Source organism: Neoaquamicrobium sediminum, from assembly GCF_040970315.1.
Taxonomy (GTDB): Bacteria; Pseudomonadota; Alphaproteobacteria; order Rhizobiales; family Rhizobiaceae; genus Aerobium; species Aerobium sediminum.
In genome coordinates, this window is sequence record NZ_JAZHFV010000002.1 from 114,373 (window position 1) to 171,016 (window position 56,644).

At 62.3% G+C, this 56,644-nt stretch carries 55 protein-coding genes and 1 tRNA gene (2 of these 56 running past the window's edge); 34 read left to right on the forward strand and 22 right to left on the reverse strand.

The features are described from left to right. Together ctaD and V1479_RS05825 are read right to left on the reverse strand one after the other, a co-directional pair. Nucleotides 1-756, reverse strand: the start of a protein-coding gene (gene ctaD / locus V1479_RS05820; RefSeq protein WP_368802087.1) for a cytochrome c oxidase subunit I. It extends 1,728 nt beyond the left edge of the window; 756 of the gene's 2,484 nt are visible here — the first part of the coding sequence; it begins with the start codon at nt 754-756; its stop codon lies beyond the left edge, outside the window. Next, nucleotides 753-1,307, reverse strand: a complete 555-nt coding sequence (locus tag V1479_RS05825) for a cytochrome c oxidase subunit II (RefSeq protein WP_368802088.1) — start codon at nt 1,305-1,307, stop codon at nt 753-755. The genes ctaD and V1479_RS05825 overlap by 4 nt, the downstream gene beginning before the upstream one ends. A 129-nt stretch (nt 1,308-1,436) precedes the next feature. Between V1479_RS05825 and V1479_RS05830 the strand changes: the two genes are divergently transcribed. Continuing rightward, entirely contained in the window at nt 1,437-1,952 is a 516-nt protein-coding gene (locus tag V1479_RS05830; protein WP_173187256.1) for a DUF2231 domain-containing protein, read from the forward strand. Here the strand turns inward: V1479_RS05830 and V1479_RS05835 are convergent. The 5 genes from V1479_RS05835 to V1479_RS05855 all read right to left on the reverse strand — a co-directional run bounded on the left by V1479_RS05835 (nt 1,922) and on the right by V1479_RS05855 (nt 6,797). After that, on the reverse strand, nt 1,922-2,434 hold the full coding sequence (locus V1479_RS05835) for a CopD family protein (protein ID WP_368802089.1): 513 nt from the start codon (nt 2,432-2,434) through the stop codon (nt 1,922-1,924). The genes V1479_RS05830 and V1479_RS05835 overlap by 31 nt on opposite strands. Nucleotides 2,435-2,566: 132 nt before the next feature. Beyond that, nucleotides 2,567-3,022, reverse strand: a complete 456-nt coding sequence (locus tag V1479_RS05840) for a hypothetical protein (protein WP_368802090.1) — start codon at nt 3,020-3,022, stop codon at nt 2,567-2,569. Nucleotides 3,023-3,031: 9 nt separating this feature from the next. Then, a complete protein-coding gene (locus V1479_RS05845) occupies nt 3,032-4,282 on the reverse strand; it encodes a c-type cytochrome (RefSeq protein WP_368802091.1) in 1,251 nt (416 codons plus the stop codon). After that, the gene (locus tag V1479_RS05850) at nt 4,279-6,039 is read right to left on the reverse strand and encodes a GMC family oxidoreductase (protein WP_368802092.1); all 1,761 of its coding nucleotides are present in this window, start codon (nt 6,037-6,039) and stop codon (nt 4,279-4,281) included. The genes V1479_RS05845 and V1479_RS05850 overlap by 4 nt, the downstream gene beginning before the upstream one ends. A gap of 23 nt (nt 6,040-6,062) precedes the next feature. Next, nucleotides 6,063-6,797 (reverse strand): gluconate 2-dehydrogenase subunit 3 family protein, encoded by a 735-nt coding sequence (locus V1479_RS05855; protein ID WP_368802093.1) that lies wholly within the window; start codon nt 6,795-6,797, stop codon nt 6,063-6,065. Nucleotides 6,798-7,085: 288 nt separating this feature from the next. On the opposite strand from V1479_RS05855, the gene V1479_RS05860 reads away from it, so the two are divergent. The 8 genes from V1479_RS05860 to V1479_RS05895 are packed head-to-tail and all read left to right on the forward strand — an operon-like array spanning nt 7,086 to nt 14,191. After that, nucleotides 7,086-8,099 (forward strand): ABC transporter substrate-binding protein, encoded by a 1,014-nt coding sequence (locus V1479_RS05860; protein WP_173187244.1) that lies wholly within the window; start codon nt 7,086-7,088, stop codon nt 8,097-8,099. Then, nucleotides 8,096-8,902: an ABC transporter ATP-binding protein gene (locus tag V1479_RS05865; protein WP_368802094.1), complete on the forward strand. Its 807-nt coding sequence runs from the start codon at nt 8,096-8,098 to the stop codon at nt 8,900-8,902. The genes V1479_RS05860 and V1479_RS05865 overlap by 4 nt, the downstream gene beginning before the upstream one ends. Before the next feature lies 1 nt (nt 8,903). Continuing rightward, the gene (locus V1479_RS05870; RefSeq protein ID WP_368802095.1) at nt 8,904-9,719 is read left to right on the forward strand and encodes an ABC transporter permease; all 816 of its coding nucleotides are present in this window, start codon (nt 8,904-8,906) and stop codon (nt 9,717-9,719) included. 18 nt (nt 9,720-9,737) lie between these two features. Next, nucleotides 9,738-10,457 carry a GntR family transcriptional regulator gene (locus V1479_RS05875; protein WP_368802096.1) on the forward strand — a complete coding sequence of 240 codons (720 nt, stop codon included), beginning with the start codon at nt 9,738-9,740 and terminating at the stop codon, nt 10,455-10,457. Beyond that, complete coding sequence (locus V1479_RS05880; RefSeq protein WP_368802097.1) at nt 10,454-11,371, forward strand: Ldh family oxidoreductase; 918 nt, start codon at nt 10,454-10,456, stop codon at nt 11,369-11,371. The genes V1479_RS05875 and V1479_RS05880 overlap by 4 nt, the downstream gene beginning before the upstream one ends. Further along, nucleotides 11,368-12,687: an acyl-CoA thioesterase/BAAT N-terminal domain-containing protein gene (locus V1479_RS05885; protein WP_368802098.1), complete on the forward strand. Its 1,320-nt coding sequence runs from the start codon at nt 11,368-11,370 to the stop codon at nt 12,685-12,687. The genes V1479_RS05880 and V1479_RS05885 overlap by 4 nt, the downstream gene beginning before the upstream one ends. A 58-nt stretch (nt 12,688-12,745) precedes the next feature. Then, nucleotides 12,746-13,636: a DUF1684 domain-containing protein gene (locus tag V1479_RS05890; protein ID WP_368802099.1), complete on the forward strand. Its 891-nt coding sequence runs from the start codon at nt 12,746-12,748 to the stop codon at nt 13,634-13,636. A gap of 57 nt (nt 13,637-13,693) precedes the next feature. Then, nucleotides 13,694-14,191 carry a TOBE domain-containing protein gene (locus V1479_RS05895; RefSeq protein ID WP_368802100.1) on the forward strand — a complete coding sequence of 166 codons (498 nt, stop codon included), beginning with the start codon at nt 13,694-13,696 and terminating at the stop codon, nt 14,189-14,191. A 74-nt stretch (nt 14,192-14,265) separates the two neighbouring features. Here V1479_RS05895 and V1479_RS05900 read toward each other — a convergent pair whose 3' ends face one another. The 4 genes from V1479_RS05900 to V1479_RS05915 form a co-directional block, all read right to left on the reverse strand. Continuing rightward, nucleotides 14,266-15,105 carry an alpha/beta hydrolase gene (locus V1479_RS05900; protein WP_368802101.1) on the reverse strand — a complete coding sequence of 280 codons (840 nt, stop codon included), beginning with the start codon at nt 15,103-15,105 and terminating at the stop codon, nt 14,266-14,268. A 77-nt stretch (nt 15,106-15,182) separates the two neighbouring features. Further along, nucleotides 15,183-16,646, reverse strand: a complete 1,464-nt coding sequence (locus tag V1479_RS05905) for an NAD-dependent succinate-semialdehyde dehydrogenase (RefSeq protein ID WP_368802102.1) — start codon at nt 16,644-16,646, stop codon at nt 15,183-15,185. A 20-nt stretch (nt 16,647-16,666) separates the two neighbouring features. Beyond that, complete coding sequence (locus V1479_RS05910; RefSeq protein ID WP_368802103.1) at nt 16,667-17,866, reverse strand: iron-containing alcohol dehydrogenase; 1,200 nt, start codon at nt 17,864-17,866, stop codon at nt 16,667-16,669. A gap of 24 nt (nt 17,867-17,890) precedes the next feature. Beyond that, a complete protein-coding gene (locus tag V1479_RS05915) occupies nt 17,891-18,895 on the reverse strand; it encodes an Ldh family oxidoreductase (RefSeq protein ID WP_368802104.1) in 1,005 nt (334 codons plus the stop codon). Between the two features lie 101 nt (nt 18,896-18,996). Between V1479_RS05915 and V1479_RS05920 the strand changes: the two genes are divergently transcribed. The 9 genes from V1479_RS05920 (at nt 18,997) to V1479_RS05960 (ending at nt 27,464) form a co-directional block, all read left to right on the forward strand. Next, nucleotides 18,997-19,683 carry a GntR family transcriptional regulator gene (locus V1479_RS05920; protein WP_173187230.1) on the forward strand — a complete coding sequence of 229 codons (687 nt, stop codon included), beginning with the start codon at nt 18,997-18,999 and terminating at the stop codon, nt 19,681-19,683. Further along, entirely contained in the window at nt 19,680-21,272 is a 1,593-nt protein-coding gene (locus tag V1479_RS05925; protein ID WP_368802105.1) for a sugar ABC transporter ATP-binding protein, read from the forward strand. Before V1479_RS05920 ends, V1479_RS05925 begins: the two co-directional genes overlap by 4 nt. Then, nucleotides 21,238-22,233: an ABC transporter permease gene (locus V1479_RS05930; RefSeq protein WP_368802106.1), complete on the forward strand. Its 996-nt coding sequence runs from the start codon at nt 21,238-21,240 to the stop codon at nt 22,231-22,233. The genes V1479_RS05925 and V1479_RS05930 overlap by 35 nt, the downstream gene beginning before the upstream one ends. A 36-nt stretch (nt 22,234-22,269) precedes the next feature. Continuing rightward, entirely contained in the window at nt 22,270-23,238 is a 969-nt protein-coding gene (locus V1479_RS05935) for a substrate-binding domain-containing protein (RefSeq protein WP_173187226.1), read from the forward strand. A gap of 65 nt (nt 23,239-23,303) precedes the next feature. Continuing rightward, nucleotides 23,304-23,891, forward strand: coding sequence for a DJ-1/PfpI family protein (locus V1479_RS05940; protein WP_173187224.1), 588 nt, complete (start codon nt 23,304-23,306; stop codon nt 23,889-23,891). A gap of 196 nt (nt 23,892-24,087) precedes the next feature. Further along, nucleotides 24,088-25,110, forward strand: a complete 1,023-nt coding sequence (locus tag V1479_RS05945) for a TRAP transporter substrate-binding protein (protein WP_368802107.1) — start codon at nt 24,088-24,090, stop codon at nt 25,108-25,110. A 60-nt stretch (nt 25,111-25,170) separates the two neighbouring features. After that, complete coding sequence (locus tag V1479_RS05950; RefSeq protein ID WP_173187220.1) at nt 25,171-25,710, forward strand: TRAP transporter small permease; 540 nt, start codon at nt 25,171-25,173, stop codon at nt 25,708-25,710. Beyond that, nucleotides 25,703-26,998, forward strand: a complete 1,296-nt coding sequence (locus V1479_RS05955) for a TRAP transporter large permease (RefSeq protein WP_173187218.1) — start codon at nt 25,703-25,705, stop codon at nt 26,996-26,998. The genes V1479_RS05950 and V1479_RS05955 overlap by 8 nt, the downstream gene beginning before the upstream one ends. 4 nt (nt 26,999-27,002) lie before the next feature. Beyond that, nucleotides 27,003-27,464 carry a DUF3237 domain-containing protein gene (locus V1479_RS05960; RefSeq protein WP_368802108.1) on the forward strand — a complete coding sequence of 154 codons (462 nt, stop codon included), beginning with the start codon at nt 27,003-27,005 and terminating at the stop codon, nt 27,462-27,464. Nucleotides 27,465-27,569: 105 nt separating this feature from the next. Here V1479_RS05960 and V1479_RS05965 read toward each other — a convergent pair whose 3' ends face one another. From V1479_RS05965 to V1479_RS05975, 3 genes are all read right to left on the reverse strand, one after another. Then, a complete protein-coding gene (locus V1479_RS05965) occupies nt 27,570-28,298 on the reverse strand; it encodes a hypothetical protein (protein WP_368802109.1) in 729 nt (242 codons plus the stop codon). A 4-nt stretch (nt 28,299-28,302) separates the two neighbouring features. After that, nucleotides 28,303-31,182, reverse strand: coding sequence for a vWA domain-containing protein (locus tag V1479_RS05970; protein ID WP_368802110.1), 2,880 nt, complete (start codon nt 31,180-31,182; stop codon nt 28,303-28,305). 103 nt (nt 31,183-31,285) lie between these two features. Then, complete coding sequence (locus V1479_RS05975; RefSeq protein ID WP_368802111.1) at nt 31,286-32,245, reverse strand: helix-turn-helix transcriptional regulator; 960 nt, start codon at nt 32,243-32,245, stop codon at nt 31,286-31,288. Nucleotides 32,246-32,687: 442 nt separating this feature from the next. On the opposite strand from V1479_RS05975, the gene V1479_RS05980 reads away from it, so the two are divergent. The 6 genes from V1479_RS05980 to V1479_RS06005 all read left to right on the forward strand — a co-directional run bounded on the left by V1479_RS05980 (nt 32,688) and on the right by V1479_RS06005 (nt 35,648). Beyond that, nucleotides 32,688-33,311, forward strand: a complete 624-nt coding sequence (locus tag V1479_RS05980) for a DsbA family oxidoreductase (RefSeq protein ID WP_368802112.1) — start codon at nt 32,688-32,690, stop codon at nt 33,309-33,311. A 59-nt stretch (nt 33,312-33,370) separates the two neighbouring features. Next, nucleotides 33,371-33,691, forward strand: a complete 321-nt coding sequence (locus V1479_RS05985; protein ID WP_368802113.1) for a DMT family transporter — start codon at nt 33,371-33,373, stop codon at nt 33,689-33,691. A gap of 58 nt (nt 33,692-33,749) precedes the next feature. Then, on the forward strand, nt 33,750-34,121 hold the full coding sequence (locus V1479_RS05990; protein ID WP_368802114.1) for a DMT family transporter: 372 nt from the start codon (nt 33,750-33,752) through the stop codon (nt 34,119-34,121). Continuing rightward, complete coding sequence (locus V1479_RS05995; protein ID WP_368802115.1) at nt 34,121-34,606, forward strand: nucleoside deaminase; 486 nt, start codon at nt 34,121-34,123, stop codon at nt 34,604-34,606. Before V1479_RS05990 ends, V1479_RS05995 begins: the two co-directional genes overlap by 1 nt. A 78-nt stretch (nt 34,607-34,684) precedes the next feature. Beyond that, nucleotides 34,685-35,092 carry a MarR family winged helix-turn-helix transcriptional regulator gene (locus tag V1479_RS06000; RefSeq protein ID WP_368802116.1) on the forward strand — a complete coding sequence of 136 codons (408 nt, stop codon included), beginning with the start codon at nt 34,685-34,687 and terminating at the stop codon, nt 35,090-35,092. 109 nt (nt 35,093-35,201) lie between these two features. Next, nucleotides 35,202-35,648 carry a membrane lipoprotein lipid attachment site-containing protein gene (locus V1479_RS06005; protein WP_368802117.1) on the forward strand — a complete coding sequence of 149 codons (447 nt, stop codon included), beginning with the start codon at nt 35,202-35,204 and terminating at the stop codon, nt 35,646-35,648. A gap of 142 nt (nt 35,649-35,790) precedes the next feature. On the opposite strand, the gene V1479_RS06010 is transcribed toward V1479_RS06005, so the two are convergent. Together V1479_RS06010 and V1479_RS06015 are read right to left on the reverse strand one after the other, a co-directional pair. Then, nucleotides 35,791-36,948, reverse strand: a complete 1,158-nt coding sequence (locus V1479_RS06010) for an AI-2E family transporter (protein WP_368802118.1) — start codon at nt 36,946-36,948, stop codon at nt 35,791-35,793. A 230-nt stretch (nt 36,949-37,178) separates the two neighbouring features. After that, nucleotides 37,179-37,254, reverse strand: a tRNA-Thr gene (locus tag V1479_RS06015). Between the two features lie 267 nt (nt 37,255-37,521). On the opposite strand from V1479_RS06015, the gene V1479_RS06020 reads away from it, so the two are divergent. The 5 genes from V1479_RS06020 (at nt 37,522) to clpS (ending at nt 43,344) form a co-directional block, all read left to right on the forward strand. After that, the gene (locus V1479_RS06020; protein ID WP_368802119.1) at nt 37,522-38,022 is read left to right on the forward strand and encodes a (2Fe-2S)-binding protein; all 501 of its coding nucleotides are present in this window, start codon (nt 37,522-37,524) and stop codon (nt 38,020-38,022) included. A gap of 119 nt (nt 38,023-38,141) precedes the next feature. Next, nucleotides 38,142-40,496 (forward strand): xanthine dehydrogenase family protein molybdopterin-binding subunit, encoded by a 2,355-nt coding sequence (locus tag V1479_RS06025; RefSeq protein WP_368802120.1) that lies wholly within the window; start codon nt 38,142-38,144, stop codon nt 40,494-40,496. A gap of 12 nt (nt 40,497-40,508) precedes the next feature. After that, nucleotides 40,509-41,309, forward strand: coding sequence for an FAD binding domain-containing protein (locus V1479_RS06030; RefSeq protein ID WP_368802121.1), 801 nt, complete (start codon nt 40,509-40,511; stop codon nt 41,307-41,309). Between the two features lie 110 nt (nt 41,310-41,419). After that, nucleotides 41,420-42,976 carry a phospholipase D family protein gene (locus V1479_RS06035; protein ID WP_368802122.1) on the forward strand — a complete coding sequence of 519 codons (1,557 nt, stop codon included), beginning with the start codon at nt 41,420-41,422 and terminating at the stop codon, nt 42,974-42,976. Nucleotides 42,977-43,032: 56 nt separating this feature from the next. After that, the gene (gene clpS, locus V1479_RS06040; protein WP_173187188.1) at nt 43,033-43,344 is read left to right on the forward strand and encodes an ATP-dependent Clp protease adapter ClpS; all 312 of its coding nucleotides are present in this window, start codon (nt 43,033-43,035) and stop codon (nt 43,342-43,344) included. An 18-nt stretch (nt 43,345-43,362) separates the two neighbouring features. Here the strand turns inward: clpS and V1479_RS06045 are convergent, their stop codons facing one another. Beyond that, entirely contained in the window at nt 43,363-43,770 is a 408-nt protein-coding gene (locus V1479_RS06045; protein WP_368802123.1) for a DoxX family protein, read from the reverse strand. Nucleotides 43,771-43,947: 177 nt separating this feature from the next. Between V1479_RS06045 and V1479_RS06050 the strand changes: the two genes are divergently transcribed. Continuing rightward, nucleotides 43,948-44,916: a glycerophosphodiester phosphodiesterase family protein gene (locus tag V1479_RS06050; protein WP_368802124.1), complete on the forward strand. Its 969-nt coding sequence runs from the start codon at nt 43,948-43,950 to the stop codon at nt 44,914-44,916. A 6-nt stretch (nt 44,917-44,922) separates the two neighbouring features. Here the strand turns inward: V1479_RS06050 and dgcN are convergent, their stop codons facing one another. After that, the gene (dgcN, locus tag V1479_RS06055; protein ID WP_368802125.1) at nt 44,923-45,918 is read right to left on the reverse strand and encodes an N-acetyltransferase DgcN; all 996 of its coding nucleotides are present in this window, start codon (nt 45,916-45,918) and stop codon (nt 44,923-44,925) included. A 262-nt stretch (nt 45,919-46,180) separates the two neighbouring features. Between dgcN and V1479_RS06060 the strand changes: the two genes are divergently transcribed. Beyond that, nucleotides 46,181-47,878 (forward strand): bifunctional metallophosphatase/5'-nucleotidase, encoded by a 1,698-nt coding sequence (locus tag V1479_RS06060; protein WP_368802126.1) that lies wholly within the window; start codon nt 46,181-46,183, stop codon nt 47,876-47,878. Nucleotides 47,879-47,914: 36 nt separating this feature from the next. Here V1479_RS06060 and V1479_RS06065 read toward each other — a convergent pair whose 3' ends face one another. Together V1479_RS06065 and V1479_RS06070 are read right to left on the reverse strand one after the other, a co-directional pair. Then, entirely contained in the window at nt 47,915-48,844 is a 930-nt protein-coding gene (locus tag V1479_RS06065) for a DMT family transporter (RefSeq protein ID WP_368802127.1), read from the reverse strand. Beyond that, entirely contained in the window at nt 48,844-49,797 is a 954-nt protein-coding gene (locus tag V1479_RS06070; protein WP_368802128.1) for an NAD(P)H-dependent flavin oxidoreductase, read from the reverse strand. The genes V1479_RS06065 and V1479_RS06070 overlap by 1 nt, the downstream gene beginning before the upstream one ends. Before the next feature lie 172 nt (nt 49,798-49,969). On the opposite strand from V1479_RS06070, the gene V1479_RS06075 reads away from it, so the two are divergent. After that, entirely contained in the window at nt 49,970-51,034 is a 1,065-nt protein-coding gene (locus tag V1479_RS06075; RefSeq protein ID WP_368802129.1) for a hypothetical protein, read from the forward strand. 3 nt (nt 51,035-51,037) lie between these two features. On the opposite strand, the gene V1479_RS06080 is transcribed toward V1479_RS06075, so the two are convergent. Then, nucleotides 51,038-52,636 (reverse strand): cisplatin damage response ATP-dependent DNA ligase, encoded by a 1,599-nt coding sequence (locus tag V1479_RS06080; protein WP_368802130.1) that lies wholly within the window; start codon nt 52,634-52,636, stop codon nt 51,038-51,040. A 204-nt stretch (nt 52,637-52,840) separates the two neighbouring features. Then, on the reverse strand, nt 52,841-53,851 hold the full coding sequence (locus V1479_RS06085; RefSeq protein WP_368802131.1) for a ligase-associated DNA damage response exonuclease: 1,011 nt from the start codon (nt 53,849-53,851) through the stop codon (nt 52,841-52,843). A 106-nt stretch (nt 53,852-53,957) separates the two neighbouring features. Here V1479_RS06085 and V1479_RS06090 point away from each other — a divergent pair, with 106 nt between their 5' ends. Then, nucleotides 53,958-54,932 (forward strand): class I SAM-dependent DNA methyltransferase, encoded by a 975-nt coding sequence (locus tag V1479_RS06090; RefSeq protein WP_368802132.1) that lies wholly within the window; start codon nt 53,958-53,960, stop codon nt 54,930-54,932. A 67-nt stretch (nt 54,933-54,999) separates the two neighbouring features. Further along, nucleotides 55,000-56,644, forward strand: the 5' portion of a protein-coding gene (locus V1479_RS06095) for a ligase-associated DNA damage response DEXH box helicase (protein WP_368802133.1). Its footprint extends 866 nt past the window's final position; the window shows 1,645 of its 2,511 coding nt (coding positions 1-1,645); its start codon is at nt 55,000-55,002; its stop codon lies off the right edge, out of view.

The window sequence follows — 56,644 nt, forward strand, 5'->3', positions numbered from 1 at the left end:
CCAGAAAAGGTGCTGCCACAACAGGCTGTCACCGCCCAGTTCAACCTGGAAGAAGGGCATGCCGAAGGCGCGCTCCAACTCCAGCAGGATCGAGCCCAGGATCAGCGGTGGGAACCCAGTCAGGATCATCAGCGCCACCACCAGAATGTACCATGCGAAGATCGGCATCCGGTCAAGCGACATGCCGGGTGCGCGGTATCGCAGGATCGAAACCGTCAGCTCCACGGCGGCGCAGATTGCCGAAATTTCCACGAAGGTTATGCCGATGAGCCAGAAGTCGGTGTTGATGCCCGGTGAATAGATGCGTCCGGTCAATGGCGGGTACATGAACCAGCCGGAGTCCGGCGCGATGCCGAGAAGCAGCGATACCAAAAGCATGGCGCCGCCGAAGAAGTAGCACCAGTAGCCGTAAGCGGTCAGGCGTGGGTACGCCATATCGCGCGTGCCGAGCATTTTCGGCAGGAGATAGATCGCCAGACCCTCGATGGCGGGTATGGCGAACAGGAACATCATGATGACGCCATGCATCGTGAAAAGCTGGCTGTATATTTCCGGACCTGCGAATGCGGAGCCGGGGGTGGCAAGCTGTGCCCTTATGAGCATGGCCAGCACGCCGCCGATCAGGAAATAGAAGAAGGCCGTGACGAGAAACATCAGCCCCAGGTCATTGTGATTGACCGTGGAGAACCAGCCCTTCCAGCCAGGGTTGGAAGACCATATCGCGGTAAGCCGCCGGTGGCGGGCCAGCGCGTTCATTCGTCAACCTCCAGAAACGCCCGCCAGGAGTCGGGGGTGTGCGCGATGACCGTAAAGGAATGACGGTCGTAGCCCGGCCCGCTATATTCCGCGCTCAGGCCCGCATAGGTGCCCGGCACATCGGCTTCCAGCCGCAGCACGTTCACATGGCCGGGGATGGCGTCGAGCTTCCCGGCCAGACGCGGCACCCAGAAACTGTGGATCACATCGGCGGTCGTTATGGCGACATCGACAGGCCGATTGGCCGGTATGTGCAGTATGTCGGTGGTGGTCCGGCCCGGGGCATCGTCGTAGGAGAAGGTCCAGGACCAGCGCTCGGCCTGTGCATGGACTCGCGCGACATCTGCAGCGTCCCAGGGCAGCAGACGTTCGCCTGCCCATAGACCGTAGGTGAGAAGCGACAGGAGAACCGCGGCCGGGAAGGCGAGTCCCAGCCCCACGATCCAGACGCGTTCGCTCGCAGCCGGTTCACCCTGTAGCCGCTTGCTACGGAATGCGAGCGCCAGCAGCGCCATCACCAGGGCGAAGATGGCCGTTGCGCCTACCAGCATAACCCACCACAAGGTGGCAATGATGCGGGCGGCTGGCCCGCCTGGGTCAAGTGTCGAGAGCGGACCGGCGCAACCGGACACGACGATGGCCGTTGTGGAAAGCAGAAAGACCTTGAGGAGGGGTGTGGAATGGCGGACCAGAAATTCAAGGGCGAGAACGAACAGCTTATCGACCCGGTTGCGGAGCAGCCCGGCTTTGACGACACCGAGTCGCGCATCGCCATTCTCGGTCACCCTATCCACGCCATGAGCGTCGCGTTCCCCGTGGCGCTGACCTTCTGCACCTTCGCTGCCGACCTGCTGTACTGGTGGACGGGCGATCCCTTCTGGGCGCGCGCAGCAATGTGGGCGGTCGGGGCCGGTTTCCTGTTCGGGATGTTCGCGGGCTTTTCGGGTACTGCAGAGCTGCTGCTCGTGTCCGGCATTCGAGCCCGTGCCGCCGCATGGACCCATTTCATCATCGCGGTGACCCTGCTCTCGCTTCTCGGAGCCAACTGGGGCTACCGGCTGTATGGCTACGAAACCGCGGTGCTGCCGTACGGCATACTGCTCTCGGCCGTGTGTGTGGCGGTTGTGGCTTTCACGGGCTGGCATGGCGGCAAGCTCGTCTTCGACTATCGGTTGGGTACAGCGAAGGGAAGCTGACCGCCGCGCGGCTCCGTCAACCAGTCCGGAAACGCGATCCAGTCAAGCTCGGGCTTTGCGAGAACGAGCAGCAATATGGCGATGGCACACCCTGTTATGCCTGTCACGGGCAGGGAGGGGTTCGGCGGTTTGTGATCGCCTGGTTCTTCGGCGATGCGCACGATGCTGCTGCCAATCCATGCGTGAAGAACAAGCAGCAACGCGACGAAGACCAGCTTTGCAAACAGCCACGGAACGAAAGCCTCTCGCAGGAAGATCAGCCAAGTCCCGGCGACCACAGCAATGACTGCTGCCGGCGTAACCACGATCGTATAGGTCAGGTGGGTTGCATGTCGGATGAGGCGGTAGTCGTTCTGCGAGATGGCGGGATCGTGCCTTGTCAGCATTAATGGAAGCGTGATGAGCCCGCCGCACCAGACACAGAGTGCTGTCACATGCAGGGCTTTCCACAAGGGAATGGTAGACGCCAGCCATTCTAGCACTGCGCAAGGACCATGGCTTGTTCATCCTCTCAAGACTGATGCCACAAGACATGGTAGCTGTTCTTGATGGCTGTGGAAGTTACGGTCTGCACAATCACCGGTCAGTCGGCAGCAGATACCCGGGCGGGGCGGCTAATAGACAAGACCCGCTTCCCGACAAGACTGCAATGTAATGCTTGAGACATCCGGTTGCGTCTCGGCCTCCGAAGTTTCCCCCGGTGGGGCGGCTGCATTTGCGCCTTCTCCTGCGGGAGCCTGTTCGCTACTGACAGAGGCAAGCCCATCAATGTCTATCGACAGGGTTGCAGGGTCGTCGCGTGTTTTTGCTTCGGTGCCAGACCGCACAGATGGTGTGGCGGCACCTTGCTCCGTGTCAGTACGTTCCGTCGCATCCTGCGCGCGAGATTCAGAGCTTTCGATGTCGCTTTGTTCCTCCGACGCGAGTTGGGTGCAGTGGTCGATAAGAGCAGCCATTGCGCCGCGGTCCTCGGTCTCGAATTTCGCCTCGCCGAGATAAATCGGTTGTGCGAAGCCGACGCCGATGGACCCCAGCAGCAGGAAGAGGGAGCACGGGGGTATACGCATCATCTCAAGGCCTCAGTGTTCACCTGCAAGGTATTCGCGCATCTCGCTGACCTGCGAGGCCGAGACCGGGCCGGCATTTCTGTCGCCGGAATGGCGAAGGTAGGTCAAGAGATCCGCGATCTGGTCGTCGGACAGCTTCCAGTCGAACGGCGGCATTGCGAGGACGCTTGGGACTGCCTCCGTCGGTTGGGCGCGCGCTCCGCCAAGGATAATGCGGATGGCGGTTGACGGGTCCTCGGCCAGCACCTTGTTTGAAGTTCCAAGTGGAGCAAACAGGTAAGGAACACCCGACCGGTCTGACGCATGGCAGGCTGCGCAGTTGTCGAAGTAGATGGCTTCCCCAACCTCGACGCGTGCTGCATCCGGCTCGGACTGGCCTTCTCGCGGTTCGTCATCGAGGCTCTTGAGGTAGGTAGCCACGGCCTCAAGGTCTTCCTGGTGTAGATGTTGGGTTGAGATTGCAACAACTTCGCCCATCCGCTGCATGGGGGCCGTATGCCTCGAACGCCCGTCGCGGAGGAACTCGACGATATCGTCCTGGGTCCAGTCGGCGATTCCGCCATTCTCTCCGCCGCGAATGTTCGGGGCGTACCAGTTCTCCAGCACACCGCCACGAAGGTATTCGTCTGAATCGTCGGCACCCAACGCATTTTTGCCGGTGTGGCAACCTCCACAGTGCATAGGTCCGTCGACAAGATAGCGCCCACGGTTCCACGCATCTGACGCGTCCGGGTCGCTCACAAATTCCTGGTCATCGAAAAAGAGTAGTTTCCAACCCCACACGGAACGACGGACGCTCAGGGGGAATGGAAGTTCGTTTTCCGGCACCTCGGTCGTCACCGGGTCGAGCGTTCGCAGATAAGAAAAGATCGCGTCGGTATCGTCTCTCGTCATCAACGTGAAATAGGGGTAAGGCATCGCCGGATAGAGGTGGTTTCCGTCGCGATCCACGCCTTCGTTGAGGGCGCGATAGAAATCGTCCCGTGTCCAGCGGCCGATACCGGTTTCGTCGTCGGGCGTCAGATTGGACGAAAAAATGGTTCCGAAGGGGGTGCCCAGGCCACGCCCGCCGGCAAATGGTACACCGTCATTCTCCAGATCGGTGTGACACGCCTGGCAGTCGCCGGCCACGGTCAGGTAGCGGCCACGCTCAACTTGCGAATAAGACAACTCCTGAGCCTGGGACGATCCGGGCGTGAGTGTTGCGCTGCCGATGAGAGTCAGCGCCGCCATGCTTATGAGAGTGGGGGACAGCGGTCTCATGGCTGCACCAGCGGGCCAGGCTGTCGCAGGTACTGGTTGATGATCGCATCGACCGACCAGTAGGCCAGCGCTCCGACAGTACCTGTGGGATTGTAACCGGCGTTTTGAGGAAACAGTCCCGCGCCGGCGACGAAGAGGTTCGGCAGATCCCAGCTCTGACAGTATCTGTTGACCACGCTCGACTTCGGATCGGCACCCATGATCGTGCCACCGGTATTGTGGGTGGTCTGATAGGGCACCGAGTCGTAGGAGCCGCGGCGGATGTTGACCTTGACCTCGCGGCCACCCATGCCATTGGCTATCTGCTCTGCAACAGGGGTCAGGTGTTGGGTTAGCCGCCGGTCGTTGAGCGTGAAATCATAGGTCATGCGCAGTAGCGGACGACCGTGGGCGTCCGTATACGTCGGGTCGAGGTCGAGATAGTTGCTGCGGTGGGCCATCGACGCGCCGTGCACGCCGACGCTTGTTGTCTTCAGAAAGTTCTCGCGGACCGCCTTTTTCCAGCGGCTTCCCCAACTGGGCACGTTATCGGGGACGGGGTGGCTTTCAATGGGCCGCGCATTGGTCGTGTGGCAGGCGATATAGCCGCCCCCGATAAAGCCGAGGCCCGAGTGATCGAAATTGTCGCCGTTGTAGTCATCGATAACCATGCCGAGTGCACCGGCGCCGACGAAGCCATTTGTGAATTCTTCGTCGTAGAAAACCGTCGCCGAGGACATCACCTGATAACAGTAGTTCTTGCCGACAACCCCTTCGCCGCTTTGCGGGTCGTAGGGCTCACCGATCTGCGAAAGCAGAAGCAGGCGGGTGTTCTCCAGCGGGTATGCGCAAAGCACCACCACCTCCGCCGGTTGAAAGAAGCTGTCGCCATTGGCGTCGATATAGGTGACGCCCGAAGCCATAGAGCCGTCGGGGGCCTTCTCGATCGACAGCACCTCAGAATTGGTGCGCAGAGCGAAGTTGGGCCTCTGCATGAGCACATGAATAATTGTCGTTTGAGGCGACGATTTCGAGTAGTTGCCGCAGCCGTGTTTCTCGCAGAATCCGCAATAGGTGCAGGGAGCCAGTTGCAGCCCAAGCGGATTGACATACGCCCGCGACATGTTCGCCGAAGGGACCGGGAACGGACTAAGCCCCAGTTCCCGCGCCGCGGCTGCGAATCTGTCTTGCGAGAACGTCATCTGCATCGGGGGGTTGGGGTAGTTGTCGCTGCGCGGACCTTCGAACGGGTTGCCGCCTTCAACGGTCTCGCCATTCAAATTGCCTGCCTGCCCGCAAATACCGCAGATCTTCTCGAAGTAGTCGAAATGCGGTTCGAGCTCGTCATATGTGACGCCGTAATCCTGAACCGTCACGTGTTCGGGCAACGGCCCGTACCGTTCCTCGTTGTGGGTGCGGGCCAGGAAGTCCGACGGCAGGAAGCGATAAGTCTGCCCGTTCCAATGTACGCCAGAACCCCCAACGCCGTTGCCAGGTAAAAAAGAACCCCAGTGGCGCATCGGGAGGGCGGTTTGTGAACTGTTGTTGCGAAAGGTCAGGGTAGCCTGGGAGGCCTCCTGAAACATGCCGTGCCGCCAGTAGTAGCGTAGCTCGTCCTGAGCAAATGTGGTGGCGAAGTCATTTGGAGTATCGCGCCAAGGCCCGCGCTCCAGCGCCAGCACATTCAACCCTGCCGCGGTCAGTTTCTCGGCGTAGATTGCGCCCGTCCAGCCGAAACCGACTAGAACAATGTCGACGCCTGGCAATTGCTTGGTCATCGAAATCCTCAGGATGCTGTAGTCTAAGGTCGGCTCCAGCCGGGCCGGCCTATCAGGCTGACCGGCTCAAGCGGTATGGCTTTGCCGCGATGGTCCACGAAGTCGCGGTAGTCGTAACGGGTTCCGGGAAAACCGATGTAACGCCACGCGATCATGTCGCGGTTGCCGCCATAGATGGGATCGGCAAAAAACCCCTCGATCGCGTTCTTGAGGAGAAGGTCGAAGAAGACCTTTGCAGAAACCCCCTCGAATTCGATTTCTTCTTCGTCGAGACCGGTCAAGACAGTGTCTTGTTGCTCTTCAGAGAGGTCGACGAAGCGCGCCTCGTGTTGGGATGCGCAGTAGGTCTCGAGTTCCGCAAGCGCCAATCTGTACAGGATCGCTGGGGGGTGCTCGCTTTGGTAGCCTTGCGTAGCGGTCCCCTGACTGTAGGGGCCCTTCATGTACCAGTGCTGTCCGCGCCCGTAGAATCCAGCCATCTGGCGGTCGATGAAGGTAACGACGTCCGCTTCGGTCGCGCCCGGCCCATCGTCATCGCTCGGAATGAGCCTTGCACAGATTGCAGCCACGATTTCGCGTTCTTCTGGCGTGAAGAACCTGTCGTCCCGGGTCCCGTAGTACGGATTTTCGCCTTTGGAAGGTGCCCACGGCAATCCGTCGCCACGTCCAAGTTCTGCGGCAAAGCCATGCGGTGCTGCCAGCGCGGTGCCACCAAGAAGCATCAACCGCATCACATGGCGTCGCGTTAACAAGTCCAACTTTGACCTCCCTCAACACAGACACAATCGTCAAAGTCCGCGGAGGTTCCGAGATTCTTTGAATGGGTGCGCCTGGCGTATGAGACGAGCCATCAGTCATTCCACACCTGACCAGCCGACGCGGGAAATCAGCCGGCGGGCGGCCATCGGTGAAAGCTGCACCAAGTGATCAGGCTAATTGAAGTATCACATTGCATAATTGATACATCAGATGTACCGTCATGCGTGAGTACTGAAACGTCCGGGAGGCGGCCGTCGAGGTCGTTGGGCACAGGAGGATTGTCGGGAATGTCTTCGATCAGCCGTCGTAATTTCATTGTATCTACAGCCGCCGCGCTGGCGTTCTCGCTCTCTGCTCCGGCCTGGGGTCAGGAGAAGCCGCAGATCGAATTCCTCTATTCGCCATTTGCGGACTATGCGCCGTTTTTTGTCGCGAAAGAGCTGGGTTATTTCGACGAATTCGGCCTTGACGTGACGCTTTCACCCAAGAGCGGCACGGCGGAAACGATCCAGATGCTGGCCTCAGGCAACGTGGTATCCGGTGCGGCCACTTGGGGCGCAGGGCTGTTCAATTCCATCAACAGCGGCGCGACCGTAACCATTGTCGCCACTCTGGCCAAGATGCCCGATACCGTGCCGTCGCCTTCACCGTTGATGGTTTCCGAGCAGGCATGGCAGGACGGCATCCGCGACGTGAAGGATCTTAAGGGAAAACGCGTTGGCATTCCCGGGCCGGGCGGGTTCGGCCTGTATTCGGTCGCCAAGGCTTTGGAGAAAGGTGGCCTCACCGTCGATGACGTTGAGGCAATCTACCTGCCTCCACCGGCAACCGCGGCCGCCTTTGCCAATGGCGGGCTGGAGGCTGGCTGGAGTATCGAACCTTTCGCATTGCAACTGGAGAAGGAAGGTCTGGGGCGCCGCCTCGTGGAAGACCACACGTTCGGCACCGAGCTCGGTTTCATCGCGTTCAACAACGAGTTTGCGGTGGAGAATGAGGACGCCGTCGTCAACTTTCTCGCCGCGTTCCTGAAGGCTGCGCGTCAGCTGGACAATGGCGGCTGGCAGGACGAAAAGATTCTCGACATCGTTTCTGAGTACACCGGTACGGAAAAGGAAACGCTCAAGGGTATCGCCTATACGATCCGCTCGGAAGACGGCTCAATCGACCTTACGTCGGTTCGCGAGCAGGAAGAGTTCTTCCGCGAACGTGGCGCCCTCGAATATGAGGGGCCGATCGACATCGAATCCGTCTATCGAACCGATCTCCTGGAGAAGGCAAACGCGCTGCTCGCACAGCAATGAACGTGGCAGTCCCACAGGAAGGCCGGACCTCCGGTTCGGCCGAAGCCGCTTCGGTGATCGAGGTGCGGAACCTCGTCAAGGCGTTCTACGACGCCTCCGGCGATCGCATTACGCTCGCGGCCACCGATGTGAACTTCACCGTCCGGCGAGGGGAGTTCGTCTGCATTGTCGGACCGAGTGGTTGCGGCAAGACCACTGTGCTGCGGATCCTTGCGGGTCTGGAGCAACTGTTGAGCGGTGAGGTCCGCATCGACAGCATGACGCAGCCCGCTATGGTGTTCCAGGAAGCATCTGTGTTTCCCTGGCTCACGGTGTCGCAGAACGTTGCCTTTCCATTGAGCCTCAAGGGTGTGTCCGCGCAGAAACAGCGCGAGCGCGTTGCCGAGCTGCTGGCGCTGACGGGTTTGACCGAATTCGCCGATGCTCATCCGCATCAGCTTTCCGGCGGCATGAAACAGCGCGTGTCGGTGGCGCGTGCGCTGGTCGACGATCGCGACATTCTTCTCATGGACGAGCCTTTCGGAGCTCTTGATGAGCAGACGCGCCTCACCCTGCAGCAGGAGCTGCTTCGAATCTGGGAGCGTACCGGCAAGACCGTGGTGTTCATCACACACAGCGTCGACGAAGCGCTGACACTGGCGGACCGCGTGCTGGTCATGTCGCCGCGACCGGGCACAATGGTTGCCGACCTCTTGGTGCCCTTCGAACGACCGCGCGACGTTGTGGAAATGCGCCGCGACAAGCGGTTCTGGGATCTCACATATGAGGTCTGGCGGTTGCTGGCCGCAGCCCCGGAGCATTGATATGACGACCGCCCATCCTTCGCTCTCTCCCGATGAGATTGAACGCCTGAAGGCACCCGCGCGCCGCGAACGGATCTATCGCATCCTCTCCTACTTCAGTCCGCTGCTACTGCTTCTGCTTTGGGAGGTGGCAGCGCAGGTCGCGTTGATCGATCGCCGCTTCTTTCCTCCTCCGAGCGCCATTGCGGGCACGGCCTGGCAGATGATCGCCAGCCTGGAACTTTTCGACCATATAGGGGCGACCTTGCGCCGCGTATGGGTTGGCTATGCCATGGGCGCGATACCCGGAGTGCTGCTCGGCCTCATACTTGGCCTCTCCGCACCCGCGCGGCGCGTTCTGGGGCCAATCTTTGCCGCACTTTATCCTGTACCAAAGATCGCCATCCTGCCGCTTATCCTGCTGATCTTCGGCGTTGGCGATGCGTCGAAGTTCGTGGTCATCGCAATCGGCGTGTTCTTCCTGATGTTCTACAACACGCTTGGCGGCGTGATGCAGATACCGCAGATTTATCTTGATGTCGCCCGCAACGCCGGCGCGACGAAATTCCAGACTTTCCGTCGCGTAGCCCTGCCGTCGGCTCTGCCGAGCATCTTCACTGGGCTTAAACTTGCAGCTGGCTCTTCCTTCATCATCATCGCGGCTGCGGAGTTTCTGGGTGCGCGCAGCGGCGTGGGCTTTTTCATATGGGCATCGTGGCAGACGTTTGCCGTGTCGCGGATGTTCGTCGGAATAGTCGTGATTTCGGCCCTGGGCTATCTGACGATCCTGGCGCTCGAGGCGCTGGAGCGGCACTTCGTGCCTTGGGCAAAGCATTGAACGGCTGAGGGCAAGCGCATGAACGCCGATGTCTGCCACGATGTCACCTCCCATGGTTCCGTTTCGGAGCGCATCTACCTTGGTCTCCGTCAGGAGATCATGCACTGTGAGATCGCCCCTGGAGCGACGCTCGACGCAGCGTCCATCGCCCGCCGTTACGAGGTTTCGAAGACACCGGTACGCGATGCCATGCAGAAACTTGCCGCTGACGGGCTGGTTACGATCCTGCCGCGCAGCGGCTATCGAGTCGCCCCGATCACCTTCCAGGCCGTTCACGAAATCCTCGATCTGCGTGCGGCAATCGGGCCGCATGCGGCCAGACAGGCTGCGCGCTATGCAACGCCGGCCGAAGTAGCCTTGCTGCGCCAGATCGTCAGCGAATACGCGGCTCCGCTCGATATTGGCGCGATGCAGCAGGTTGCGCGCAGGTTTCACATCGCCATCGCCCACTGCAGCCGCAACAAGCGCGTCGTCGCGCTTTCGGAGAACCTGTTCGATGAGCTTGAACGCCTGCTGCGGTTCGCCATCGATTTCACGGTCAAGACGGGTGAACATTCCGACGAACACACAGCGCTCGTCGACGCAATCGAAGCCGGTGATGGGGAACGGGCTGCTGCGATAGAAGCGGACCATATCGGGCACAGCCGCGAATTCCTGATCGAGCGCTTGATGACGTTGGGCTATCTGTCGCAAAGCGAAATCCAGCTCGGCAATGCAGCGCGGAGCGGATCCGAATGATCGCCATCTGCGACGCGACAGAGCGGTTGGCAACCGCACTGGGAGGAGGTCCGGCAGCGACGCTTGCGGCTTCGGCCCTGATAGAGGCTGATGCCCTCGAGCTGCCACGCTTCGGTATCGCCATGCTTGACGAGTGGACGCCTGCTCTCGCCTCCGCACCGAGAGCGGAGGTTTCCCAGGCCATAACTTGGCTCGACCGCTCGTCCTGTTTCGCGCCGCTCGCAGTGGCAAGCGCGACGCTCGACCTGGCCGCGGCCGCTCGACAATTCGGCGTTGCCGCCGTCTTCCTGCGTGGGGTGAGGGGGTTTGGTCGGCTTGCCCCGTTCGTTCGCCATCTTGCCGATGCCGGCCTCCTTGGCATAGCTGGCGCCGAAGGACCGCCATTCGTCGCACCTCAAGGTGGCACCCGTCCTGTGATCGGCACAAATCCTTTCGCATTTGCGATGGGCCAGGGTGAGGATCGCGTGGTTATCGACGTTGCGAGCAGCACGGCGACAATGGCCGCTATCCGCAATGCTCGGGCGTCCGGCGCGTCACTGCCAGCAGGGATCGCCGTGGATGGCTCGGGGCAGCCAACCACCGCCGCCGCAGACGTTGCGGCATTGCTGCCGCGGGGCGGGCAGATTGGCTCCCTGCTTGGGCTTGTGGTCGAACTCATGGCTGGCGTCGCCGGCGGAGGCCGGGGCGACCCGGCGGGTCGGGGGGTGTTCATCGTTGCTCTCGATCCGGCCGCAGCGGAGGAGCACACCGATTGGCGGCAAAGGCTTGCGGGACTGAAGAACGATTGGCTGGAAGGCGGCGGTCACTGGCCCAAGGGGGGAACTGTGTCGCCGGACACGGTGATGAGTTGTGACTTTGGCGAGCGCCTGGACGCGCACCTTGCACGGCTGTCTGAAGAGATGACGACCCGATGACGAATCCTGTTTCCGCCCCGGTCATTTCAATCGATCCTGTCGACGGGCTGATCGACCAACCCCGTCGGATTGTCGTTTCGGGTCTCGTTCCCGACGAACTGGTCGCCATTTCTGCACACACGCAGCGCGCGCGTGGAGCGGTCTGGATGAGTCAGGCGACGTTCATGGCCGACGCGGATGGCGTGATCGATCTGGCTCGCGACGCGCCCGTCGGCGGTGACTACGCGGAAGTCTCGGCCATGGGACTGATCTGGAGCCAGCAGCCTGTTGAAAGCGCCAATCACGAAATCTTCGCCGATGAAGTCATGGAGCCGCTGCATACGACACTGACCGCCGAAACCGCTGGCGGTATCCAGGCCAAAGCCGAGCTTTTGCAGCGTTTTGCCGGACCCGGTGTCGATCGCCGGGAAATACGCGAAGAGGGGTTGGTAGGCACGCTGTTCACGCCGGCGGGCCCAGGCCCTCATCCAGTCGTGGTGGTGCTCAACGGCTCGGGCGGCGGCATCAACGAACCGCGCGGAGCTCTGCTTGCCTCACGCGGGTACCAGGCTTTTGCGCTCGGCTATTTCAAGGCGCCGGGGCTGTCGCCCTTCATCACCGAAACCCCCCTCGAATATCTCGAAACTGGCCTGCGCTGGGCACACCGGAAACTCGAGCCTAAATACGGCTTCGTTGCGGTCAGCGGTCAGTCGCGAGGCGGTGAACTGGCTTTGCTGCTCGGAGCGACGTTCCCGCATCTGGTTTCCGCCGTGATCGCATTCGTTCCGGGCGCCGTTGTGCATGGGGCCCAGGGTGCAGGCGATCCGGCACGAGGCGGCTGGCAGGGTACGACCTGGACGAGGGGAGGCGTTCCCCTGACGCATCTTTGGCAGGACAACCAAGCGGTGCATTGGCATCCGTGGGCCGGCGATACTCCGCCGAGCCGTCATCATTCCGTATTCTTCGAGGGGCTGAAAGATAAAGCTCTCGTTGAGCAGTCACGCATTCCGGTTGAGAAAATCACGGGTCCGGTGCTGCTGATCTCGGGACGCGACGACCGCGCCTGGCCTTCCAGCTTGTACTCGCGCATGGTTGTCTCGTCTCTGCACCGCGCCGGCCATCCTGGACTGGTTCGCCATCTCGACTTCGACGATGCGGGGCATGCCATCAACCTCCCGATTGTACCGTCGACACAGTTGAGCCGTGAACACCCGGTCTCGAAGGTGCCCTACACGAATGGCGGCACGCCGTCCGGCAATGCCAGAGCCAACGAGGGCTCGTGGAAAGGCATGCTCGCCTTCCTGGACGAAGTCACCGGATCTTCAAGCCAAAAGTAAGCCAGCCGGGTCTCTCTCACACGAGCCCGGTCCTTAATCCTTCGAAATGGAGACGAACATGCCTACGAAAGAACATCTGGAAGGCCAGTGGCGTGAATGGCGCTACGCTCATGTCGCAAAGATGTTTCGCCCGTATGGCTGGACCTCGCTCATTGCCCAGTACTGGCTTGAAGCCAATGACAAGAATGTCAGCTTCGACCTGCTTCCCGGGACCTGGTCGGTCGATGGCGGCCGGATCGTTTTTACCCCGCCGGCCTCTGGGCCGACGCTTTCAGTGAACGGCGAGTATCCGGCGGAGCCGGTCGAAATCGTTCCGGGGCGCAACCAGACCTATGGCCACGGCGACAGCGAGCCGGTCTACTTCGGCCTGAACGAGGTCGAGACGATCCTGCGCAGCACGCATGATGGCAAGCCGCTCTATGGCGTACGCGTGCGGGATCCGCGACAGGCAACACGACTGGAAGATGCCGGCGTCACGGCCTTCGACTACGATCACGCATGGCGTATCCGGGGCGTCTATACGCCGAGCCAGCTCACTGATTACGAGGCGGAAACCGTTGAAGCCGGCGTGCGTGAATCGACGCCGCGGATCGGAACGTTCACGTTCGAGCACAATGGCAGGAGCCACACCCTCACACTTATCGGCAAACAGTCGGCGACAGGTGTGCAGCCTGTGGCGCACATTCGCGACAAGACCAGCGGCACGATCACATACGGCGCCGGCCGCGTGATCGAATTGCAGTTTGCCGATGAGGCGCAAACCCGCATCGACTGGATCGACTTCAACTATGCGGTTGCGCTGCCATGCGCGTTCACGAACTTCGTCACCTGCCCGGTGGTTCCTCTGGAAAACCACCTCGACTTCGAGGTTCTCGCCGGTGAGAAGCGCCCTTCGCAGCAGGTGGTGAGGACGATGACATATCAGAGCGAAGCAAAACGCGCGTCCTGACGGCTGCAAGAGGCACGCTAAGTCTCGGCCGAGCGGGGGGTCGGCACGTCGACGCCGGTGAATGCGCTGGCCGACCGGATCGTTGTGCTCAACAACTGTCGTATCGAGCAGATCGGGACGCCGATGGAGGTCTACTCCAATCCCGCCACCCGTTTCGTCGCCGGATTCATCGGCAGTCCGGCGATGAATTTTCTGCAGGTGGAATTGTCGGGCAACGACGAGGCCAAGCTGGCGAAGCTCGGAGACGGATCGAAAATCGACATGAACATCCGCGTTCCTGCCGGCGGCAGCTACGAATTGGATGTCCGTCCCGAGGCTGTGCGTGTGACCGAAAGCGAGGGCACGACATCGGGCAAGGCCACTGTGGTCGAGCATCTGGGCGACAGGACGCTGGTCTATATGCAATTGGCCGACGGCACTCCGATCATCGCGCAGGACGGGGGACGCTCACAGGTCAGCCCCGGCGATGTCGTGAATGTCAGCTTCGACACGAGCGAACTCCATCTCTTCGACACCGACGGAAAATCCTACCACGGGGACCGGCAAGACGCGTAGTCACGCGTCTTGCCGTGCCTCAGCACGCGAGGCGATCAATCCGCGCGCGCCTTGCCGGCGTTATCTGATCGGCGTCAGCGGCATGCGGCGAGGTCGGCGAGCCTGGCGCCCAGCGTTGTATCGGAATCGGCAAGATCCAGGACGATGTTCATGTGATTGCGCGCGGGTATCGGCAACAGTTCCGACGGTTGGCTGTTGATGGAAAACTTGTCGTGCAGCGCGCGGGCCTGTTCGTGGAAGGGCGTTGTTTCGTCTTGGCCGTAGGCAACGATGCGAACCGGCACCGCGTGCTCCCGCGCATCGAGCGGTGACCAGTCAGCGGCTTCGGCCGGTGTCATTTCCGCCTCGTGGCGCAGAAAGCTGTCCGGTATGCCGGAGAGGTCGTAGATACCGCTGACCAGCAGCAGGCCTTTCACGATGGGAAGGGTAGAGGGCGAGGCGTCCTGCGATCCCGTCGCTGCCAGATAGGATGACAGATGAGCGCCCGCCGAATGCCCGCTGACGGTGATGCGTTCCGGATCGGCACCAAACTCGCGGGCATTGTCTTGGAGCCAAAGGACTGCGCGGCGCACCTGATCGACCAGGGTCGGCAGCCTGTGGCCGGGCATCAGATCGTATTCCACCAGCGCGGCGATGCCGCCGGCCGCCAGCACCGGCTGGGCCACGAAGCGATAGTCCTTCTTCTCGCCGGAGCGCCAGTACCCTCCGTGGACGAAGACATGCAGTGGCGCGTCCGCAGTTGCATTTGCGGGAAAAACGATATCGAGCGTTTCGCGCGTACCCGTGCCGTAGGCCACATCGGTCCGTATGCTGGCGCGTGCCTCGATGCCCCGGCTGCGCGCAGCAAACTCGGCCGCAATGGCGTCGAAATCCGGCACGAAATCGCGGATGCGGTAGAGATCGGTTCCAGTCATATGCCTCTCCGGAAACAGAGTGTCTTGGCTGCAATCGGCGGCACGGCGGAACATCGGTCAGCCGGCCGTGCAAGCGGCTACAACTCTATGGCGTAATACTTGGCCTCCATGAACTCCAGAATGCCGGTGACACCACCCTCGCGACCGAGCCCGCTTTGTTTGACACCTCCGAATGGGGCCGCCGGGTCTGACATCAACCCGCGATTGATGCCGAGCATGCCTGTCTCGATGCCTCTGCCGACACGCATCGCGCGCTTCATATCCCGTGTATAGACATAGGCGGCAAGGCCGTACTCGGTGTCGTTGGCAAGGCGGATGGCCTCCTCTTCGCTCTCAAACCTGTAAACGGGAGCAACGGGGCCGAAGATTTCTTCGTGTGCGATGGATGCGTCGACCGGCACGTCCACCAAGACGGTGGGCGGATAGAAATAGCCGCTGCCGGGCAACGGTGCACCACCTGTCGTCGCGCGAGCGCCGCGCCGGACAGCCTCCGAAACGAGCTGATCGATCTTCTGAACGGCCTTGGTCGTGATCATCGGACCGCATTGCGTGTCCGCGTCGTAGCCTTTCCCGATCTTGAGACCCGCCATGCGCTTGCTCAGTCCCTCGACGAAGGCGTCGTGAATGCCGGCCTGCACATAAAAGCGATTGGCCGCGGTGCATGCTTCGCCGGCATTACGCATCTTTGCAACCATGGCGCCATCGAGTGCGGCATCGAGATCGGCATCGTCGAAAACTACGAAGGGCGCGTTTCCGCCGAGCTCCATAGAGCAGCTGACGACCGATTTCGCCGCTTCCGCCAGCAGAATGCGGCCGACGCCGGTGGAGCCCGTGAAGGAGAGCTTGCGCACGCGAGGATCTGCCAGCACGGCATTCGTCACCGGGCCTGGGTTGGTCGTGGTCACAACGTTCACGACTCCCGCCGGGACCCCTGCCTCCTGGCCCAGCCGTGCCATTGCGTAGGCCGTCAGCGGTGTTTCCGATGCCGGCTTGAGAATGACGGTGCAGCCTGCGGCCAGTGCGGGGCCGATCTTGCGCGTTGCCATTGCTGCCGGGAAGTTCCACGGGGTGATGAGTACCGAGATGCCGATGGGCTCATGGTCGACGAGGATGTTGTGGGAGCCGGAGGGCGTATGCCGGTATTCGCCTGGAATGCGGGTGGCTTCCTCTGCATACCAGCGGAAGAATTCAGCGGCGTAAGCCACCTCTCCGCGCGCATCGGCCAATGCCTTGCCGTTTTCGAGCGAAATGAGTGTTGCCAGTTCCTCCGCGCGGTCGCTCATTAGTTCAAACCAGCGGCGCAGGATCTCGGAGCGCTGGCGTGGTGGGGTCTGACGCCACTGCGAAGCTGCCGCCTCGGCTGCGTCGACCGCGCGGAGCGCGTTCTCCACGGACGCGTCGGCAACCTCGGCGAGCACTTCGCCGGTGGAGGGATCTAGCACGGGAATGCCCGCACCTTTCTCCCATTGTCCGCCGATATAGAGGCCGTGCGCGTGAAGAGAAGGATCGGCGTAGCCGGCGATCTTGGTGTGCAGGGTCATGGATGGGTTTCCTTCAGATATCAGGCGAGCTGCGAGACATCGCCGCTGTAAGCGGCGGCGACCAGCCTGCGCATGTCGGGCAGCGGCAGGGGACGAGGGTTGTTCTGGACCAGCCGGGCAATTCCGCAGCTCTGTTCGGCGACCCAGTCGAGGCGGTTTTCGTCAAGCCCCAGCTCGCGCAGTGTGGGCGCGATGCCCAACCTTGAAAACAGCGCGGCAACGGCGGGGATCACCTCATCAGCACCATCCAGTCCCGTGGCACCGGCGATCTCCGCCAGCTCTCCCGAGATTTGCGGCGCGTTCCAGCGCATCACATAGGGCATCAGGCAGGCGACACCCGCGCCGTGCGCGGTATGGGTGAGCGCACCTACCGGGTACTGTATCGCATGTGCGGCGGCCGTGCCCGCGACACCGAAGGCAAGACCGGCGAACGTTGCCCCCATCATCACCTTTTCACGCGCGCGGGTGTTCGAGCCGTCTTTGTAGGCGGCCTCGAGCCCCTGCCAGAGAAGCGATATCGCACGTAGTGCGAAGTGATCGGAGAATGCGTTCTTGCCGATGAAAACACGCTCTTGCGCGATGCCGGCGACCGGGTCGCGCCGTATGGCTGTGAAGGCCTCGATGGCGTGGGTCAACGCATCCGCGCCGGCGACGGCGGTCAAGCTGGGAGGACAGGTGAGCGTCAAATCGGGATCGCAGATCGACGCGGTGGGAATGATGTGCGGGCTGGAAATACCGACCTTGAGGCTGCGCTCCGCGTCCGAGAGAACCGCCACCGGCGTAACCTCCGATCCGGTACCGGCTGTCGTCGGCAATGCGATGATCGGCATGACTGGCCCCGGAACATTGTACTCGCCGTAATAGTCCTGTGGCCTGCCGCCGTGGGTGAGCAGAACGGCAACGCATTTTGCCATGTCGAGGCACGAACCTCCGCCGAAGCCGACGACCACGTCAGGGGCGAAATCGCGCGCTGCGGCAGCACTTGCCACAGCGGAATCGACTGGAACGTCGGGCAAGGTCGTATCGTCGACCCGCACCGCAAGTCCGGCCTTCTCCAGCTGTTCTACCGTTGATGCAAACTCCGCGTCCGCTGCCAGCCGTGCATCCGTCACGACCAGTACGCGGCCTCCGAGCCTGCTGGCCACACGGCCCAGCGAGTGCCGCTGGCCCGACCCGAAGACCAGTTCCCGCGGGGCCCTGATAGTCCCAAAAAAGTTCATTCTGCCGTTTCCTCCTCTAGAGACTTATGCGGCCGCGAGAGCCGACAATTTGTGGAAAAGCGCATCCGGCACCTCGACGCCCGCGGACAGCGCTTCGGCGCGGCGCGTACGCGAGCCGTCACCGGGAATGGCAACGGGGCGGCCAGGTTCGGCGGGGCATGAGGAGCGCAGGCTTTCGAGATAGCAGGTAAGCGCTGCCGTGCTGCCCGCGCCGGCTGCCGGATCGATCAGGATCAACACGTCGCCTTTGGTTGCGGGGTCGGTGTCGTCCAAGGTGCCGCGAACATCCGGGGCCATTTCGGAGCCGGCCAGCGTGGCTACAAGAAGCTCGATGGCGAGGCCCAGCCCATAGCCTTTTGGGCCGCCGAAAGGCGCGATCGCGCCCAGCTTGGCAGCATCGGGATCGGTCGTCGGGCGACCCGTCGCGTCGACTGCCCAGCCCACCGGGATCGGCTCGTTGCGCAGCGCGTGACTGTGAATCCTGCCCATCGAAACGATGCTGGTGGCAAGATCGAGCACGAAGGGCTTGGCGTCGGTGGGAATGCCGATGGCAATCGGGTTGGTGCCCAGCATCGCCTTGGTGCCGCCATGGGGGTGCACCAGGGCTTCGCTCGTCGACATGACGATGCCGATGCGACCTGCCATCGCGGCGGCCTCTGCGTAGTAGGCGAGCATGCCGAGGTGGTTGGTGTTGCGGATCGCTGCAATCACGATCCCGCAGGAACTCACTGCAGAGGCCAGTTCGTTCATCGCGGCCATCATCACGACAGGCCCAAGCCCGCGCTCGCCATCGATGTTGACCAGCGCTGGCCGCTGCCACTGGCAAATGCCGCTGGCGCGGGGATCGGCCAGTCCCCGTTCAATGCGCTTCAGCAGTGTCGGCAGCCTTTGGAGGCCATGAGAAGACAGTCCCCGCAGCTCAGCTTCAACCAGCAGTTCGGCCTGAAGCTGGGCGTTGTGACGTGGCGCGCCGCGTTGTTCCAGCGATGCCACCGCTATCTGCCGAAGCTGATCTGCCGAAGCTCTCACCTAAAATCCTATATCAGATCGTATACGATATTGTATTTGACATCGGATAGCTTATCTGCAACACCTTCGCCCATGTCAACAGGACATTCGGGAGAGCCCACGTGGCATTCGCAGCCGAACGGGAAAACAAGCCTGCAAGTCTCAGGCCGAGCAGCGTGGTCGAGGGCGTCTACGACGGCATCTACCACCGGCTTATGTCGCTGGAGATCGCGCCGGGCGCGCGCATCCCCATAGATGTTCTGGCACGTGAGCTTGGCGTGTCGCAGACCCCGGTTCGTGAGGCTCTGAGCCGTCTCGAGCGCGAAGGCCTCGTTCGCAAGGAGCATCTCATCGGCTACAGCGCCGCACCCCAGTGGACGCGCAAGCAGTTCGAGGACCTCTACGTCTTCCGGCTGCTGCTGGAGCCAGAGGCGGCGCGGCTTGCTGTCCACAATATGTCTGCGGAAGCACTCGCCCTGCTGGAAAATTCGGCAGCTGACATGGGACATGGCGCGGCGCCGGTGGACCGCAATACCCGCTATTCGCGCTTTGCGCGCGCCGATGCCCATTTTCACGACGACATCATGAAGATCGCCGGCAATGAGGTGATCCGCAGCACGCTGTTTAACCAGCATGTGCACCTGCACATTTTCAGGCTGATGTTCCATACCCGCGTGACTCAGGAAGCGCTCGAGGAGCACGAGCGCCTGCTCGCGGCGTTCCGGGCCGGCGATCCCGACGCGGCGTTCAAGGCCATGCACGAACACATCGAGCGTTCGCGCGACAGGCTCCTTTCGGCATTCGAATGAGCGCGTTACCGCAACCCGATCGCGTGGCGGGCCAGCCGGCGCCGCCTGCGGTGACGTTGCGCGCCGAGGGGCTGGGCAAGGCCTACGGCGCCGTGAACGTGCTGTCCGACGTCACTCTCGAGATCCGCGCCGGCGAGGTCCATGCGATCATCGGCGAGAACGGCGCTGGCAAATCCACGCTGATGAAGCTCCTGTCCGGCCATGTCCAGCCGACCGCGGGACGTATCGCGATGGATGGGCAGTCGGCATCCTTCATCGACGCGGTCGATGCCGAGGATGCCGGCATAGTCCTCGTTCATCAGGAAATCCTGCTCGCTCCCGACCTGACGGTGGCGCAGAACCTTTTTCTCGGGCGCGAACTCAGTCGCGGCTGGATGGTCGACGACCGCGCGATGAACCGTGTTACTGCGCAGTTGCTTGAGCGGGTCGGCTCAGTCGCTCGGCCGGGCGACCGGGTTGGCGACCTTCCCTTGGCGCAGCGGCAACTCGTGCAGATCGCCCGCGCCCTGCTGGACGAGCGTAAGGTCATCATCTTCGACGAGCCGACGGCTGTCCTGGCGAACGACGAAGTGGAGGCTCTGCTCGATATCGTGCGCGGCCTTCGCGATCACGGTGTAGCGGTTCTCTACATCTCCCACCGTCTCGAAGAGGTCGAGATGTTGGCGGACCGGATCACGGTCCTGCGTGATGGCCGCATGATCGGCACCTGGCCGGCAGCCGACCTCAGCCAGCGCCAGATGGCCGAACTGATGGTCGGCCGCGAACTCAACATGCTTTATCCTGCCAAGCGCCAGACGAGTACGGCCGTGCCGTTGCTCTCGGTCACCGAACTGCAGGTGGACCACCACGCGCAGCAAGCTTCGTTCTTCGTGCGGCCTGGGGAGGTGCTTGGGCTGGGCGGCATGATCGGGTCGGGTCGCACGGAACTCGTTGAAGGGTTGATGGGGCTTCGCCAGTCGCAGGCGGTCAGCGTCGTGGTGAATGGCCGCGAGATGACGCATCGCTCCGTTGGGGCGATGATGGACGCAGGGCTTGTCTATCTGACCGAGGACCGCAAGGGCAAAGGCCTGCTTCTGGACGAGAAGCTCGCGCCGAACCTGACCTTGCAGGCCCTTGAGAGCGTCAACCCCGGCGCGGTTCTGGACCGCGGCAGGGAGATGGCGGCCCTGCGCAAGGCGGTGGCCGATTACGACATCCGCGTCGGGTCGCTCGCGTTGGACGCCGGCAAGCTGTCGGGGGGAAACCAGCAGAAGTTGCTCCTTGCCAAGGTGATGATGACCGACCCGTCTGTCGTCATCATCGACGAGCCGACGCGCGGCATCGACATCGGTAACAAGAGCCAGATCTACGACTTCATCGACAGGATGGTGAGGGCCGGCAAGGCCTGCATCGTCATCTCGTCGGAAATGCAGGAGCTGGTCGGTCTCGCCGATCGGGTTCTGGTGATGCGTGCAGGGAGGATCGTCGCCGAACTTTCAGGTGACGAGATCAATGAAGAGAACGTTGTCTATGCCGCGACGACCGGCGGTCATGGCAGCACCTGGGAGGGATCACATGACCACAGCGACCGCAACCGTCGCGACCGCTGACGAACGCCGCCGCATTCGCTGGGCCGATCTCGCGCCGTTCATCGCGCTCGCGGTGATCGTGATCCTCGGTGCGCTGATAAACTCCAACTTCACGTCTTCCGCCAATCTCATCAATGTCATCACGCGCAGCGCATTCATCGCGATCATCGCCGTGGGCGCCACTTTCGTCATCTCTTCGGGCGGCCTCGATCTCTCGGTGGGCTCGATGATGGCGTTCGTCACGGGCATCATGATCATGACGATGAACGGCCTGGCGCCGTCCTATGGCGGCTGGGCGATCGTCATGGGGGCGGGCGTAGCCCTCGTTGTCGGCGCTCTTTGCGGCCTTTTCAACGGGCTGATCGTCACTGTCGGGCGCATAGAACCGTTTATCGTCACGCTCGGTACGATGGGCATCTTTCGCGCCTTCATCACCTTCATGACCGATGGGGGCTCACTGCCGATCGACCGCAGCCTGCGCGAGGCTTATCGGCCCGTCTATTTCGGCAATTTCATGGGCATCCCCTATCCGGTGCTCATCACGCTGGCCGTCGTGCTGTTGGGCGCATTCCTGCTCTATCGCACCAAATATGGGCGCCGCCTGACGTCGGTGGGTTCGAATGCGGAGGTTGCGCGCTTTTCAGGCGTTAACGTCGGCGGCGTGCGCACCATAGCCTACGTCATCCAGGGACTGTGCGTGGCTGTCGCGGCAATCTGCTACGTGCCGCGCCTCGGCGCAGCGACGCCGACGACCGGTCAGCTCTGGGAATTGCAGGTCATTACCGCCGTCGTCATCGGCGGTACGCTCCTGCGGGGCGGTCGAGGACGCATCTGGGGCACCGTCGCCGGCGCGCTCATTCTCGAGGTGATCGCCAACGTGATGGTCCTGTCGGACATGGTTTCCGAATACCTCGTCGCCGCGGTGCAGGGCGCAATCATCATCATTGCCATGCTGGCGCATCGCTTCACCAGCAGCCGCTGAAGGCGGCGGCAAAAGACTTCAACGGAGGAGAAGAAAATGAAATCCATCATGATCAAGGCAGGAATGTTCGTATCCGGTATCGCCATGGCCTGCGCCATGTCGGTGGGATCGGCGGGCGCGCAGGAGCGGGACATCACGATAGCCGTGTCGATCCCGGCGGCGACCCACGGATGGACCGGAGGTGTCGTCTATCACGCCGAACAGGCTGAGAAGGAGATCGAGGCGGCATTCCCCAATATCGACGTGGTCCTTTCCACGGCATCTTCGGCAACGGCGCAGGTTTCCGCTCTCGAAGATCTCTCTGCGACCCGCGACCTCAACGCGCTCGTCATCCTGCCATTCACCTCGGAGGAGCTGACCGGGCCGGTTGAGCAGGTCAAATCGAAGGGAACCTTCATCGCGGTTGTGGACCGTGGGCTGACCGATCCGTCGATCCAGGACCTTTACGTGGCCGGTGACAACATAGCGGTGGGAGCGAACACGGCCCGCTGGCTTTCCGACAAGCTGGGCGGCGAGGGTGAGATCGTGGTTCTGCGCGGCATTCCGACCGTCATCGACGATGAGCGCATCAAGGGCTTTTCGGATGTTATCGCGGAAACCAACATCAAGATTCTCGACATCCAATATGCGAACTGGAACCAGGACGAGGCCTTCACGCTGATGCAGGACTACCTGGCCAAGTATCCGAAGATCGATGCCGTGTGGGCGAACGACGACGACATGCTGCTGGGCGTCATCGAGGCGGTCGATCAGGCTGGACGCGAGGACATCAAATATGCGCTCGGCGGCAACGGCATGAAGCAGGTCATCGAGATGGTGAAGGAAGGCAACGAGCGCACGCCGATCTCTACACCGTATCCGCCGTCGATGATCAAATCGGCGATCTACATGACCGCCGGGCAGTTCGCTGGCCAGGCTCCGATGCGCGGTTCCTTCCTGCTTGATGCACCGTTGATCACGCCGGAGAACGCGGATCAGTTCTACTTCCCCGATTCCCCGTTCTGACAATCGGGCGGCGCCCGGACCGTTTCGGGCGTCGCCGTTCAACGACCACGACAAGGAGAGCCACGATGAGCGGCAAGAAGATACTCATGCTCACCGGTGAATTCACCGAGGAGTATGAGATTTACGTGTTTCAACAGGGCATGGAGGCCGTCGGCCATACCGTCCATGTCGTCTGCCCCGACAAGAAGGCCGGCGACCGCATCAAGACCTCACTGCACGATTTCGAAGGTGACCAGACCTACACCGAGAAACTCGGTCACTATGCCGACATCAACAAGACGTTCGCGGAGGTGAAGGTCGAGGATTACGACGCTGTCTACGCGGCCGGCGGACGAGGTCCCGAATACATCCGCACCGACAAGCGGATTCAGGATATGGTTCGTCATTTCCACGAGACCGGCAAGCCGATCTTCACGATCTGCCACGGCGTCCAGATTCTCATGGCAGTGCCGGGCGTGTTGAAGGGCAGGAAGGTTGCCGGACTTGGCGCGTGTGAACCCGAAGTAACTGCCGTTGGCGGAATCTATGTCGACGTCGGGCCGACGGAAGCCCATGTCGATGGCAATATGGTCTCGGCAAAGGGCTGGACTGGCCTTGCCGCATTCATGCGCGAGTGCCTGAAAGTGCTGGGCACCAAGATTACCCATAGCTGATACTGTGAACAGGTGGCGCGGAGGCCTGGCTTTGCGCCGCCTGTAACTTTCAGCTCGGACCGAGCTGCCCGTCTATTTTCGCCGCGATCAGGCGCTGGAGTTTCCGCTTGATTGTATAGTTCTATTCAATAACAATCTCCTTCCGCTTCAGTGACGATCGCACACATAGTCGCGAAGCGACCAATGGGAGGAGATCATGAAGTTTACGATTGCAGCGGCTGTTGCCGCCACCTTGCTTGCATCGACGGCCATCCCGGCTGCCGCAGCAGAGGTAGAGCTGAGGCTCGCCCACTGGCTGCCACCCACACATCCGGTCCAGGCTCTTGGCATTGAGCCCTGGATCGAGTCGATCAAGCAGGCTTCCGAGGGCCGCATCGACGTTACGATATTCCCGGCGAGCCAGCTTGGAGCGGCACCTGATCACTACGATATGGCGCGCGACGGCATAGCAGACATTTCTTACGTCAACCCCGGTTATCAGGCTGGCCGCTTCCCGATCTACAGCCTGGCGGAGATTCCGTTCCACGCCACCAATGCCAAATCCGGCGCAAAGGCGCTGCATGAATGGTATGCGCCGATCGCTGAAACCGAGATGGCGGACGTCAAGTTCTGCCTGATCAATCCGCACGATCCCGGCACGCTTCATTCCAAGGAGCCGATCAAGGTGCCGGAGGACATCAGGGGCAAGAATATTCGCCCGGCCCACGCCACGATGGCGCGCTTCATCAGCCAGCTGGGTGGTGCCAGCGTGCAGGTTCCGGCGCCGGAAGCCCGCGAGGCGATCACCAAGGGCACGGCCGATGCCATGACGTTCCCCTGGAACTCCATCTATATCTTCGGCATCGACCAGGCGACGAAATATCATCTCGATATGCCATTCTATCTGTCGTCCCAGATGTTGCTTCTTAACAAGGCGACCTATGAGGGCATGAGCGAGGAGAACCGCAAGGTCATTGACGACCACTGCACTGCAGACTGGTCGGAGAAGTTTTCGATCGGGTGGGCCGACAACGAGTACTCCGGGCGTCAGAAGATGATCGATTCCAGCGAGCACACGCTCTACAAGCCGACCGACGAGGAAGTCCAGTTGTGGCGCGAAGCCTCGAAACCTCTGATAGAGGCATGGCGCGCGGACGTAACGGCAAAGGGGGCGGACCCGGACGCAATCTACGAGTCCTATGTGGAAGCGCTGAAGCGCAACGACGCGTTTTATGAGTGATCGGCACAAAGGCGGCACGAGAACCCCTCGTGCCGCCTTGCCCTTGGCATGGCTTCACTCATGAACTTCTTCCACTTCCTTGGTCGATTTACGCTCGGCATCGAGAAGATCGCCGGCGGACTTCTTGCCATCGTCACGGTGCTGATCGTCCTCTCTTCGATCGGACGCTATGTGTTTGCTTTGCCCGTGCCTGATGCGTTCGACATTTCGAGGTTCCTGATCGGGGCCGCGATCATGTGGGGCTTCGCCAGCGTCGGTTATCGCGGGTCTCACATCAAAGTTGACCTATTCGTGGAAATGATGCCGTCGCGCGTGAGGCGGATCTGCGACTTCGTTGCATGGACCATCCTCTGGGCGTTCGCGATCCTGCTTTTCTGGAAGATGTCGTCTCGTGTGGCTGGTGCCTATGCAAGCGGCGAGGCGACATTCGACCTGCGGCTCCCTGCGTGGCCATTTCTGGCGCTGATCGCGACGGGCGTAGCGGTAAGCATCATCACGATAGGAGCCCGCATACTCCTTATAGGCGCGGGACGTGGCGGGCTCGATCCGCACGAATCGGCGGACACCGCCACCATCCCCACGAGGCGCGAAGATGTCTGAAGGCGATTTCGTCGCGCTCGCCGGCTTTATCGCGCTCTTTGCGATGATGGCTCTGCGCGTGCCTATCGGCATCGCAATGGGCGTTGTCGGCATCGGCGGGTTTGCGGCGGTCGCAGGTTGGCAGCCGGCGCTCAATCTGCTGGCGCAGTCGCCGATCCGAACAATTACCGATTTCAACCTGACGCTCATCCCCTTCTTCATTCTGATGGGCGTGCTGGCGACGAATTCCGGCATCTCGCGCGAACTCTTCCGGGCCGGCCAGGCCTGGCTCGGCCAGTTCCGCGGCGGAATGGCGCTGTCGACCATTGCGGCGTGCGGTGGCTTCGCCGCCATCTGCGGGTCGTCGGTCGCGACTGCTGCGACGATGACCAAGATCGCGCTGCCGGAGATGCGTCGTATCGGTTACTCGGACCGCATCGCGACCGGGACCATCGCTGCCGGCGGCACCCTGGGCATCCTCATCCCGCCGTCTGTCGTGCTTGCCGTCTATGCTTACATAACAGAGCAGGATGTCAGCCGGCTGTTCATTGCCGGGGTTATCCCAGGGCTGCTCGCAATCCTGATGTACATGGTTACCGTTCGGGTCGCCTACGCGCGATCGCTGCCCGATGGTGCGCGCTTCGTCGCGTCGGAAGCGTTTGCATCCCTGCGGGGTATCTGGGCTGTCGTGCTGCTGTTCATTGCCATCATCGGCAGCATGTATCTTGGCCTCGTTACCGCAACGGAGGCGGCGGCAGCGGGGTCGGTGCTTACCGCGCTTGTCGGCATTCTGCGCGGGCGGCTTGATATGGCGCGCATTCTCGACAGCCTGATCGAAGCGCTGCGGACATCGGTTGCCATCTACACGGTGCTGATCGGCGCCATCCTGTTTGGCTACTTCCTGACGATCACACAGACGCCTCAGAAGATTACCGCCTTGCTCGTAGGGCTCGACCTTGGCGCCTATGGCACGCTGGCGCTCATTTTGTGCCTGTTTCTCGTCCTGGGCTGCATACTTGACGCGATGGCGATGATCATTCTTCTGGTGCCGATCGTCTATCCGGTCGTCACGCAACTCGGTTTCGACCCGATCTGGTTCGGGGTAGTCGTGGTCATGACGGTGGAACTCGGCCTCATCACACCGCCGGTCGGCATGAACGTCTTTGTCATCAATTCCATTGCCAGAGACGTGAGCCTCGTCACGATTTTTCGCGGTGTGATCCCCTTCGTGCTGAGCGACATCGTCAGGCTTATCCTGCTGGTCGCGTTTCCAGCTATCGTGCTCTACCTCCCGATGACGATGAAGTGACGCCATGCAAGAAGCTCCCGGGCTCCGCCACCTTGCCCATCTCGACGTGGAACTCGCCGCGCCTATCGAGCTGGGCGACGGTCCTCGCGGCCGCCGGCGCATCATTCCGATCATCGGCGGGACGGTGACGGGCGAGCGGCTGTCAGGTGAAATCCTGAACCTCGGCGCCGACTGGCAGACCGTCCTTTCAGATGGCACAGCCGAGCTCGACACGCGCTACGCCATGCGCTCGCATGACGGCGCCAGCATCGACATCCGCAATTTCGGCTATCGGCACGGACCGAAAGACGTGCTGGACGCGCTTGGGCGAGGCGAGGCCGTGGACCCTTCGCTATATTACATGCGCACGCAGCCGCGATTCGAGACCGGCGATGCGCGCTACGCCTGGTTGAACCGCATAGTGTGCATAGGAACCGGAGCAAGGCTCGCGAATGGGGTCAGGGTCTCATTCTTCGAGGTGTTGTGAAGCGGACGCGCAGCAGCGGGTATCGATCAGACGCAAGGTCGATGGGCCGAGCTGCGCTAGGTTTGGGAAAGTGCCCTCGCTGGCTGTGCCGACGATTCTGGCCCGCTATCTCACCTTTCGGGCAGTAAACGGTGTAACTGTGCGGCATCGCATGTTCTGAAGAATCGCCTGTGCTGCTGCATCCGCGAGCCCCGATTTGATGTCGTATTCAAAGACACTGGACCCGGTAATTTCGGTCGAGTTGACCAAGGTCAACTGCCAAACGACGCTTGCCCCAGTGGTTGAGGATGTGTTTGACAAGCGTTCATCCACGACAACGCCGCGCCAGGAATGTCCGCCAGTGAACGTCCAGTTTACATGGCCAACGGCATCGGACATGAGTTTGCTGGGGGAAAACCAGCCCCGCCACCTGATCTCGCGAGTTTCGCCGCTCATCTGGCCCGGTACGGCCTGACCCGCAAGCGCAAATAGAGGACAGGCAGAGGCGTCGGTGGCGCCGGTGGTTATGCGCCACATTCCATCTTCCGGAATTAGCGGCACTTCCAGTTGAATCGGACACTGGCCCGGCCCACCGAACGACGCGTCGATCTGTTCGGGTGTCTGCGAGCGCCAGCTGTACTCATTTTCATAGATCACGAGGGTCATGTCGGCGGCACCCGCCGGATTTGGCATGCCAAGGATCATCTCGACATCTGCCAGCGTCGTGCCTGGAACATGGCAGCTACAACCGCCCTCCATGCACATGGCGATCTGTACCGCCTGTGCATGTGCGGCAGGAGCTAAGCCGAAACACGAGGCCAAGCCGATGAGGACAGATGCCAGTTTGCTCTTCATGGCTTCAATTTCCCGTCTGATTGCCGAAAAGGGCGCGCAGGACGGATTCCGGATTGCGCCCGCCGAGATCGATGGGGATCCTGGTATCCGATTCCGCGGCGACGACGTCGCCCGATCGAGATGGTGAAATCTGGAGCGATGACGCTATTGCTTCGAAACCGATCTCCGCGCCCATACCCTGTCCAACGAACATGCAGAGCTGGTTTGCGCCGATGGCTCGACAAGGGCCGTTCGATTCCAGCCATTGACGCGGATTGAGTTCCACGCTTACGACCTTGCCCAGGTCTTTCGCGAAGAATGTGGCGGTCGGCAGATCGGCGCGCGCGCCGCCGGCCGTTTCGTAGAAATAGGGTTCGCCCATGGTCCAGCTGTTGGGCAGCATCAGAGAGATGCCGCTTGCTTCGTGCCGGACCTCGCAGCCCCCGGGCGCGTTCGTGCAGACAAAGGCGACGTCCTCGCCATGATCCGTTTCAACGCTGCTGCGATCGCCGTCTCTTGCTACAGGAATTTCAAAACTGTTTTCGCCCCCGGCGGTCACCGTGATTGTTTCGGCAAGGAAGATGCCTTCAGCCTCGTTGATCCCTTCCACAGCGTAGGTGCCCGGCGCGAGATCGATGATCAGCATGTGCTCGAACTCGTTGATAGCGAAAGCGACGTCGGCGGCAGGCGTGTCGGTGCGGATCGCCGACCACTGAACCCGCTTGCCGCCGATCTCGAAGGGTGTGAGCAGGCGCACCGAAACGGCGTCGCCATCCTGCGCGGGCCTGCCGGATGGCATAGGGGCCGTGGTGCTCATCTCGGCGGTATCGGACGGCGCCTGACCATGCACGGCTTTGCGCATTTCCTCCAGCGAAGGGGGCACATGGCCCCCCGGCCACATGACGACGCTCATGCCCTGCCCAGCCGAAGAAAGCGAGCCTGCATAACCGATACCGTAAGGTGTGAGATAGAGGGTCATGGGCGCCGGGATCGGCTCGCCCACGGTGAAGGTCATGCGCAGCACGTCGCCATCCAGCGTCGCAGTCGTGAAGTCGCCTTCCCGGCCGGTAGCCTGTGGTCCGGCGAGGCTCTCCTGGGCTGTCCAGCTTCCGCCAATCGGGCCATTGGGCTGCGCCTGCTCTAGGGCCAGCGTCAGCAACTGATCCGCCCCCGCCTGCATTTGATAAGGCGGCACACCGATCAGCTGCCACGGGCCGCCGAGTGTCGTCGCAGAAGCCTCGTCGTCGGTCTCGCCAACCGGGGGGATGATGAAGTCGCTGTTCTGGCCAGGGTAGATTTCCACTTCCGCGCTGAATTCGACCTCACCCGGTCCGGTGGTCGAGATGCGATAGCGGCCGGGCTCGAACTCGCCTTCGCCAACGATCATTTCGGAGATGGGCGACCAAGCCTCCGGGCTCATGTCCGGGTCGAGCGGAACCGCTGACCACCAGAGCGGGGTTCGCGGAAACTTGTCTGGAATACGGAAGGTCGCTCGCACCAGCGGCATCGCGTCCTGCCCCGCCGCGGCCTGAGTTGCCGCTGCGGCCTGGGCAGCCAGATCGGCGGTATTGGTGGTGTCCGTGTCCTCAAAGGGAACGCCTACGCCGAATTCACGGAAGAACAAGATCTCCTGCTGGTTGCCCGAGATGTAGCGGAGCTCATATACGCCGGGGTCGGCGGGGGCCCGAAGGCCCATACGCTGGGTTTGGCGATTACTGTAGGGCTGACCCCAGTCACCTTCATAGTCATTGGGTGCTGCACCTGGGCGGGCGATCACGATGCGCTGGCCGACCTGATTGGGACCGCGCCAACTGAACTGGAAGCGCTTGTCCGGCTCCACCGACCCGATGGCGTCGAAACCGTTGGAGGGCGCCACGACCTCAATAGGCTGACGAGCAATGATCGATCCATCATAGGCCACCATGATCAGATCGTATTCACCCGGCTCGCTCGGTGCCGTCTTTGAAAATGGATTGTTCCCTGCCGCCCCGGCGCCGCCCACAACGCCAAATGACGGGCTGACCGAAGGCATGTCTCCTCCGCGCGGTGTGAACCCGGCATAAGAGTCCGGCCGCGCGGTGCCGTGGTAGCTTATTTCATAGGTGTGGCCAGCTTCGGCATTGGGCCCCATGTCGAAGAATGCTTCCTGAGCCGGCTTGGCATCGGACGCCGGTTGGACCGCCGCGATCTGGTCGAGCGCGTCGGCCAGTTCCTGTCCCGTTTGCGGGGTGAGCAGAAGGCCGCCTGTGGCGTCGGCCAAGCAGCTCATCGCCTCCGCCTCCTGCGAAGTCAGCCCGAAACCGACGACATGCGCTCGAATGGCGATGCCCTCCTGCGCCAGCTGAGCGGCGAGCGCGCATGGATCGGCGTCACAGGTTTCCAACCCGTCGGTGACGAGGATGATATCGGCCGACTCCGCCGTGGGCGGGATCATGGAGGCCGCAAGCGTGAGGGACTCGGTGATCGGGGTCATGCCGCGCGGGTTGAGACGATTGAGCCGGGCAGACAGATCCGAAGGGTCGTTCACCCCCACACTGGCAATCGTTTCGATATCGGAGCAGTCCCCGCGCCGATTGTGACCATAAGCGATGACGCCTAGCGGGACGGCATTGTCGCGGCTGACGAAGAAATCGCCGATCACATCGCGGGCGACTTCGACCTTGGTGATACCACCGTCGATCTGGCCCCACATCGATCCCGAGGCGTCATAGATCAGAATCGAAGCGCTATCTGTCTGCTGGGCCGCAACGGGCACCGCGAAAGCGGCCAATGCGCTGAAAGCGGCCATATAACCGATGCGCCGCAAACACGACAGCGGGCCGATTTTTCTCTTCGAAGTCACGATGTCGATCCCTCCTGGCGAACTGCACGGCAAGGCCAGCTGCGTTTTACCGCTCGCCAGCACCTGAGGCGCGCGCGGGCCACAGTAGGTGGGTCTGCATCGACCGTCTTGGGGAGAGCGGAGGTGAAACTGTGGGAGAGCGGAACAGTTGTCCGGGGCGAACGGTTCAGCGCAAACGCGCAAGCGCGCGGACATCCTTGGGCGTCATCCCATAGGCTCGGCGAAAGCGGACGTTGAACCAGGATAGGTCGCCGAACCCAGTGGCCAAGGCAATGCTGGCGATACTGCTCGTGGCATTGCAAGGATCGGAGAGCATCCGGTAGGCGAGCGCCAAACGCCGTGCGGCGACGAAATCGCCGAACGAAGTGCCCTCGGTCTCGAACAGCGACCGCAGATAGCGCGGGCTGATGCCGTGACGGCTGGCTACTCCGTCCGCCGTCAAATTTGGTGCGGTCAGATTTCGCTCGATATGGGCTTTGATGGCTTTGAGCCGGGCTGCCCTTACGCCACGACCTGCTGCGATTTCAGCGGCTTCTCGTGTCGCGCCGAGCGCCATCAAAGCGAGGTCCTGCACATGCGTCGCGCATTGCTCCGCCTCCTCCAGCGCAAGGTTCGACATTTCTGCATGCAGGCTGCGGGCATAGTTGAAGAACACACGCCATTGCGGCGTCAGCGGCACGCTGCGGCGCAGCATGGCATTCAGCCCGCGTGCTGCGGCGGAGAAATGAGAGCGGGGAATGGAAACATAAAATCCCTCCGTAGGTTCGCCATGAAACCTGATGACGCCGGGAACCTCGCCAGGATCGGCGTAGACCAGCCCAGGCTTCAACTCGGTGTATTCGCCTCCACGCTGTTCTATCGAAGAACTTCCAGACAGGGGAACGTGGAACATCACATTGTCGTCGGTCTCGGCGGCATGAGAGACCGTGCGGATCGCCGTTGACGCAGAGTGCCGGCCATAGCCGACGATCATGTTCTGCAACACGCCGATCGACGTCTCCGAGGTAAAGGACTTACGATCGTCGGGGACAAAGTCCACTTTAGTAATCGTAGCGACCACGTTCTGAAATTCTTCCACGCGCCGGGAAATCTCGAAGTCCTGCGAACGAATGGATAAGATTGTCATGCGCCCCCTGGGATAGGTTTCTATGCCTGCCAAGGTTGCATTGACGCATTAAAGTAACTCTGTGTCGAGCGCGGCGTGCAATGGAAACGGCAAGAATTCAGATCGATTTCGGCCATTGACCGCACCGCCGACATTGGCGGATGTCTGTCAAGAATGACGCAGCACGTCCTGCCATGCCGGGTGCGCCATCGGGGTCAACCGGCGCGGCGTTAGGTCAGCAGATATTCGTTATTCATCCGGCGTTGCCGGCTTCGCGACGCAGCTCGTCCCGCCGGATAGCAATCGGATTGTCCGCTGATCCCTGTTCATAAGGCGACAGAGCGCACCTGCAGCTCCCTGCCACTCGCGCTCGCAGATAGTGTATGCTTGCACATACATGCATATTGACAGTCTGCTTTGTCGCGCGTTAGTGTATGTGCATGCATACAAATGGAGGGCGCAAATGAGCTCCGTGACCGTCTATGCCGACTATGTCTGTCCGTTCTGCCTGCTGGCGGAGCAGGTTCTTTCCGATGTGATCGGCGACCGTGAAATTCGCATATCCTGGCGGCCTTTCGAGCTGAGGCCCGAACCGGTGCCGACGCTGCGGCCGGAAGATCCGTATTTGCCGACGATCTGGAGCCGGTCCGTTTACCCGCTCGCCGAAAGGCTCGGAGTTTCGATCCGGCTTCCGTCGATCTCACCACAGCCGCGCACAGACAAGGCATTTCGACTGTTGTTGCTGGCGCAGGATCGGGGGCTCGATCATCCTTACTCGATGGGGGTGCTGCGGGCGTTCTTCCAGGAGGATCGCGACATCGGCAGTCCTGAAGTCCTGATCGAACTGGCCGCGAACGCGGGAATGGATCCCGGCGAAGCTCGGCAGGCACTGGAAAGCACTGCCTATGCGGAGCGCCATCGCGAGGCGCTGCGCCATGCCCGGGACGATATGGCGATCACGTCCGTTCCCACAATCGTAGTCGGCAAGCAGGTTTTTCGGGGAACGCCACCGGCGCACGAATTGCTGCAGGCAATCGACCGGCTCGAAAGCGCAACCGTCAATCAGGGTTTCTCCCATCCGGCCTAGCGGCCGCCACCATAGGCATATGCCTTAACAAGCTCACCACTCATAAAAGGATACATGCAATGAGCTGGCTTTATCTCGGAATCGCCGTGGTCTTTGAGATCGCGGTCGCTATCAGCGCAGGCAATGCGAAGGGGTTCACGCGCCTCTGGTGGACTGTCGCGACACTCGTCAGCGGAGCCATCGCGACCTTCTTCCTCAGCCTGGCGCTCCTCACCTTCGATGTCGGGGTCGGATACGCGATCTGGACGTCCGTCTCCGGTGTCGGAATCGTCATTCTCGGAGCTCTCTTCTTCGGCCAACAGCTGGACTGGAAGAAAGCACTTGGCATCGTCTGCGTGATCGGGGGCGTCGTCGGTCTGCGCCTCAGTGGCGCCGCCTGATGCGGATGCGCCGACCCTTCATTCCCAATTCCATCCTGACTGAAAGGGACTGAATATCATGGATACGATTCAAAAGACTCAGAGCAGCGCCGGTGCATGGGGCATGCTGCTTCTCGCCAGCGCCTTCGAAATTGGCTACGCGCTCAGCGTTGGAGGCAGCCAGGCGTTTACAGTCCTGAGCTGGTCTATCGCTGCCGTCATTTTCTTCCTCCTTACGCTTTACTTCCTGAGCGCCGCCTTGCGCACCATCGACGTGGGCATTGGCTATGCGGTATGGGCTGGCATCGGCTCCGTTGGAGCGGCTGCTTTCGGCAGCATCCTGCTCGACCAGCCATTGACACTGATCCAGGCATTCTGGCTGGGCGTCATCATTGCCGGCGTCGTCTGGCTGAAGCTGGCCGACAGCGCCAAGCTCCGGGGACAGGCCTGATGGTTGGCGAACCTTCCGAGCGGTTCGCGCGACTCATGGAGGAGGCGGTCGCCTTCTCCATGGACCATGTCCACGAGGGCGGCATTCCCTTCACTGCTCTGGTAGTCGATCAAGGGGGGGCTGTTCTCGGTCGCGGCGTCAACCGCGTCCGGGAACATCACGATCCGACAGCGCATGCGGAAGTCGAGGCGATCCGCGATGCCTGCCGCACGCATGGAGCGACCCATCTGCGGGGCGCAACGCTTCTGGCATCGGGAGAACCATGCGCAATGTGCTACATGAGCGCGCTTTATGCGGGCATTTCGCAGGTGTTCTTTGCGGCTGACCGCGATGAGGTGGCCGCGCACGGCTTCGACTATCGCGGCGCATATCACGTCTTTGCAGATGATCCGCTGACCTGGCGGTCACCTGCGGTGGCCAAGCTTCCCGTCTCCGGGGCGCTGCGCCCATTTACGGAGTTTCGAGCAAGATTGCGCCAGCCATAGGCATTTGCTTTCTATCTGCATGAGCATACATATGTGAAAACAGGCTTCGTGCAGGCGGGACAGGAATCGAGGTTTCTCATGTCGAACAAAAGCGATTCATGGCTGACGCTGATTCACGCGATAGCCAATGTCGAGGCCGAGATTGCCAGGACTCTGCAGGATCGGCACGGCCTCGGCCTGTCGGACTATCGGGCGCTGGAGGTGCTTGCGCGATCCCCGAAATCCGAACTGCGAATGCAGGAGCTGGCCACCCATTTGCAGCTCAATCAAAGCTCTGTCTCGCGAATGGTGGAGCGTTTGGAGCGAGGAGGCTATACGATTCGGGACCTCTGCCCGGACGACAAGCGCGGTGTTTACACCGTACTCACCGACAAGGGCCGCGCGCACGCAGAAGCCGCCCGGCCCGATTACGAGAAGGCGCTTGATGGGGCTTTGGAAAAGCACGAAGGTTTTGCCACCTTGACCGCCAATTTCCGCCGGGAGTGATATGCCACATCGATATTACTTCGCAGGGACTACGAAGGACCAGAATGGGTAAGGCTCGCCGTTGCCTACCACCAATGCGGTAGCGGCACGCGTTCAGACGGATGAACGAATGGTCTTACCGACAGGGTGCTTTGTCTGGTTTTCGGGCGACAATTGCCAACCCTGGCCCATCAACAATAATGTAGGATTCCCTGCGATGAAGAAGCCGATATTTGCCTTTTCCGCCGTCCTGGCTCTTGCCGCCTGCCAGACTGACACTGGTAACGGCAACATGGGCCAACTGCCTTCCGGCGGGAATATGGGTCAGCAGGCAGCAAGCGCAATTCCCGATGTCGGATTTGATTCAAGCGTCTCGAACGCTGCGATCCAATCGTGCCAGAGCGCGCTTTCGGGCATGACCCAAGCGGGCGTCGAAGTCGTGGGCACTGAGTCCTCACAAGCGGCCGTAACCGTCTACATGACGGTTGGAGCGCAGCGCGCGCCATGGCGCTGCAATGTCTCAAACAGCGGTCGCGATCCAGACTTGATGTTCCTCGGCTCGGAAGGAAACGCCTAGCAAGGCTCTCTTGCCGGCTGACTGGCAATGGAACTGGCGCCGAGGGCAGCAGCACGGACGACCGTGTCGTGATCAAGTCTCCTCGCGGTGCGAGTGGCGCGCAGGAAGAAAGGCCAGCGTGAAAGCCGGCTGAAGCCCGTTGTCAGATTGACGGCCTTGGCTCGGCTCCGGGGTCGTTCTCCCGATCCGCAGTCGCCGGCGCCGGGTCCTGCAAAGCATCGCCTTGTGGATCTGCTCGCAACCCGCTCCACCTCGATGCGACCTCGTAACCTACCGCCAGAATGACCGGTCCGATGAAGACCCCGATCACACCCCATTGTGTGAAGCCGCCGAGAGCACCAAGAAATGCCAGCGAGGCCGGAACGTCGCCTCCCTTGCTGGCAATCATGGGGCGCACGATATTGTCTGCGAGGCCAACCACCACAATCCCCCAGAAGAGCACGTAGGCGGCCTGCCATCCATGGCCGTCAGCCCAAAGCCATATCGCCAGCGGCACGAATATAAGGAGGGGACCGATCTGGATCAGAGCCAGCATGAACATCACGCCTGCCAGAAGCATCCAGTTGGGAACGCTCACCACAAGAAAGGCGATGGTTGCCACCAAAGTCTGGACAAGGGCAGCTCCAAGTACCCCTATAACGGTCTGCCGAGCGGTGCGCGCCGAGTCTCTGGCAATCTCCTGGGCGAAGCTGCCGCCCAGCCTGTTAAAGAACCTATCGAGGCCACTCGTCAGGTGATCGCCCGCGTAGAGGAACACCACGGCCAGAAGAATGCCGATTGCGAACTCGCCAACGAAGACCCCGAATATCTCGACCTCTCCAAGCAGCCAGAGGAAACCCGTCTTGATCTCGTCTCGGAAGAGAGAAAGGGCGTGCGATGCATCGGTCGTCAGATCATGCCAAAACGCCGTAACCTGAGGCCCGATCGCCGGGAGATCGGCAAGAATGGCCGGAGGCTCCGTTGGGCCAACCTCCGATAGACGACCCGTCCAAGAAAGCGCATTCGGTAAAAAGTTGAGCATTGCAGCCGCTAGCCCCAACGCCGGAATGACGACGGTTCCGGCGAGGAGAACGCCCACGATCCACGCTGACAGAAGACGGCGCCCGTCAAGCTTCCTGACAAGCCAGCGAAACCATGGATCGATCGCAATTGCGACGACAGCGCCCCAGATGATCGCGGGCAGAAATGGTGAGATCGTCAGATACACGACGACGACCAACGCGCCGACTACAGCAGCCGGCGCCAGGCGATCGATATACTCTGATCGACGATCGAGCTTTGATCCCGGCCGCGTTGCCATCGTCGCTCTCTCCCATGAAGCCGGCTCGATATTAGCCTGCGCCCCGCTCGTGTCCAATGTCACCTGTGCCGGCGCCGGACGCTGGCGCAGCTTCCAATGCTGTAGAGTGTCCAAAAGCAGCTTATGTCGGCGATGAGTTAGAACACGGCGTCGGGAAAATAGCGTCACAATACGGGAACGGCGCAGTAGTACCGAGACGACGCGGATAGAGGTCTGGTGTAGGGAGGAAGTGGTGCCGCTTGCGTGACTCGAACACGCGACCCCATCATTACGAATGATGTGCTCTACCAACTGAGCTAAAGCGGCGCCTCGGCAGCGCGATTGCGCATCTGCCGAAAGTGCGCGCGTGATAGCGTCATTGCAGACGAAAGACAAGCGCGAGATTGGGCATTTTGTGCGTGTGTAGTTCAGGTGCCGCACGTCGCCTTTGCCTGATGTCCAAAAATCTATTGCGCTTATGACCTTGGCCCCATGGACTCTTTGCCGAGGCGCGGTAATCTGCCCTCAGGTAAGGCGCGTCCGGACCCCATTCTCCAGAAGCGTTTTGCCCGGCCGGCAATCTGGAGGAGATTCATGTCGCAAGTCGAAATGGTGGTGAACGGGCGCAAGGTGTCCGGAACCGTGGAAGATCGCACCTTGCTCGTGCACTACCTGCGCGAGCATCTTGGTATGACGGGCACGCATGTCGGCTGTGATACCTCGCAGTGCGGCGCCTGTGTCGTTCACATGGACGGCAAGGCGGTAAAGTCCTGCTCGATCCTGGCCGCACAGGCATCCGGATCGGATATTGTCACCATCGAAGGGCTGGCGAACGGCGCGGACCTGCATCCTGTGCAGGCGGCTTTCAGAGAACATCACGGCCTTCAATGCGGCTTCTGCACGCCAGGCATGATCATGGCGGCCACCGACATGATCGCGCGCCATCCCGAAGGTCTGGACGAAAAGACCGTGCGCGCCGAGCTCGAGGGCAACATCTGCCGCTGCACGGGCTATCACAATATCGTCAAGGCCATCCTTGCCGCCTCCAAGGCGATGGGCAAGGCCGGCAAGGGCAAGACGAAGAAAGCTGCTTGAATAACGGGAGTAGGGCAGTAGGGCATTAAGGCAGTAGGAAATACCTGTCGAAGTGTCGGGCCTACCTACTGCCTTATTGCCTTACTCCCCTACTGCCCTTTCTTCCGGAGGAGGAAGCAATGGGAATTGAAGGCATCGGCGCACGCGTTGCGCGCAAGGAAGACAAGAGGTTCATCACCGGCTCGGGCCGCTATGTCGACGACTTGGTCGTGCCGGGCATGAAACATGCCGCATTCGTGCGTTCCCCGCACGCGCATGCCGACATCAAGAAGATCGACGTGAAGGCCGCGCAGGCGATGCCGGGCGTGATCGCGGTGCTGACCGGTAAGGAGATCAAGGCCGATGGGATCGGCAACCTGATCTGCGGCTGGATGATTCATTCCAAGGACGGCACGCCCATGAAGATGGGGGCATGGTCCCCGATGGCCGTAGACCGCGTGCGCTATGTTGGCGACGCCGTGGCGATCGTGGTCGCCGAGACGAAGGGCCAGGCGCGGGACGCCGCGGAGGCGGTCGAGGTTACCTACAAGGAGAAGAAATCCGTCGCGGATGCGGTCGAGGCGCTCAAGAAAGGCGCGCCGCAGCTTCATCCGGAAGCGGACGGAAACCTCATCTACGACTGGGAGATCGGCGATTCCGCCGCGACGGACGCGGCGATCGCCAAGGCGGCCCACGTCACGAAGATGCACATCGTCAACAACCGGCTGGTGCCAAACGCGATGGAACCGCGTGCCGCGCTTGGCCACTACGACAAGGGCGAGGATCACTACACCTGCTGGACGACGTCGCAGAACCCGCACGTCGCGCGACTGGTGATGAGCGCCTTCTACAATGTCGCGCCGGAGAACAAGCTACGCGTGATCGCGCCCGATGTCGGCGGCGGCTTCGGCTCCAAGATTTTCATCTATCCCGAGGAGATCGTCTGCCTGTGGGCCTCCAAGCGTGCCGGTGTGCCGGTCAAATGGGTGGCTGACCGCACCGAAAGCTTCCTGACCGATGCGCACGGTCGCGACCACGTGTCCGAAGTGCAGCTTGCCTTCGACGCCGACAACAGGATGACGGCGTTGAAGGTCGATACGGTTGCCAATTTCGGCGCCTACATGTCTTTGTTCTCGTCCTCGGTGCCGACATATCTTTACGCCACGTTGCTGTCGGGCCAGTACGCCATTCCGGCGATCCACGCCAATGTGCGCGCCGTCTATACCAATACGGCGCCGGTCGATGCCTATCGCGGGGCCGGACGACCCGAGGCGACCTATCTGCTGGAGCGGGTGGTCGAGACGGCTGCGCGCGAGCTTGGCGTTTCGCCTGCGGAACTGCGGCGCAAGAACTTCATCCGCGAGTTCCCTTACCAGACGCCCGTGATCATGGCCTACGACGCCGGCGACTACGAGACCTCGCTGGAGGCGGCCATGAAGGAGGCCGACTATGCCGGCTTCGAGAAACGCCGTGAAAAGGCGAAGAAGGCCGGCAAACTGCGCGGCATCGGCATGAGCTGCTACATCGAGGCCTGCGGCATTGCGCCGTCGGCCGCAGTGGGGTCGCTCGGCGCCGGCGTCGGCCTTTGGGAAAGCGCGGAAGTGCGTGTCAATGCGGTGGGCACCATCGAGGTGCTGACCGGTTCGCACAGCCACGGCCAGGGCCACGAGACGACGTTCTCGCAACTCGTGGCGGATCGCTTCGGCGTTCCGATCGACTCCGTCTCCATCGTCCATGGCGACACCGATAAGGTACAGATGGGCATGGGAACCTACGGCTCGCGCTCAGGTGCGGTCGGCATGTCGGCGGTCGTCAAGGCGCTCGACAAGGTGGAAGCGAAAGCCAAGAAGATCGCCGCCCACCTGATGGAGGCCGACGAGGGCGACATCGTGATCGAGAACGGCGAGCTCAAGGTGGCCGGCACCGACAAGTCGGTGCCGTGGTTCCAGCTCGCGCTGGCTGCCTACACGGCCCACAACCTGCCGGGCGGCATGGAACCGGGCCTGAAGGAAGGCGCGTTCTACGATCCGACCAACTTCACCTTCCCGGCCGGCTGCTACATCTGCGAGGTCGAGGTCGATCCCGATACGGGCGAGACCGAGATTGTGCAGTTCGTGGCCGCTGACGATTTCGGCAACATCATCAACCCGATGATCGTCGAGGGGCAGGTGCATGGCGGCATCGCACAGGGCATCGGCCAGGCGCTGCTGGAAGGCGCCCACTACGATCCCGCGTCAGGCCAGCTTCTGACGGCCAGCTACATGGACTACACCATGCCGCGCGCCGACGATCTGCCGTCCTTCAAGGTCTCGACCTCGAACACGCCGTGTCCAGGCAACCCGCTCGGTATCAAGGGCTGTGGCGAAGCGGGCGCGATCGGCTCGCCGCCGGCGGTCATCAATGCCATCACGAATGCAATCGGCAACAACGACCTGGCCATGCCGGCGACGGCGCAGAAGGTCTGGTCGGCGCTCAAGGCCGCGACGAAGCACTGAGGAGACACGACCATGTATTCCACCAACTACCATCGCGCTTCCTCCGTCGCCGACGCCGTGAAGCTGCTCAAGAAGGCGGATGACGGCAAGTTCGTCTCCGGGGGCATGACGCTGATTCCGGCAATGAAGACGCGGCTTGCGGCCCCGTCCGATCTCGTCGACCTGCGCCATGTGCCCGAACTTAAGGGCATCAAGATTTCCGGAAAGACGGTGACGATCGGCGCCGCCACGACACACGCCGAGGTCGCCGCGAACGCCAAGCTCGCATCCGTCTGCCCGGCGATCTGCAATCTTGCGGCGCATATCGGCGACCCGCATGTGCGCCACATGGGCACGATAGGCGGATCGGTGGCCAACAACGATCCGGCGGCCGACTATCCGGCGGCGCTGCTTGCACTAGGGGCCACCATCGTCACCAACAAGCGCGAGATCGCCGCGGACAAGTTCTTCACCGGCCTGTTCGAGACAGCGCTCAAGGATGACGAGGTCATCACTGCCGTCACCTTCACAGCGCCGGCAAAATGCGGCTATGCGAAATTCCCGAATCCGGCTTCACGTTATGCGATGACCGGCGTGTTCGTTGCCAAGGCGAAAGATGGCGTGCGCGTGGCAGTGACCGGGGCGGGAGAGGAGGGTGTCTTCCGCTCGAAGGAAATCGAGGCGGCATTGTCCAAGAAGTTCGACACCTCTGCACTGGAGGGCGTTTCCGTGTCCGCCGGGACGCTGATGAGCGACATCCACGCGAACGCCGAATATCGTGCCAATCTGGTCGTCGTCATGGCCAAGCGCGCGGTGGCATCGGCAAACGGGTGACGGGCGGCATTCCGCGAAGGCGAGGGAAGGGGCTGCTCCGCCCCTTCTCCTTGGCAAGGCGCAGGGGATGGCTATGATGTATCCGGTCAATTCCTAGCTGCGATGCGGCGATGCGCATGTTCGTGATTCTGCTGGTCGGTGCGCTCGTTCTCGTTGCGGCGTCGTTCCTCGCCGCGCTTTCCTATGGCCATTTCGCTCGCCATGCCCGTGGCGAGGACATGTCGGCGCTGCCTACCGACCCGGCCTTTACCGTCCTGGATCGCGGCATCGGCCCACGCGTCGAAGCGCAGCATGGCCGCAGCGGCCTGACCCTGCTGCCCGACAACCTCGATGCCTTCGCAGCGCGCGCCCTGACCGCCCGCGTGGCGGCCCGCAGTCTCGACCTCATGTATTATTACTGGCTGGACGACCTGACCGGGCGTCTCCTCGCCAACGAGCTCATTGGAGCCGCCGATCGCGGCGTGCGCGTCCGGCTTCTGCTCGACGACATCAACGCCAGCGGCAAGGACAGCATCTATCTCGCGCTCGATGCGCATCCCGGCATTTCCGTTCGGCTGTTCAACCCCAGCCGGGCCCGCGATGGCGGGTTGCGGCGCGGGCTCGAAATGGTCCTGCGCGCTTTCAGCGTGACGCGGCGCATGCACAACAAGGCGTGGATCGCCGATGGCAGGCTCGCCATCATCGGCGGGCGCAACATCGGCGACGAGTATTTCGATGCGGCCGAAACGTCCAACTTCCGCGACATCGACATGCTCATGATGGGACCGGTGGTCCGGCAGACGGAAGTCATCTTCGACAGCTTCTGGAACAGCGACGTCTCAATGCCGATCGGCGCACTCGCCACGGCGCGCGAAGGCGGACTGGAAACGCTGCAGAAAGGTCTTTCCCAACTGTCCAGAACCGGTGAGGCAGCACCCTATGTCGATCGGGCGCTGGAACGCATATCGGTGCTTTCCATGCTCGACGGCGGCTTGCCGACCTACTGGACAAGCGAAGCCAAGGTCATTTCGGATCCGCCGGAAAAGGCGCTGGCCAAGAACCCGGATAACTGGATGATGACCACGCTGATGCCGGTCATCGCTTCCGCCGACCGCTCCGTTGAGATCACGTCGCCGTATTTCGTGCCTGGTGTGGAAGGAACGGGTGGCCTCACCGGCATGGTCAGGAACGGTGTCGACGTTGCCGTGCTTACCAACTCGCTCGCCGCAACCGACGTTGCTGCGGTGCATGGCGGCTACGCGCCCTACCGTCCGCAACTGCTTGCCGGCGGCGTCCGGCTCTTCGAACTGCAGCCGCATGCCCGCCCGTCAGACATGTCGCTGTTCGGCTCGAGTGCGGCGAGCCTGCATACCAAGGCCTTCACCGTGGACGGCGAGACCGGCTTTGTCGGATCGTTCAACTTCGATCCACGGTCCGCGTCGCTCAATACGGAAATGGGCGTGCTGTTTGCGGACGAAGGGCTCGTCGGCCAGATGCGTGAAGTCTTCGCCCAAGAAACGGCGCCCGCCATGAGTTACCGCGTCTATCTCGATGCCGGGGGAGACCTGCGTTGGGAAGGCGAGCGTGATGGCAAGATGCAGATCTACGATCGTGAGCCGGAGGCCGGCTTGACGCGTCGCATCATCGCCAGGATCGTCTCCTGGCTGCCGATCGAATCGCAGCTTTGACCGGCTCGCCCGCCAATGCGACAATGCGGCTTCGCTGACGTACGAGCGGAACCGTCATGCCAACGAGCAACCCAACCACGACGCCGAAAACCAGGACCAAGCCGAAGATCGAGCGGCCACGACTGCACAAGGTGATCCTCGTCAATGACGATTTCACCCCGCGCGAGTTCGTGGTCACCGTGCTCAAGGGCGAGTTCCGCATGAGCGAGGATCAGGCACATCGTGTCATGATCACCGCACACCAACGTGGTGTCTGCGTCGTGGCTGTCTTTACGCGGGATGTGGCCGAAACCAAGGCGACGCGCGCGACAGATGCGGGTCGCGCCAAGGGCTACCCGCTACTGTTCACGACCGAGCCGGAGGAGTGAGACCAGTTTCCGGTCCGTTTAGGTTCCTGTCTTTGACCGTGCGCTGGCAAAGGGGAAGATCGCGCGCAGACGCGGGTCGCGCAACCACAGCCCGCCCCACATGAACAGGCCGAGATAGAGGCTGAACAGGACGTGGCTGAAGAGCGGGCTTTCGGCGCGCACCTGCGTCGCCATCGCGCCGCCGAGAAGCCCCATGGTCAGCACCGCACCGAGCACGCTCGTCCGCGGATAGACGTAGAGGATCACGCAGAAGAGTTCGATGATGCCGATCATCATGGCGTAGCCGGCCGGCCAGCCGAGCTGCGCCATGGTCTCTTCCGCCACCGGCATGCCGGCAAGCTTGGGTGTCACGGAAGCACCCAGCATGAAGAGTACAAAAAGTCCTGAAAGAATACGGCCAGTCCAGAGCATCGCGGTCGTGTTCATGTGTCCCTCCTTCACGAGGCTTCGTTGCTGCTGCCTCAAGGACGCACGCACCGCCGGGTACCCGACATGCGTTCGAAAATTTCTCGCGGAAGGGTTGTGAACAGCGAAGCGCGCCGGCGCCTCAATTCGTTCACAGTCACCGCATCTACCTCCGGTTGTTGCCGAAGGGGATCGCCGATGAAGAAATTTGCCGCGTTCGCGCTGCTCGTCCTGCTCGCAGTCTATTTACTGAACGCTTCATGGCTCGCCGCCACACCGGAGACGCCAGCCGTGAAGCTGATCGCGCATCGTGGCGTTCACCACACCTTCGATCGCACCGATCTCGACAATGACACCTGCACGGCGCTCCGCATCCACCCGCCGGAGCACGAATTCTTCGAAAACACGATACCGTCCATGCAGGCCGCGTTCGCTGCCGGCGCCGAAATCGTCGAACTAGACGTTCATCCCACCACCGATGGCCAGTTCGCCGTCATGCATGATTGGACGATCGATTGCCGGACGGATGGCACTGGCGAGACGCGCAGCCACGACATGGCCTATCTGAAAACGCTGGACGTCGGCTACGGCTACAGCGCCGACGGCGGCGTGACTTTTCCCCTGCGCGGCAAGGGCGTGGGTCTGATGCCGTCACTTGCGGACGTGCTGGCTGCCATGCCGGAACGCCGCTTCCTGATCAATTTCAAGTCCAACGAAGAAAGAGAAGCGGCGATGCTGGCCGATCTGGCGGCGCGGGAGCCGGAGTGGAGGGCATCGCTTTGGGGTGCTTATGGCGGCGACGCCCCCACGCTCGCGGCCCAGAAACGCCTGCCCGCGCTGAAGACCTGGACGCGCCGCGGCCTCTTCGCCTGTCTAGGGCGATACGTCGCGCTCGGATGGTCCGGCTATGTGCCGGAGGCCTGCCGAAACACGATGGTCATGTTGCCGATCAACGTCGCGCCATGGCTATGGGGGTGGCCGAACCGCTTCCAGCAGCGTCTCGCCGCCGTCGGCAGCGAGATCATCCTGCTTGGGCCGTACAGTGCCGGCGATCCGGGAACCGCCGGCATCGATGACCTCGAGACGCTGGATCGCGTCCCGGCCAGCTTCGACGGCTATGTCTGGACCAACCGGATCGAGATCATCGGTCCCGCCCTGGGACGCTGATAGGGCTCAGCCCAGCGCGTCGACCAGACGGGCCGCGCCGTCGCGGAACGGATCGACCGCTGGCAGGCCCATGCGCTGCTCGACCTCTGCGAGGTAACTGCGCGCCTCGTCCACCGACATTCCTGCCGTGTTGACCGATATGCCGATCACCTTGACGTCGGGATTGACCACGCGCGCCATGTCCAGCGCGGTATCCCTCAGCGTTTCGAGAGACGGGAGCTGGTAGTGCGGCAGGCCGCGCATATGTGTGCGGGTCGGTTCGTGGCACAAAACCAGCGTGTCGGGCTGGCCGCCATGCACCAGCGCCAGCGTCACGCCCGAATAGGACGGGTGGAACAGGCTGCCCTGGCCCTCGATGAGGTCCCAGTGGTCCGCGTCGTTGTCGGGCGTCAGCCACTCGACCGCACCGGCCATGAAGTCCGCCACCACCGCATCGAGCGGCACGCCGGAGCCGGTGATCAGGATGCCGGTCTGTCCGGTGGCGCGGAAGCTGGCCTTCAGGCCCCGCGCCCGCATTTCCTTTTCCATCGCAAGCGCGGTGTACATCTTGCCGACCGAGCAATCGGTGCCGACTGCCAGACAGCGCTTGCCGGTGCGCTTTTTGCCGTCCGCGATCGGGTATTCGACGGTCGGAACGCGCACGTCGAAGAGCTCGACGCCGGCCTTCGCCGCCGCGTCCACCAGTTCCTTGCGATCGCGCAGAAGGTTGTGCAGGCCGGAGGCGATGTCCATGCCGGCCTCGATGGCCTCGATCAGCGTGGCGATCCAGGCGTCCGAAATGACACCACCGCGATTGGCGGCTCCAACGACGAGCGTCTGCGCGCCGGCGGCCTTGGCCTCGGCGATCGTCATGTTGGGAAGGCCGAGCTCGGCCTTGCAGCCGTCCAGCTTGAGCTGGCCGAGCGAGAACTCCGGCCGCCAGTCCTTGATGCCCTGGGCAACCTTCGCGGCAAGCTGGTCCGGCGCGTCGCCGAGAAAGAGGAGATAGGGCGTCTTGAGCATCGGCTGTCTGCCTTTCGTTTCAATGTTTGGCGCAGCAATAGCAGTGTCGCGCGCGCGCGTCATGCCCCCGATGGTGGGCCAGCAAAGCCGCTCCCTTTAGCCGGCTGCGAAGGTATTTCTTGACCAAAGGGTCAACGCAGGGGAACATTCATCAAGCGATCACAGAACCGGGCCATATCCGGGCCGGGGACACCCGTCCCCGACCATCATCCAGGCCCGGCGTCGCGGGGAACATCAAAGCGCGAAAAAGGAGGCGCACGAAATGTCTAGCAACGATAAGAAGAACGCAGGCGGGACACCGGAAACCGCACTCAGCCGCCGCAGGTTCCTGCAGGTGGCGGGCGCCAGCCTGGTCGTCGCCGGCGGCGTTTCGACCGGCCATTTCTCGATGACGTCGGCCCGCGCGCAGGGGGCATACAAACTCAACGTGCTGCATATCAACGACATGCATTCGCGCGTCGAATCGATCAGCAAGTACAATTCGACCTGCTCGGCTGAGGATGCCGGGGAAGGCAAGTGCTTCGGCGGCTTTGGCCGCCTTGCCACGAAGATCCGCGAGCGCCGCAAGGAAATCGAGGACGCCGGCGAGAATGTGATCACGCTCGACGCGGGCGACCAGTTCCAGGGTTCGCTGTTCTACACCACCTACCGCGGCAAGGCGGAAGGCGAGTTCATGAACAAGATCGGCTTCGACACCATGGCCCTCGGCAACCATGAATTCGACAACGGGCCGGACAATCTGGCCGATTTCGTCGATCTGGTCGAGTTCCCCGTGGTCTGCGGCAACCTGACCGTCGCCGAATCGGAGAAGCTGCACGGCAAGGTCGCGGAATGGTCGATCCTGGAAGCCGGCGGCGAGAAGATCGGCATCCTGTCCGTGTTGACCGCCGACACGGTCGTCACCTCGTCGCCCGGTCCCAACGTCAGCTTCGGCGATGAGATCGAATACCTCACGGATGCCGTGTCGCGTATTCGCGCCGAGGGGGTCAACAAGGTGTTGCTGCTGTCGCATGTCGGCTTCACGCGTGACCAGGAGATCGCCGCAGCGGTCGAAGGCATCTCGGCAATCATCGGCGGTCATAGCCACACGCTGCTGTCCAACACCGAGGAAGGTGCGCCGGCCTATGCGACGCTGGTCGAGAACCCGGCCGGCCGCGCCGTACCGATCGTGCAGGCAGGCGCCTATTCCAAGCATCTCGGCGATCTGACGCTCGTCTTCGACGCCGATGGCTATGTTGCGGAGGCCACGGGCGACACCCGTATCCTCGATGCTTCGATCGAGCCCGATCCGGAGATCGAGGCGCGCATCAAGGAACTGGCCGGTCCGATCGAGACGCTTAAGGCGACGGAAGTTGCCGAGGTCGCAGCCCCGATCGACGGCAGCCGCGAGACCTGCCGCGCCAAGGAATGCGAGATGGGCAACCTCGTCACTGACGCGATTCTGGCGCGCACGGCAGACCAGGGCGTCACCATTGCGATCCAGAACGGCGGCGGCCTGCGTGCCTCCATCGACGAGGGCATGGCGACGGTGGGCGACGTTCTCTCCGTCCTGCCGTTCCAGAACACGCTGGCGACGATGAAGCTCAAGGGTGCCGACATCGTCGCCTCGCTGGAAACGGCGGTGAACGACATCGAGAACGGCGCCGGCAGGTTCCCGCAGGTTGGCGGTCTCAAATACACGCTCGACATGACCGTCGCGCCCGACCAGGGCCGCATCAAGGACGTCGAAGTGCTCGACGGTGACCAGTGGGTGGCGATAGAGATGGAGAAGGTCTACGGCGTCGGCACCAACGACTTCATGCGCAAGGGCGGCGACGGCTACGCGCTGTTCGCCTCCAACGCGGTGGACCCATACGACTACGGTCCCGGCATGGAGGAGATCGTGGCGGAATACCTCGCCAACAACGCTCCCTACAAACCGAAGCTCGAGGGCCGCATCACGGTTATCGAGGCGAACTGACCCGTACTTCAGGGAACAGGAAGGCCGCCGGTTGAATCAGCCGGCGGCCTTTTTGCCGCGAACAGTCCAGCGCCTCCGTTGAATGCGCTCGCGCCACGCGATTGTCAGCGCGCCGGCGACGATCAGCACCGCGCCAACGATGCCAGCTGCGGTCGGGCGCTCGTCAAAGACCAGATAGTCGTAAAGACCGGCGAATATCAGAGTCGTGTAGAAGAATGGCATCACGAAACTCGCCTCGCCCCGCCGCATCGCTTGTATGAAGATTGCCTGCACCGTCACCATGGTGACGCCAAGAACGGCCAGAAGCACCCACTGGTCCGGGGCGGGCATACGCCAGACGAAGGATGCTGCCGTTGTCGCGAGGCATGCGCCGATCAGGTTGTTTATGAAGAGGATGCGCAGCGGCGGTTCGGTGTCGGCCAGCTTCTTGATGAGTATCGCCTCCGAGCCCATGAAGAACGCCGCCGTCAACGCGACCAGTGCGATGGGCTGAAACGCGTCCGTTCCCGGCTCGGACAGGATCGCGGCGCCGGCAAAGGCAATCGCGGCCGCCGCCCAACGCCACGGCCCGACGCGTTCTCTGAGCAAGGGGATTGAGAGCATCATCGCCACGATCGGGTTGAGGAACGAAATGGCCGTCGCGTCCGCCAGCCGCATGACGGAGGAGGCGGCAAACAGGCAGGTGATGCCCGCCCATCCGAACAGCACGCGCAGGATGTGGTTTCGCCAGTTTCCGCCGGAAAGCGGCGGCCTGAGCCATGCGGTCAGTGGAAGCAACGCCGCCAGCGCGAAGACGAAACGCCCGGCGGATACCTGCAGCGGGTGCAGCGCATCGGTGCCGGAGCTCGATCCCAACATCTTTGCAATCAGCGTGGTTGCCGCAACCAGCGCACACGCCAGCAGCATCAGCGCAATTGCGATGCCCGTGTCGCGGCCGGAATAACTTCGCGCCGCGGGCTGCCTCATCAGGCCGCGATCTTGCTCTTCGCAGCCTCGTACTCGCGCGCGAGGCGGTCGACCAGTTCGGCGGCACCCACTACGTCGCTGACGGCGCCGATGCCCTGGCCACAGCCCCAGATGTGTTTCCAGGCCTTGGTCTTGTCGCCGCCGAAATCCATCTTCGACGGGTCCGATTGAGGCAGGTTGTCGGGGTCCAGCCCGGCAGCGCTGATGGAGCCCTTGAGATAGTTGCCGTGAACGCCGGTGAAGAGGTTGGAATAGACGATGTCGGCCGCTCGGGATTCGACGATCATCTCCTTGTATTCGTCCGCCGCGCGAGCCTCGCGGGTCGCGATGAAGGGCGAGCCGATATAGGCGAGGTCGGCGCCCATCGCCTGTGCGGCGAGGACCGCGCCACCATTGGCGATGGCGCCCGACAGCAGCAGCGGGCCGTCGAACCACTGGCGGATTTCCTGCACCAGCGCAAAGGGCGACAAGGTGCCGGCATGGCCACCGGCACCGGCCGCAACCGCGATAAGGCCATCAGCGCCCTTTTCGATCGCCTTGCGGGCATGCCGGTCGTGGATGATGTCGTGCAGGACGATGCCGCCATAGGAATGCACGGCCTCGTTGACCTCGGGCACCGCGCCGAGCGAGGTGATCACGACCGGCACCTTGTATTTCACGCACAGCGACAGGTCGTGCTCCAGCCGCTTATTGGATTTGTGCACGATCTGGTTGACCGCGAAGGGCGCGGCCATGGCGTCCGGGTTCCTGGCGTCGTGGGCGGCAAGATCTTCCGTGATCTCCGCCAGCCACTCGTCGAGTTGGGCTTCCGGCCGTGCATTGAGTGCGGGGAAGGAGCCGACAATCCCGGCCTTGCACTGCGCCAAAACCAGCGGCGGATGGGAGATGATGAATAGCGGCGAGCCGACAACGGGAATGCGCAGATTGGTCTTCAGAATGTCGGGCAGCGCCATGAACTTCCATCCCCATCGGTCAATTGACGTTTGCGTAAACGTCATTTTTTAGCAGATCACCATACGAGGGCAACCGCCGAATGATTGGCACACCGTCGAGCATCAGTCCGGTATTGTGTCCTACAAACGGTCCTGCGCGATTGATTGAACGGCGCGGGAAGGCTAACCATGCGTGAAGACACGAATTCTTTGCGGCGGAACGGCCTTGGACTCGATCGAGAAAGCGATAAGAAGCGCCTTTGAAAAAGGTGACCCGAGTGAGCGGGCCTATCGCGAGAAGGTCTATCGTTCGGCGTTTGCCGCACTCGACCGTGCGCTGCAGTCAAATCCGAATGTGACTCAGGACATGGTGGCGCGTCGGCGCCAGGCGCTTTCAACGACAATTTCCGCCATCGAATCGGAATTCCTGCCCGCAGTGCCAGCCGTCGAGCCGACAACACGTAGGCACGAGACCGTCGAGCCGCAAGCGCCCCAATCTGCATCGGCGCGAGCGGAGCCGTCTTTTGAACCGACGCTGGCGGGCGAGGAAAGGGATTCAGCCTCCAGGCCGGACTATCGCGACGACGAGATCGATCCGGGTGTCTACGTGCCGAATGCGAGGCCGCCGCGTCGCAGCCGGTCGTGGGTGGCCACGCTGGTCACGATCGCAGTCGTGGCGCTTGTCGGCATCGGTGCATGGTGGTTGCTGGCACCGCCCGGACCCGAATCGTTCCCGCGCCCCACTGAGGATGCGGAGGACTTCACGCCGGAACCGACCGAGCCCGGTGCACCTCCGCGTGTGATCGGCGCCGACAATCTCGATGACTGGATCGTGGTCTTCGACCCGGCCGATCCCACTACGGTGACGGCACCTGGCGATTCGAGTGCCGAGGTGATGGACGACGACGGCGAGCAGTTCATCCGCATCCGCTCGGGCTCTTCCGGCGCGCCGATCCTTTTCGACGTGGGACAGGGCGTGCTTGAGCAGGTCGCCGGCCGGCGCACCGTCTTCAACATTGAGGCGCGCGCGCAGGAAGGCGAGGAGACGCAGATTTCGGTCGACTGCAGCCTGGGCGAACTGGGCGATTGCGGCCGCAAGCGCTATGCGGTCGGCGTCACCCGCGAGGAGTTCCTGTTCGAGATCGAACTGCCCTCGGTCGAGCCCGGCGCAGGTGGCACGATCGCCATCAATCCCGACATTGAAAATGGCGGCAAGTCTGTCGACATCTACGCCATCCGCGTGACGCCTGCGCAGTAGCGTCTACCCGTCGAGCATCGCGGCAAGCGTTTCCAGCCGATCGGCTTCCGCCGGCGGCTTGTCCCAGCGCAGTCGGGAGATGCGCGGAAAACGCATCGCGACGCCCGATTTATGCCGCGTCGAGCGATTGAGCCCCTCGAACGCGACTTCCAGAACCAGCCCGTGGTCGCGTTCCGCACGTACGGAACGTACCGGCCCGAACCGGTCGATAGTATTGTCGCGCACATACTTGTCGATCTGCCGCAATTCCTCGTCGGTGAAACCGAAATAGGCCTTGCCGACGGGCACGAGCTCCGGCTGGCTCTCCGGCCCGGTCCAGACACCGAACGTATAGTCGGAATAGAAGCTCGACCGTTTGCCGTGGCCTCGCTGGGCATACATCAGCACAGCATCGATAATGTGGGGATCGCGTTTCCACTTGAACCACGGTCCCTTGGGCCGGCCAGGCACATAGGGCGTATCGCGGCGCTTGAGCATGATGCCCTCGATGACCGGATGCGGCGGCTCGCTGCGTAGCTGGTCCAGTTCCTGCCAGTCGGTGAAGGCGACGATCGGCGACAGGTCGAAACGCGTCGGATCAAGCCCACCCACGAAGGCTTCCAGCCTTGCTCTGCGATCAGAGAAAGGAAGCGAGCGGGTGTCTTCGCCGCCGTCGAGAAGCAGGTCGTAGCAGCGCATGAACGCGGGATAGTCGCGCATCGTCTTGGCAGACACGCTCTTGCGGTTGAGGCGCTGCTGAAGGTCAGAAAAGGAGCCGGTATGGTCGGGCGGGTGGCCCACGAGCAATTCGCCGTCGAGCGCGCCGGAAAAGTCGAGCGCTTCCAGCAGGTCCGGGAAAGCACCGGAAATCTCGTCGCCGGTGCGCGAATAGAGCCGCCGCAGGTCGCCCTCGCAAACTGCCTGCACGCGGATGCCGTCCCATTTCCACTCAGCCACATAGTCGGCCGGATCGAGCCGTTCGAGATCGCCATCCTGCACCGGGTTCGACAGCATGACCGGGCGGAACAGCGCCAGGCTGCTATGCTCTGGCTTGTTCGCCTTGCCATCGAGCCAGGCGAACAGATCGTCGTAGGGAGGCTCCAGCCCGTGCCAGATTTCCTCTATCTCATGCACGTCAACGGAGCCGAGATCGGCAAGCGCCTGCTTGGCGAGCCGGGCCGAGACGCCGACCCGCAAGCCACCCGTCACCAGCTTGATGATGGCGAAGCGCGAGTCCGGCTGCAATTCGTCGAGCAGGTTGGCAAGCACGGCCGGTGCATCCGAACGGCTGGCGCCGTGCAGCCGATCCACCGCCTCGGACAGCGATATGTCCTCGTCGCCGGCCGCATCGCCGCCCGGCCACACGAGCGAGATCGTTTCGGCGAGATCGCCGACATAGTCGTAGGAATAGGCGAACAGCACCGGATCCATGCGCTCGGCGATGAGCGCTCGCAGCAAAGCGGGCTTGACCGAGGCAAAGGAGAGATTCCCTGTCAGCGCTGCCAACGCAAGGCCGCGATCAGGATCGGGGACCTCGCGGAAATGGTCCGCCATCAACTTCAGCTTGGCGTTGCGCGATGGCGTCAGGAGCAGTCGGTCCAGCAGTTCGGCGAAGCGCTTCATCGCCTGCTGCCTTCAGATACGATCTGCGTCCTTCGAGGCTCGCGTCGCTCGCACCTCAGGATGAGGCAGGTGGTTTGATAGAGCCCGCCCGCAGTAGGCGCCAATGCACTACGGTCCTCATCCTGAGGTGCGAGCGACGCGAGCCTCGAAGGACGCACCGATGCGCATTCGCTGGCTCTGCTGGCGCTTGAGTCGGTGAGCATCCTATTCCGCCTCGTCCTCATAGCCGACGAGATGGAGCGGCCGGGCCGTAACGCCCTGCAACTCGCACCATCGCACAAGAGCTTCCTCGCGCCCGTGCGTGACCCAGACTTCCCGGGCGCCCGTTTCGGTGATGGTGCGGGTAAGTTCATCCCAATCCGAATGGTCGGACAGTATCAGTGGCAGCTCTACGCCGCGCTGCTTCACACGCTGGCGGATACGCATCCAACCCGACGCGAACGCCGTGACGGGGTCCGGAAAGCGGCGTGCCCACCGGTCGGCGAAGGCCGAAGGCGGCCCTACCACGATCGCGCCGGAAAAATCCCGTTTCGCCGACCTCTCGACGGTCGCGGGTTCGAGCGGCCCGAGGTCTATGCCCTGCGTATCGTAGTAGTCGCACAACCGCGCGAGCGCGCCGTGGATGTAGATCGGCTGGTCGTAGCCGCAATCGCGGATCAGCCTGATGACGCGCTGCGCCTTGCCGAGCGCGTAGGCACCGACGAGATGTGCGCGTTCGGGAAACTGGATCACCGACTTCAGCAGCCGGCCGATCTCGTCGCGCGGGCGCGGGTGGCGGAAGACGGGCAGTCCGAAGGTCGCCTCGGTTATGAAGACGTCGCATGCCACGAGTTCGAAATCCGCGCAGGTGGGGTCCGGCGCCCGCTTGTAGTCGCCGGAGGCTACGATGCGAATGCCGCCATGCTCGACCGCGATCTGCGCCGAGCCGAGCACATGGCCCGCCGGATGAAATGAGACGCGTACGCCGTTGACGTCGATTGTCTCGCCAAGCGATGCGGCCTGGGACGAATGCGCAAAGTCTTCTCCATAGCGCAGCGCCATGATGTCCAGGGTCTGTTGCGTTGCCAGCACGTGGCGGTGGCCGGCACGCGCGTGGTCCGAATGGCCGTGAGTGATGAGCGCGCGCTCGACCGGACGCACCGGGTCGATGAAGAAATCGCCCGGAGGACAGTAAAGGCCTTCCGGCCGGGGGTGGAGCAGGTCGCGTGCTTGCATGGTCCTGAAAAGATAGGCTTTCGCGGCGTTTGTGGAAGGGCTTGCAAAATCACTGCTGACGGCGCATATGCCAGCCGCCCGCATACACGCGGGTTCCGGACACATCATGAAAATCCTTCCGCTCTCGTCCGGCGATCTCGTTGCCGATCGCCGCGCGGACTATGCCGAGATGCTGCGCGATGGTGGCGACGTTGCCGCCGCGGCCGACCTGATGCGTGATACGGTTGCGATCGCGCCGGGCTGGGTGGCAGGCTGGTTTCGCCTGGGCGAAATGCTTGACGAGGCCGGCCGTCCGGGCGAGGCGGTGGAGGCGTGGCGCGAAGCGCTACGGCTCGATCCCGCCGACAGGCTGGGTGCATCGCTGAAGCTCGAACTTGCGGGTGTCCTGGCCGTATCCGAAATGCCTCCGAGCGGTTTCGTGGAAACACTGTTCGATCAGTATGCGGGGGATTTCGACGCCGCATTGGTGGAGCGGCTTGGCTATCGGGTTCCCGAGCTGATTGCGGAGGCGATCGCCGCTTCCGGCCGGACAGCCTTCGCGCACGCCGTCGATCTTGGCTGTGGCACCGGTCTGATGGGCGAGCGTCTGCGGCGCGTCGCAAGCTTCCTCGAAGGGATCGACATTTCGGCGGGCATGCTGGCCAGGGCCCGGGCGAAGGGTGTCTACGACCGTATCGAGCAGGGCGATCTGCAAATGCTGGCTTCGGGCACAGACCATGTCGACCTCGTCACGGCGGCCGACGTCCTGATCTATCTCGGCCGGCTCGAACGCGTGTTCGGCGCGGTGGCTGCAATGCTGGCGCCGGGCGGCCTCTTCGCCTTTTCCGTCGAGAATCATGCCGGGCCTGAGGACCTCATCCTGCGGGAATCGAGGCGCTATGCCCATTCCCGCCGCTATGTAGCGGAGCTTCTGGAGGCGAGCGGTTTCGATGTCGTCTCGATGGAGCAAGCGCATCTGCGCAGCGACCGTGGCGCCCCGATCGCCGGGCTGGTGGTGCTGGCAACCAGGCGAAGCTCCACCTCTGCCATGGTAATCGCCGGCGAAACCGGCGACGAAGCGCTTACGCCGGCGGTGCATTGACGCTGCACGGTTTCCCGTCCTTGGCGATAGCCGCGCGCCGCGCTACCTGTTGGCGGTGAACAATCCTATGCCCAGTGACTCGTTCGCCGCGTCGACCGTTCTGCCGGAAAGCTTCGCTCGCTGGTTCGCCAGCCGGGGCTGGGCGCCGCGCGCCCATCAGCTCGACCTGCTGGCGCGGGCTTCGGGCGGAGCCTCGGTGCTGCTGATTGCGCCGACCGGCGCCGGCAAGACGCTGGCCGGCTTCCTGCCGTCGCTGACCGATCTGGCGTCGCGGCCACGGCGCAAGCCGGGCGAGCGCTATCGCGGCATCCACACACTTTACATCTCGCCGCTGAAGGCGCTGGCCGTCGACATCGAGCGCAATCTCGGCCGGCCGGTCGCCGAGATGGAGCTGGACATCGTCGTCGAGACCCGCACCGGCGACACGCCGGCCCACAAGCGCCAGCGCCAGAAGCTGGTGCCGCCGGACATATTGCTCACGACGCCGGAGCAGCTTGCGCTGCTGATCGCATCAAAGGATGCGGAACGCTTCTTTGCCGGGCTGAAATATGTGGTTCTGGACGAACTGCATTCTCTGGTGACCTCGAAGCGCGGCCACCTGCTTGCGTTGGGTCTCGCGCGGCTGCGGCGCTTCGTGCCGGAGTTGCGGACGATCGGGCTGTCGGCAACGGTGGCGGAACCCGACGCCTTGCGACGCTGGCTCGTTCCGCAGAGCTCGCCGGATGCGATGGCCGATGTGATCACCGTCGAAGGCGGCGCCAAGCCGGTCATCACCATTTTGGATTCCGAGGAGCGGGTGCCGTGGGCCGGCCACTCGGCTCGTTATGCGATCGGCGAGATCTACGAGGCAATCAAGGCGCACCGCACCACGCTGCTTTTCGTCAACACGCGCTCGCAGGCGGAATTCCTGTTTCAGGAGCTATGGCGGGTCAACGAGGATACGCTGCCGATCGCGTTGCACCACGGTTCGCTCGATGTCGCCCAGCGTCGGCGGGTGGAAAATGCGATGGAGGCCAATGCGCTGCGGGCCGTGGTGGCTACATCGACCCTCGACCTCGGCATCGACTGGGGCGACGTCGATCTCGTCGTTCACGTTGGAGCGCCGAAGGGTGCGAGCCGTCTTGCACAGCGTATCGGGCGATCCAACCACCGCATGGACGAGCCCAGCCGCGCCATACTCGTGCCGGCCAACCGCTTCGAGGTGCTGGAATGCCGTGCGGCGCTGGAGGCGAACTATCTCGGCGCGCAGGACACGCCGCCGCTGCAGCAGGGCGCGCTCGATGTATTGGCTCAGCACGTGATGGGCATGGCCTGCGCCCAGCCGTTCGACGAGGCAGAATTGCTGGATGAGGTGAGAAGTGCTGCGCCCTATGCCGAACTCGATGTCGATACGTTCGCGCGCGTCGTCGAGTTCGTCGCAACCGGCGGCTACGCGCTCAGGAGCTATGAGCGCTACGCGCGCATCCGCAAGACCAGGGACGGGTTTTGGCGCGTCTCGCATCCGCGCTTCGCCCAGCAGTACAGGCTCAACGTCGGCACGATCATCGAATCGCCGATGTTGAACGTGCGCATGACCCGACAGCGTGGAAAGGGCGGAAACGTGTCAGGTGGCCCGGTCCTCGGCAAGGTGGAGGAGTATTTCCTCGAAACGCTCTCGCCCGGCGACACTTTTTTGTTTGCTGGCAAGATGCTTCGTTTCGAGGGCATCCGCG

Bases quoted from the DNA above. Each gene is read 5' to 3' on its own strand.
- V1479_RS05995 (WP_368802115.1), top strand. From the start codon at position 34,121: ATGGTTGGCGAACCTTCCGAGCGGTTCGCGCGACTCATGGAGGAGGCG.
- V1479_RS06010 (WP_368802118.1), bottom strand. From the start codon at position 36,948: ATGGCAACGCGGCCGGGATCAAAGCTCGATCGTCGATCAGAGTATATC.
- V1479_RS05940 (WP_173187224.1), top strand. From the start codon at position 23,304: ATGAGCGGCAAGAAGATACTCATGCTCACCGGTGAATTCACCGAGGAG.
- V1479_RS05950 (WP_173187220.1), top strand. From the start codon at position 25,171: ATGAACTTCTTCCACTTCCTTGGTCGATTTACGCTCGGCATCGAGAAG.
- V1479_RS05840 (WP_368802090.1), bottom strand. From the start codon at position 3,022: ATGATGCGTATACCCCCGTGCTCCCTCTTCCTGCTGCTGGGGTCCATC.
- V1479_RS05900 (WP_368802101.1), bottom strand. From the start codon at position 15,105: ATGACTGGAACCGATCTCTACCGCATCCGCGATTTCGTGCCGGATTTC.
- V1479_RS05850 (WP_368802092.1), bottom strand. From the start codon at position 6,039: ATGACCAAGCAATTGCCAGGCGTCGACATTGTTCTAGTCGGTTTCGGC.
- V1479_RS06065 (WP_368802127.1), bottom strand. From the start codon at position 48,844: ATGAGGCAGCCCGCGGCGCGAAGTTATTCCGGCCGCGACACGGGCATC.
- V1479_RS05880 (WP_368802097.1), top strand. From the start codon at position 10,454: ATGATCGCCATCTGCGACGCGACAGAGCGGTTGGCAACCGCACTGGGA.
- V1479_RS05860 (WP_173187244.1), top strand. From the start codon at position 7,086: ATGTCTTCGATCAGCCGTCGTAATTTCATTGTATCTACAGCCGCCGCG.
- V1479_RS05965 (WP_368802109.1), bottom strand. From the start codon at position 28,298: ATGAAGAGCAAACTGGCATCTGTCCTCATCGGCTTGGCCTCGTGTTTC.
- V1479_RS06000 (WP_368802116.1), top strand. From the start codon at position 34,685: ATGTCGAACAAAAGCGATTCATGGCTGACGCTGATTCACGCGATAGCC.
- V1479_RS05980 (WP_368802112.1), top strand. From the start codon at position 32,688: ATGAGCTCCGTGACCGTCTATGCCGACTATGTCTGTCCGTTCTGCCTG.
- V1479_RS05885 (WP_368802098.1), top strand. From the start codon at position 11,368: ATGACGAATCCTGTTTCCGCCCCGGTCATTTCAATCGATCCTGTCGAC.
- V1479_RS06085 (WP_368802131.1), bottom strand. From the start codon at position 53,851: ATGCAAGCACGCGACCTGCTCCACCCCCGGCCGGAAGGCCTTTACTGT.
- V1479_RS05845 (WP_368802091.1), bottom strand. From the start codon at position 4,282: ATGAGACCGCTGTCCCCCACTCTCATAAGCATGGCGGCGCTGACTCTC.
- V1479_RS06090 (WP_368802132.1), top strand. From the start codon at position 53,958: ATGAAAATCCTTCCGCTCTCGTCCGGCGATCTCGTTGCCGATCGCCGC.
- V1479_RS06060 (WP_368802126.1), top strand. From the start codon at position 46,181: ATGTCTAGCAACGATAAGAAGAACGCAGGCGGGACACCGGAAACCGCA.
- V1479_RS05960 (WP_368802108.1), top strand. From the start codon at position 27,003: ATGCAAGAAGCTCCCGGGCTCCGCCACCTTGCCCATCTCGACGTGGAA.
- V1479_RS05985 (WP_368802113.1), top strand. From the start codon at position 33,371: ATGAGCTGGCTTTATCTCGGAATCGCCGTGGTCTTTGAGATCGCGGTC.
- V1479_RS06050 (WP_368802124.1), top strand. From the start codon at position 43,948: ATGAAGAAATTTGCCGCGTTCGCGCTGCTCGTCCTGCTCGCAGTCTAT.
- V1479_RS05925 (WP_368802105.1), top strand. From the start codon at position 19,680: ATGAGCGCGTTACCGCAACCCGATCGCGTGGCGGGCCAGCCGGCGCCG.
- V1479_RS05945 (WP_368802107.1), top strand. From the start codon at position 24,088: ATGAAGTTTACGATTGCAGCGGCTGTTGCCGCCACCTTGCTTGCATCG.
- V1479_RS05865 (WP_368802094.1), top strand. From the start codon at position 8,096: ATGAACGTGGCAGTCCCACAGGAAGGCCGGACCTCCGGTTCGGCCGAA.
- V1479_RS05875 (WP_368802096.1), top strand. From the start codon at position 9,738: ATGAACGCCGATGTCTGCCACGATGTCACCTCCCATGGTTCCGTTTCG.
- V1479_RS05935 (WP_173187226.1), top strand. From the start codon at position 22,270: ATGAAATCCATCATGATCAAGGCAGGAATGTTCGTATCCGGTATCGCC.
- clpS (WP_173187188.1), top strand. From the start codon at position 43,033: ATGCCAACGAGCAACCCAACCACGACGCCGAAAACCAGGACCAAGCCG.
- dgcN (WP_368802125.1), bottom strand. From the start codon at position 45,918: ATGCTCAAGACGCCCTATCTCCTCTTTCTCGGCGACGCGCCGGACCAG.
- V1479_RS06045 (WP_368802123.1), bottom strand. From the start codon at position 43,770: ATGAACACGACCGCGATGCTCTGGACTGGCCGTATTCTTTCAGGACTT.
- V1479_RS05870 (WP_368802095.1), top strand. From the start codon at position 8,904: ATGACGACCGCCCATCCTTCGCTCTCTCCCGATGAGATTGAACGCCTG.
- V1479_RS06030 (WP_368802121.1), top strand. From the start codon at position 40,509: ATGTATTCCACCAACTACCATCGCGCTTCCTCCGTCGCCGACGCCGTG.
- V1479_RS05825 (WP_368802088.1), bottom strand. From the start codon at position 1,307: ATGCTGGTAGGCGCAACGGCCATCTTCGCCCTGGTGATGGCGCTGCTG.
- V1479_RS06020 (WP_368802119.1), top strand. From the start codon at position 37,522: ATGTCGCAAGTCGAAATGGTGGTGAACGGGCGCAAGGTGTCCGGAACC.
- V1479_RS05975 (WP_368802111.1), bottom strand. From the start codon at position 32,245: ATGACAATCTTATCCATTCGTTCGCAGGACTTCGAGATTTCCCGGCGC.
- V1479_RS06035 (WP_368802122.1), top strand. From the start codon at position 41,420: ATGCGCATGTTCGTGATTCTGCTGGTCGGTGCGCTCGTTCTCGTTGCG.
- V1479_RS06005 (WP_368802117.1), top strand. From the start codon at position 35,202: ATGGTCTTACCGACAGGGTGCTTTGTCTGGTTTTCGGGCGACAATTGC.
- V1479_RS05955 (WP_173187218.1), top strand. From the start codon at position 25,703: ATGTCTGAAGGCGATTTCGTCGCGCTCGCCGGCTTTATCGCGCTCTTT.
- V1479_RS06070 (WP_368802128.1), bottom strand. From the start codon at position 49,797: ATGGCGCTGCCCGACATTCTGAAGACCAATCTGCGCATTCCCGTTGTC.
- V1479_RS05905 (WP_368802102.1), bottom strand. From the start codon at position 16,646: ATGACCCTGCACACCAAGATCGCCGGCTACGCCGATCCTTCTCTTCAC.
- V1479_RS05930 (WP_368802106.1), top strand. From the start codon at position 21,238: ATGACCACAGCGACCGCAACCGTCGCGACCGCTGACGAACGCCGCCGC.
- V1479_RS05890 (WP_368802099.1), top strand. From the start codon at position 12,746: ATGCCTACGAAAGAACATCTGGAAGGCCAGTGGCGTGAATGGCGCTAC.
- V1479_RS05830 (WP_173187256.1), top strand. From the start codon at position 1,437: ATGGCGGACCAGAAATTCAAGGGCGAGAACGAACAGCTTATCGACCCG.
- V1479_RS06025 (WP_368802120.1), top strand. From the start codon at position 38,142: ATGGGAATTGAAGGCATCGGCGCACGCGTTGCGCGCAAGGAAGACAAG.
- V1479_RS05910 (WP_368802103.1), bottom strand. From the start codon at position 17,866: ATGAACTTTTTTGGGACTATCAGGGCCCCGCGGGAACTGGTCTTCGGG.
- V1479_RS06080 (WP_368802130.1), bottom strand. From the start codon at position 52,636: ATGAAGCGCTTCGCCGAACTGCTGGACCGACTGCTCCTGACGCCATCG.
- V1479_RS05990 (WP_368802114.1), top strand. From the start codon at position 33,750: ATGGATACGATTCAAAAGACTCAGAGCAGCGCCGGTGCATGGGGCATG.